At 38.8% G+C, this 45,026-nt stretch carries 38 protein-coding genes, 1 tRNA gene, 2 rRNA genes and 1 other annotated feature (2 of these 42 only partly in view); of the genes, 21 read left to right on the top strand and 20 right to left on the bottom strand.

Translation table 11 applies throughout. The features are described from left to right. The 3 genes from AUF14_RS13350 to AUF14_RS13340 all read right to left on the bottom strand — a co-directional run. Positions 1–165: ribosomal RNA gene (locus tag AUF14_RS13350) — 23S ribosomal RNA — on the bottom strand (it extends 2,747 nt beyond the left edge of the window). Positions 166–337: 172 nt separating this feature from the next. Beyond that, positions 338–410, bottom strand: a tRNA-Ala gene (locus tag AUF14_RS13345). Positions 411–512: 102 nt separating this feature from the next. Then, positions 513–2,071: ribosomal RNA gene (locus AUF14_RS13340) — 16S ribosomal RNA — on the bottom strand. The 16S and 23S rRNA genes sit together here with 1 tRNA gene alongside, the layout of an rRNA operon. 605 nt (positions 2,072–2,676) lie before the next feature. Here AUF14_RS13340 and AUF14_RS13335 point away from each other — a divergent pair. From AUF14_RS13335 to serS, 3 genes are all read left to right on the top strand, one after another. After that, positions 2,677–3,366 carry a response regulator transcription factor gene (locus tag AUF14_RS13335; protein ID WP_016179267.1) on the top strand — a complete coding sequence of 230 codons (690 nt, stop codon included), beginning with the start codon at positions 2,677–2,679 and terminating at the stop codon, positions 3,364–3,366. Continuing rightward, a complete protein-coding gene (locus AUF14_RS13330; protein ID WP_016179268.1) occupies positions 3,356–4,537 on the top strand; it encodes a sensor histidine kinase in 1,182 nt (393 codons plus the stop codon). Before AUF14_RS13335 ends, AUF14_RS13330 begins: the two co-directional genes overlap by 11 nt. Before the next feature lie 35 nt (positions 4,538–4,572). Further along, positions 4,573–4,778, top strand: a binding site (T-box leader). Between the two features lie 44 nt (positions 4,779–4,822). Further along, positions 4,823–6,103: a serine--tRNA ligase gene (gene serS, locus AUF14_RS13325; protein ID WP_048719452.1), complete on the top strand. Its 1,281-nt coding sequence runs from the start codon at positions 4,823–4,825 to the stop codon at positions 6,101–6,103. 100 nt (positions 6,104–6,203) lie between these two features. On the opposite strand, the gene guaB is transcribed toward serS, so the two are convergent. After that, positions 6,204–7,688: an IMP dehydrogenase gene (gene guaB, locus AUF14_RS13320; RefSeq protein ID WP_016179270.1), complete on the bottom strand. Its 1,485-nt coding sequence runs from the start codon at positions 7,686–7,688 to the stop codon at positions 6,204–6,206. Between the two features lie 107 nt (positions 7,689–7,795). Beyond that, complete coding sequence (locus AUF14_RS13315; RefSeq protein ID WP_016179271.1) at positions 7,796–8,266, bottom strand: MerR family transcriptional regulator; 471 nt, start codon at positions 8,264–8,266, stop codon at positions 7,796–7,798. Between the two features lie 143 nt (positions 8,267–8,409). Here AUF14_RS13315 and AUF14_RS13310 point away from each other — a divergent pair, with 143 nt between their 5' ends. Together AUF14_RS13310 and AUF14_RS13305 are read left to right on the top strand one after the other, a co-directional pair. Then, a complete protein-coding gene (locus tag AUF14_RS13310; RefSeq protein ID WP_016179272.1) occupies positions 8,410–9,876 on the top strand; it encodes an MDR family MFS transporter in 1,467 nt (488 codons plus the stop codon). Then, complete coding sequence (locus AUF14_RS13305) at positions 9,873–10,580, top strand: DUF4811 domain-containing protein (protein ID WP_016179273.1); 708 nt, start codon at positions 9,873–9,875, stop codon at positions 10,578–10,580. Before AUF14_RS13310 ends, AUF14_RS13305 begins: the two co-directional genes overlap by 4 nt. A 41-nt stretch (positions 10,581–10,621) precedes the next feature. Here the strand turns inward: AUF14_RS13305 and AUF14_RS13300 are convergent, their stop codons facing one another. The 12 genes from AUF14_RS13300 to rpmH all read right to left on the bottom strand — a co-directional run bounded on the left by AUF14_RS13300 (position 10,622) and on the right by rpmH (position 21,847). Then, positions 10,622–11,326, bottom strand: a complete 705-nt coding sequence (locus AUF14_RS13300) for a DUF1129 domain-containing protein (protein ID WP_016179275.1) — start codon at positions 11,324–11,326, stop codon at positions 10,622–10,624. Between the two features lie 14 nt (positions 11,327–11,340). Beyond that, a complete protein-coding gene (gene ychF / locus AUF14_RS13295; RefSeq protein ID WP_016179276.1) occupies positions 11,341–12,441 on the bottom strand; it encodes a redox-regulated ATPase YchF in 1,101 nt (366 codons plus the stop codon). A 29-nt stretch (positions 12,442–12,470) separates the two neighbouring features. Continuing rightward, positions 12,471–12,668: a DUF951 domain-containing protein gene (locus tag AUF14_RS13290; protein WP_016179277.1), complete on the bottom strand. Its 198-nt coding sequence runs from the start codon at positions 12,666–12,668 to the stop codon at positions 12,471–12,473. 36 nt (positions 12,669–12,704) lie between these two features. Then, positions 12,705–13,595 (bottom strand): ParB/RepB/Spo0J family partition protein, encoded by an 891-nt coding sequence (locus AUF14_RS13285; RefSeq protein WP_048721577.1) that lies wholly within the window; start codon positions 13,593–13,595, stop codon positions 12,705–12,707. Beyond that, positions 13,582–14,349, bottom strand: a complete 768-nt coding sequence (locus AUF14_RS13280; protein WP_016179279.1) for a ParA family protein — start codon at positions 14,347–14,349, stop codon at positions 13,582–13,584. The genes AUF14_RS13285 and AUF14_RS13280 overlap by 14 nt, the downstream gene beginning before the upstream one ends. A gap of 71 nt (positions 14,350–14,420) precedes the next feature. After that, entirely contained in the window at positions 14,421–15,134 is a 714-nt protein-coding gene (gene rsmG, locus AUF14_RS13275; protein WP_016179280.1) for a 16S rRNA (guanine(527)-N(7))-methyltransferase RsmG, read from the bottom strand. Between the two features lie 885 nt (positions 15,135–16,019). Further along, entirely contained in the window at positions 16,020–17,921 is a 1,902-nt protein-coding gene (gene mnmG, locus AUF14_RS13270; RefSeq protein WP_049220792.1) for a tRNA uridine-5-carboxymethylaminomethyl(34) synthesis enzyme MnmG, read from the bottom strand. A 15-nt stretch (positions 17,922–17,936) separates the two neighbouring features. Next, on the bottom strand, positions 17,937–19,334 hold the full coding sequence (gene mnmE / locus AUF14_RS13265) for a tRNA uridine-5-carboxymethylaminomethyl(34) synthesis GTPase MnmE (protein WP_049220791.1): 1,398 nt from the start codon (positions 19,332–19,334) through the stop codon (positions 17,937–17,939). A 265-nt stretch (positions 19,335–19,599) separates the two neighbouring features. After that, a complete protein-coding gene (gene jag / locus AUF14_RS13260; RefSeq protein WP_048721472.1) occupies positions 19,600–20,364 on the bottom strand; it encodes an RNA-binding cell elongation regulator Jag/EloR in 765 nt (254 codons plus the stop codon). Between the two features lie 36 nt (positions 20,365–20,400). Next, positions 20,401–21,222 carry a YidC/Oxa1 family membrane protein insertase gene (locus tag AUF14_RS13255; RefSeq protein WP_048721470.1) on the bottom strand — a complete coding sequence of 274 codons (822 nt, stop codon included), beginning with the start codon at positions 21,220–21,222 and terminating at the stop codon, positions 20,401–20,403. Between the two features lie 17 nt (positions 21,223–21,239). Then, a complete protein-coding gene (gene rnpA, locus AUF14_RS13250) occupies positions 21,240–21,575 on the bottom strand; it encodes a ribonuclease P protein component (protein ID WP_048721468.1) in 336 nt (111 codons plus the stop codon). Between the two features lie 137 nt (positions 21,576–21,712). Further along, the gene (rpmH, locus tag AUF14_RS13245) at positions 21,713–21,847 is read right to left on the bottom strand and encodes a 50S ribosomal protein L34 (protein ID WP_006703104.1); all 135 of its coding nucleotides are present in this window, start codon (positions 21,845–21,847) and stop codon (positions 21,713–21,715) included. 618 nt (positions 21,848–22,465) lie between these two features. Here rpmH and dnaA point away from each other — a divergent pair. The 14 genes from dnaA (at position 22,466) to AUF14_RS13175 (ending at position 39,099) form a co-directional block, all read left to right on the top strand. Next, positions 22,466–23,791: a chromosomal replication initiator protein DnaA gene (gene dnaA, locus AUF14_RS13240; protein ID WP_048721465.1), complete on the top strand. Its 1,326-nt coding sequence runs from the start codon at positions 22,466–22,468 to the stop codon at positions 23,789–23,791. 249 nt (positions 23,792–24,040) lie between these two features. Further along, a complete protein-coding gene (gene dnaN / locus AUF14_RS13235) occupies positions 24,041–25,171 on the top strand; it encodes a DNA polymerase III subunit beta (protein WP_016179287.1) in 1,131 nt (376 codons plus the stop codon). Between the two features lie 233 nt (positions 25,172–25,404). Continuing rightward, a complete protein-coding gene (gene yaaA / locus AUF14_RS13230; protein ID WP_010747417.1) occupies positions 25,405–25,647 on the top strand; it encodes a S4 domain-containing protein YaaA in 243 nt (80 codons plus the stop codon). Then, entirely contained in the window at positions 25,634–26,752 is a 1,119-nt protein-coding gene (gene recF / locus AUF14_RS13225) for a DNA replication/repair protein RecF (protein ID WP_048719948.1), read from the top strand. The genes yaaA and recF overlap by 14 nt, the downstream gene beginning before the upstream one ends. Continuing rightward, positions 26,753–28,702, top strand: a complete 1,950-nt coding sequence (gene gyrB / locus AUF14_RS13220; RefSeq protein ID WP_049220787.1) for a DNA topoisomerase (ATP-hydrolyzing) subunit B — start codon at positions 26,753–26,755, stop codon at positions 28,700–28,702. Positions 28,703–28,779: 77 nt separating this feature from the next. Beyond that, positions 28,780–31,293 (top strand): DNA gyrase subunit A, encoded by a 2,514-nt coding sequence (gene gyrA / locus AUF14_RS13215; RefSeq protein ID WP_053089213.1) that lies wholly within the window; start codon positions 28,780–28,782, stop codon positions 31,291–31,293. A gap of 183 nt (positions 31,294–31,476) precedes the next feature. After that, positions 31,477–31,779 (top strand): 30S ribosomal protein S6, encoded by a 303-nt coding sequence (rpsF, locus tag AUF14_RS13210; RefSeq protein ID WP_010742561.1) that lies wholly within the window; start codon positions 31,477–31,479, stop codon positions 31,777–31,779. 44 nt (positions 31,780–31,823) lie between these two features. Then, positions 31,824–32,330, top strand: coding sequence for a single-stranded DNA-binding protein (gene ssb / locus AUF14_RS13205; RefSeq protein WP_016179291.1), 507 nt, complete (start codon positions 31,824–31,826; stop codon positions 32,328–32,330). A 23-nt stretch (positions 32,331–32,353) separates the two neighbouring features. After that, a complete protein-coding gene (gene rpsR / locus AUF14_RS13200; RefSeq protein WP_010747412.1) occupies positions 32,354–32,587 on the top strand; it encodes a 30S ribosomal protein S18 in 234 nt (77 codons plus the stop codon). 184 nt (positions 32,588–32,771) lie between these two features. Further along, positions 32,772–34,736, top strand: a complete 1,965-nt coding sequence (locus tag AUF14_RS13195) for a DHH family phosphoesterase (protein WP_049220784.1) — start codon at positions 32,772–32,774, stop codon at positions 34,734–34,736. Next, the gene (gene rplI, locus AUF14_RS13190; protein ID WP_016179293.1) at positions 34,733–35,185 is read left to right on the top strand and encodes a 50S ribosomal protein L9; all 453 of its coding nucleotides are present in this window, start codon (positions 34,733–34,735) and stop codon (positions 35,183–35,185) included. The genes AUF14_RS13195 and rplI overlap by 4 nt, the downstream gene beginning before the upstream one ends. Before the next feature lie 128 nt (positions 35,186–35,313). Further along, positions 35,314–36,675 carry a replicative DNA helicase gene (gene dnaB / locus AUF14_RS13185; RefSeq protein ID WP_016179294.1) on the top strand — a complete coding sequence of 454 codons (1,362 nt, stop codon included), beginning with the start codon at positions 35,314–35,316 and terminating at the stop codon, positions 36,673–36,675. A gap of 190 nt (positions 36,676–36,865) precedes the next feature. Next, on the top strand, positions 36,866–38,158 hold the full coding sequence (locus AUF14_RS13180; RefSeq protein ID WP_048719939.1) for an adenylosuccinate synthase: 1,293 nt from the start codon (positions 36,866–36,868) through the stop codon (positions 38,156–38,158). Between the two features lie 74 nt (positions 38,159–38,232). Further along, complete coding sequence (locus AUF14_RS13175) at positions 38,233–39,099, top strand: DegV family protein (protein WP_049220782.1); 867 nt, start codon at positions 38,233–38,235, stop codon at positions 39,097–39,099. Positions 39,100–39,152: 53 nt separating this feature from the next. Here AUF14_RS13175 and AUF14_RS13170 read toward each other — a convergent pair whose 3' ends face one another. Beyond that, positions 39,153–40,046, bottom strand: coding sequence for a LysR family transcriptional regulator (locus AUF14_RS13170; protein ID WP_049220780.1), 894 nt, complete (start codon positions 40,044–40,046; stop codon positions 39,153–39,155). Between the two features lie 352 nt (positions 40,047–40,398). Between AUF14_RS13170 and AUF14_RS13165 the strand changes: the two genes are divergently transcribed. Further along, on the top strand, positions 40,399–41,364 hold the full coding sequence (locus tag AUF14_RS13165) for an AEC family transporter (RefSeq protein ID WP_049219108.1): 966 nt from the start codon (positions 40,399–40,401) through the stop codon (positions 41,362–41,364). Between the two features lie 48 nt (positions 41,365–41,412). Here the strand turns inward: AUF14_RS13165 and AUF14_RS13160 are convergent, their stop codons facing one another. Beyond that, a complete protein-coding gene (locus AUF14_RS13160; RefSeq protein WP_048720654.1) occupies positions 41,413–43,032 on the bottom strand; it encodes an ABC-F family ATP-binding cassette domain-containing protein in 1,620 nt (539 codons plus the stop codon). Between the two features lie 139 nt (positions 43,033–43,171). Between AUF14_RS13160 and AUF14_RS13155 the strand changes: the two genes are divergently transcribed. Continuing rightward, complete coding sequence (locus AUF14_RS13155; protein ID WP_225844228.1) at positions 43,172–43,549, top strand: PTS sugar transporter subunit IIA; 378 nt, start codon at positions 43,172–43,174, stop codon at positions 43,547–43,549. 38 nt (positions 43,550–43,587) lie between these two features. Here AUF14_RS13155 and spxB read toward each other — a convergent pair whose 3' ends face one another. Beyond that, on the bottom strand, positions 43,588–45,026 hold the 3' portion of the coding sequence (gene spxB, locus AUF14_RS13150) for a pyruvate oxidase (protein WP_049219105.1). 283 nt of this gene lie beyond the right edge of the window; only the last 1,439 of its 1,722 coding nucleotides appear in the window; its start codon lies off the right edge, out of view; its stop codon occupies positions 43,588–43,590.

The raw sequence follows: 45,026 nt of genomic DNA, 5'->3' as shown, positions 1-45,026 counted from the left end.
GTATTCACTGAAAAGTAACATCCTATAAAAGATGCTGGGTTTCCCCATTCGGAAATCTCCGGATCAAAGCTTACTTACAGCTCCCCGAAGCATATCGGTGTTAGTCCCGTCCTTCATCGGCTCCTAGTGCCAAGGCATCCACCGTGCGCCCTTATTCACTTAACCTTATCTTGACTTTCGTCAAGGGTCTTACTAATTCCCATGAGCGATCATGTTCCTTAGTAATAAATAAGCAATTGAACTTATTAAAAAACTCATTCAACGCGGTGTTCTCGGTTTGTTTAAAATTGTTTCTGTATCCAGTTTTCAATGAACGAATGATGACTAACGTCATCAATGGAGCCTAGCGGGATCGAACCGCTGACCTCCTGCGTGCAAAGCAGGCGCTCTCCCAGCTGAGCTAAGGCCCCGATATTGCTTATTTAATTGAGAGTAGACCTCTCAAAACTGAACGAATAAAGCATTCCTGTGTAGTTTCCGTAACGTTCATCTTCGATGAACTATTTCCTTAGAAAGGAGGTGATCCAGCCGCACCTTCCGATACGGCTACCTTGTTACGACTTCACCCCAATCATCTATCCCACCTTAGGCGGCTGGCTCCAAAAGGTTACCTCACCGACTTCGGGTGTTACAAACTCTCGTGGTGTGACGGGCGGTGTGTACAAGGCCCGGGAACGTATTCACCGCGGCGTGCTGATCCGCGATTACTAGCGATTCCGGCTTCATGTAGGCGAGTTGCAGCCTACAATCCGAACTGAGAGAAGCTTTAAGAGATTAGCTTAGCCTCGCGACTTCGCGACTCGTTGTACTTCCCATTGTAGCACGTGTGTAGCCCAGGTCATAAGGGGCATGATGATTTGACGTCATCCCCACCTTCCTCCGGTTTGTCACCGGCAGTCTCGCTAGAGTGCCCAACTAAATGATGGCAACTAACAATAAGGGTTGCGCTCGTTGCGGGACTTAACCCAACATCTCACGACACGAGCTGACGACAACCATGCACCACCTGTCACTTTGCCCCCGAAGGGGAAGCTCTATCTCTAGAGTGGTCAAAGGATGTCAAGACCTGGTAAGGTTCTTCGCGTTGCTTCGAATTAAACCACATGCTCCACCGCTTGTGCGGGCCCCCGTCAATTCCTTTGAGTTTCAACCTTGCGGTCGTACTCCCCAGGCGGAGTGCTTAATGCGTTAGCTGCAGCACTGAAAGGCGGAAACCCTCCAACACTTAGCACTCATCGTTTACGGCGTGGACTACCAGGGTATCTAATCCTGTTTGCTCCCCACGCTTTCGAGCCTCAGCGTCAGTTACAGACCAGAGAGCCGCCTTCGCCACTGGTGTTCCTCCATATATCTACGCATTTCACCGCTACACATGGAATTCCACTCTCCTCTTCTGCACTCAAGTTTCCCAGTTTCCAATGACCCTCCCCGGTTGAGCCGGGGGCTTTCACATCAGACTTAAGAAACCGCCTGCGCTCGCTTTACGCCCAATAAATCCGGACAACGCTTGCCACCTACGTATTACCGCGGCTGCTGGCACGTAGTTAGCCGTGGCTTTCTGGTTAGATACCGTCAAGGGATGAACATTCTACTCTCATCCTTGTTCTTCTCTAACAACAGAGTTTTACGATCCGAAAACCTTCTTCACTCACGCGGCGTTGCTCGGTCAGACTTCCGTCCATTGCCGAAGATTCCCTACTGCTGCCTCCCGTAGGAGTTTGGGCCGTGTCTCAGTCCCAATGTGGCCGATCACCCTCTCAGGTCGGCTATGCATCGTTGCCTTGGTGAGCCGTTACCTCACCAACTAGCTAATGCACCGCGGGTCCATCCATCAGTGACGCAAAAGCGCCTTTCAAACCGAAACCATGCGGTTTCGATTGTTATACGGTATTAGCACCTGTTTCCAAGTGTTATCCCCTTCTGATGGGCAGGTTACCCACGTGTTACTCACCCGTTCGCCACTCCTTTTCTTTCGGTGGAGCAAGCTCCGGTGAAAGAAAAAGCGTTCGACTTGCATGTATTAGGCACGCCGCCAGCGTTCGTCCTGAGCCAGGATCAAACTCTCATAAAAAGTGTTTGAAACAGTCTTGCGACTGTTAAGCTCAATTGTATTAATTGACTTGCTAGCATATTGCTTGCTATGTTGTTTGCTTCTATTTAATAGAAGCGCCCTACACATTTGGTTTGTTTTATTCGTTCAGTTTTCAAAGGTCTACATCGTTTGTCGCTTTGTTTCAGCAACTTTTATATCTTAACAGGTTGCCAAGCGAATGTCAATAACTTTTTGAAGTTTTTCCGAAGAAATTATCGACATTGTTTTCTGCGACTTTGATAGAATAACTGAAAATCAGCCATCTGTCAACGATAATTTTAGGTGCTCCGAAAAATTGTTTTCTGTTTCAGAACATAAAATAATATAGCAGTTTTATAGGAATTGGTCAATGAAAAAATAAGAATTTTCCCCACTTTTTTTAAACCCGATGAATAAATATAAATGTTGTGTTCTTTGTTCGTTTTTTTGATCAACAAGCCAATTGTTTCAACATCTCAAAGAATTAATTTTCGTCATTTTATTTTTGATTTTTCCTTAACTCAAGGTACTGAGTTTCGCCTTCCTTCGATTTCTTTGGTAAAATAGTAATGTAATTATTTTTTATATGGACGGAGGAACATTTAATGAAAGTATTAGTTGCAGATGATGACAAAGAAATTGTCGAACTACTTAGTATTTATTTGCATAATGAAGGCTATGAAGTTGTAAAAGCATATGATGGAAAAGAAGCGCTAAGTAAACTTCGAACTACTAATGACATTGATCTACTATTATTAGATATTATGATGCCTGTGATGGACGGTATGCAAGTCGTAAAGGAATTAAGAAAAGAATCTCAAATTCCGATTATTATGTTAACAGCTAAAACAACGGATATGGATAAAATCAAAGGGCTCGTTGCGGGCGCCGATGATTACGTAACAAAACCTTTTAATCCTTTAGAGGTTATGGCAAGAGTAAAATCTTTATTGCGCCGTACTCAGATGCATGTTGCGGAGGATCAACCAGATATACTAGAAATCCAATCTTTGATTATCAATAAAGATTCTCATGAAGTAAAAACAGTTGACGGAAAAGAAATTCAATTAACTGCTCTAGAATTCGGTATCCTCTATCTGTTAGCTAGTCATCCAAATCGTGTTTTCAGTGCTGATGAAATTTTTGAACGAGTTTGGAAGCAAGAAAGTATCGTCTCCGCAAAAACAGTCATGGTTCATGTCAGCCACTTACGTGATAAGATCGAAGAAGCGACTGATGGCGAAAAAGTGATCCAGACTGTTTGGGGTGTGGGCTATAAGATTGATGCAAAATAACATTGAGAAAAAAAAGCGTATCACTCTCACCTCAAAGGAAGTCAGTGAATTAATTGCTGAAGGTATTGTCACAGTTATCTTATTACTTCTATTAAATGTGGCAATTATGGTTCTATTCACACAAATGCTTCAGAATTCTCCTGATTTAACTGATGCAATCTATCGTTCAAAAGATATTTTTGCTAATAACTTTGATAGTGATATATTTTGGAGTGGTCGTAATTTTGTTATTCCTTTCTTTATCATTATTGATGGTTTAGTTGTTTTTTGGCGTTTGATTCGGCGCTATCGACAAATGCAGCTCCGTCATATCATAAATGAGCTTCATTACATTGCTAATGGAAATTACAACTATCGAATTCCTTTCGAATTGCGCGGTGATCTTAGTAAAGTTGTTGATAGTATTAACGGATTGGTTGACAGTACTGTTGCTGCTATTGAAGACGAGAGAGAGATCGAAAAATCCAAAGATGAACTGATCACCAATGTCAGTCACGATATTCGGACTCCTTTGACTTCAATCATTGGCTATCTTGGTTTAATTGAAGATGGTCAGTATCAAAGTGATGATGAAATCCTAAAATATACCAGTATTGCTTATAAGAAGGCAAAACAAATGAAGTCTTTAGTAGAAGATTTATTTGAATATTCTAAAGTTCGTCAGCCCTCTGTTCCCGTTAATAATGTATCTTTTGATATGGTACAGTTATTAGAACAATTGGCTGCAGACTTTGAGCTAGAAGCTAAGAAAAAAGATATTCAAATCCAAGTAGAGACACAGGAAAGTCAATTGGTAATGGATGGTGACACAGAAAAACTCGTCCGCGTCTTTAATAACCTGATCACCAATGCATTAAAATATGGAGCTGAAGCCGACAAAATAATCATCGAGATTGAGAAATCAAAAAATGAAGCCGTCGTCACTGTTAAAAACAATGGTACTCCAATCCCCAGAGAAGCCCTTGATCAGTTATTTGATCGTTTTTATCGAGTTGATGGTTCTCGTTCTCAAGAAATCAGCGGAACTGGGTTAGGCTTAGCTATTGCCCAAAATATCATTAATCTTCATGGCGGCTATATCTATGCTCAATCAAATGAGGATTGGACGTCGTTTATTATTCACTTACCGCTTTATAAGAATCAAATAAAGTCTACGCCGGATAATCATTGACTTTAAATTTTTGATTGCTTATACTGTTCTCAATAAGACATGCAGGAAACCAAGTACGTGGGTTTGTTTTTTTAGAGAGTTGATGGCTGGTGAAAATCAACAAAACAACTTAGGGAAATCCAGTTTCGCATACTGCGTTTTTTGAAAGAAAGACCGGGTAACGTCGATATCCGTTAATCAAGTGCAGCTTTAGGCTGAATTTGGGTGGTACCGCGAAATTCAACACCGTTTCGTCCCTATTCATGGGATGAGACGGTGTTTTTTATTTTAAAGGAGGAAAAATCAATGCTAGATGTAAAAATGATCCGTAATAATTTTGCAGAAGTAAATGAAAAATTGGCAACTCGTGGCGTCAAAAAAGATGTCTTGGAGCGTTTCTTGGATTTAGACGAACAACGCCGACAATTATTAGTAAAAACAGAAGAGCTTAAAAAATACCGAAATGATGTTTCAGGCGAAATTGCAAAATTAAAACGTGAAAAAAATGATGCTGCTGATAAAATTGCCGAGATGAAAGAAGTCGGTGTAAAAATTAAAGCTTTTGATACACAAGTGGCTGATATCGATGCACAATTGACTGAGATCGCAACAACTTTACCGAACCTCCCCCACGACTCTGTTCCTATTGGTGAAGATGAAGATGATAACGTCGAAGTACGTCGCTGGAGCGAACCACGACAGTTTTCTTTTGAACCAAAAAATCATTGGGATATTGCTGAAGAATTAGATATCTTAGATTTTGAACGTGGAGCAAAAGTTGCTGGTAGCCGTTTTGTTTATTACAAAGGCTTGGCAGCCCGTTTAGAGCGTGCTGTTTATAACTTCATGCTAGACGAGCATGTCTATGAACAAGGCTACACCGAAATGATTACACCTTATTTGGTGAATAGCAAAGCAATGTTCGGAACAGGACAATTTCCTAAATTTAAAGAAGATGTCTTCCAAGTTGAAGATCGCGATTTAACGTTGATTCCAACTGCTGAGGTCCCGTTGACAAATTACTATGCTGACGAAATTTTAGATGGAAAAGATTTACCGATTTACTTTACTGCTTTGTCTCCTTCTTTCCGTTCTGAAGCAGGGAGCGCTGGTCGCGATACACGCGGATTAATTCGCTTGCATCAATTCCACAAAGTAGAAATGGTCAAATTCAGTAATAAAGAGAATTCTTATGATGAACTAGAAAAAATGACCCAAAATGCAGAAATTATTCTACAAAAACTAAACTTACCTTACCGTGTTATTACTTTATGTACTGGAGACATGGGCTTCTCAGCTGCTAAAACTTATGATATTGAAGTTTGGGTTCCTGCTCAAAATACTTATCGTGAAATCAGCTCATGTTCAAACTGTGAAGATTTCCAAGCACGACGCGCAATGATTCGTTATCGCGATGAAGACAGTAAAGTTCAATATGCGCATACGTTAAATGGATCTGGCTTAGCTGTTGGTCGAACCGTCACCGCTATTTTAGAGAACTATCAAAATGAAGATGGATCAGTTACGATTCCAGAAGTATTAGTTCCGTATATGGGTAATGTAAAAGTTATTAAAAAAGAAGACTAATAGTTAAAACTCTGTTCTTAATTTTAGTCAAAAATAGAGCGGCCTCGTATTGTGAGGCCGCTCTGTTTTCGATTATCAATAATCTGAAAATATTAATCTTTTATTGTTCAACTGAATAGTTTGGAGCTTCTTTTGTAATTTGAACATCGTGAGGATGTGATTCTTTTAAACCATTTCCGCTCATTTGGACAAACTGTGCATTTTCACGTAAATGTTCTAAGTTTCCCGCACCAACGTAACCCATTCCAGCCTTCAATCCGCCAATCATTTGGAAAATAATATCTGCCGCAGTACCTTTGTAAGCCACTCGTCCCTCGATACCTTCTGGAACTAGTTTGTTCGCTTCATTGACTCCACTTTGGAAATAACGATCACTTGAACCTTTTTCCATTGCTCCTAATGATCCCATGCCTCGATAAGTTTTAAATCGACGCCCTTGATAAATTTCAAATTCACCAGGAGATTCATCTGTACCAGCTAACATTGAACCTAACATAACTGCATGTCCACCAGCTGCCAAGGCTTTTACGATATCACCAGAATATTTGATTCCACCATCAGCAATGATTGCTTTGCCGTATTGACGAGCAACAGAAGCTGCATCATAAATGGCCGTCAATTGTGGTACTCCAACGCCCGCAACGACACGCGTTGTACAAATTGATCCAGGACCAATACCAACTTTAACAACATCTACACCTGCATCATATAACGCTTTTGCGCCTTCAGCGGTTGCAATATTGCCGGCAATTAAAGTAGCCTCGGAGAATGTTTCACGAATCTCACGAATTTTACGTAAAACTCCTGCGCTATGTCCATGAGCAGTATCGATTACGATGGCGTCAGCCCCTGCTTTTAATAAAGCTTCTGCTCGTTCAAATGTATCACTAGTAACACCGACTGCCGCCGCAACTAATAAGCGACCATGCTCATCTTTCGCTGCGTTAGGAAATTCAATAACCTTTTCAATATCTTTGATCGTGATTAATCCGCTTAAGCGACCATCTTCATCAACGATTGGTAATTTTTCAATTTTGTGTTTTTGCAGTGTTTTTTCTGCATCCTGTAATTTAGTACCAACTGGCGCAGTGACTAAACCATCCTTTGTCATAACCTCATGGATTGGGATATCATAATCTGTTACAAATCGCATATCTCGGTTAGTAATAATACCGACTAATTTACGATTTTCAAGCGTTTCTACGATTGGCACACCACTAATACGATAGCGACTCATCAAATCTTCGGCATCTTGTACCTTATGTTCTGGTGTTAAGAAAAACGGATCAATGATTACACCGCTTTCTGAACGTTTTACTTTTCGAACCTCATCTGCTTGGGCAACAACACTCATATTTTTATGGATAACTCCAAGTCCACCTTGTCGAGCCATAGCAATCGCCATTTTACTATCTGTTACAGTATCCATACTTGCACTCATCAATGGAATGTTCAGTTTGATATTTTTTGCCAATTGTACACTCATATCCACTTCATTCGGTAATACGTGACTCTCAGCCGGAATCAACAAAACATCATCAAATGTCAGACCTTTTTTTGCAAATTTCGTTTCCCAATTAGACATTGTTCGTTACCACTCCCCAGAATTATTTTTAATAAAAAAACTAACAGAATGAACGAGTGAAGTCAACAACTTGAGGCAAAATCCTCATCTAACATTTATCTTTCTATTTATTCAAACCATTTTTCAAGAAATTCCGTTGTAATTTCACTTTCTTCTTCAATAATCTGATATGTCGTTTTATTTGTTTCAGTATCGCGAATTAAATAAAAGCCTTGCTTATTCATAAAATCATCTAAGTGTATTACTGTATAACGATCATCTATTTGCTGAATTCCCTTAAATACCTCACGTACCAATAATTTTGCTTGATGGATATTCTTTTGTCGCTGGTGGGCTCTTTCCACTGATGCGGTCAATGTGTAACCTTCATCTAAAAAATGCTTAATAATCTCTACCTTGACAACCATTGGTAACTTAAATTTTCGATTTCCGCTCTTTTCACCTGTTGATTCTATATATCCTTTTTGCTCCCAATAGCGAATCTGTCGAGGTGAAACACCCGTTACTTTACTCAATTCACTAATGCCGACTAATAAATCATCACTTTCTAGAAGTTGCTTGACCGTACTATTTTTCACAATGCATCCCTCTCTTCATTTCTGATTATACTTTTGCTAACAATGGTGTCAAGTAAGTTGACAAAGAAATTGAATAGCAGTAAAGTTACAGACGAACAATTATTGTTTCTGAAAATTTCTTAAAAGAGAGAAGGCGTTAGATCGTGAGTAATACGCAAACGGTCGATATTTACGGAAAACCCTACAATCGTTCCTTATTAGTTGTAGTACTATTAATTGGAACCTTCTGTACGGTGTTAAACCAAACATTATTAACAACAGCCTTTCCAGCACTAATGAAAGCTTTTAATATATCTGCTTCTAGTGTTCAATGGCTAACAACTGGCTTCTTGCTGGTAAATGGGATTATGATCCCAATCAGCGCATGGCTGATCAATAAATTTAGTTCAAAGAGATTGTATCTAACAGCGATGACAATCTTTTTGATTGGAACAATAACTTGTTTCGTTGCCCCCAATTTTTCTACTTTATTAATTGGTCGATTAATCCAAGCTGCTGGAGTAGGTATTTCCATGCCATTGCTTCAAAACATCATGTTGTCAATTTTCCCCCCAGAAAAACGCGGCTCAGCGATGGGAATGGCTGGTATCGTCATCGGTCTCGCTCCTGCTTTAGGACCTACACTATCTGGTTGGATCATAGATCATTATACTTGGCGTGACCTTTTTGGTATGGTCATTCCAATTGTCATTTTAGTTTTAGTACTAGCATTCTTTTTGATGAAAAGTGTCATTCAATTATCTAATCCAAGTATTGATGTGTTGTCGGCCTTTTTATCAACTGTCGGCTTTGGTAGCTTATTATATGGTTTTTCTTCCGTAGGTAATGATGGTTGGGGCAGCTCAAAAGTTATTAGTTTCTTAGTCATAGGGGTATTCGTTATCGGTTTATTCGTATGGCGTCAACTACATTTAGAACATCCATTCTTAGAACTACGTGTTTTCAAATCTCCAACTTTTACAATTGCTGCTATTTTAAGCGGTGTCGTAAATATGGCAATGGTTGGTGCTGAAATGGTTCTTCCTTTATATATTCAAAATATTCGTGGTGAATCTGCCTTTCATTCCGGATTGATGCTATTGCCAGGAGCTTTGATTATGGGGTTGATGATGCCGATTACTGGTGCAATCTTTGATAAACACGGAGCTAAACGATTAGCAATCAGCGGGATGTTAATCCTAACCGCAGCTACGTTACCATTTGCTTTCTTGACTCAAGAAACACCAATTGTAATGATTGTTATTCTTTATGCAATACGGATGTTTGGTATATCAATGGTTATGATGCCAGTTACTACTTCCGGTATGAATGCTTTGCCAATGAATTTGATTAGTCATGGTACTGCGGTAAACAACACTTTCCGTCAAGTTGCTAGTTCAATCGGTACGGCTGTTTTAATCAGTATTTTAACTAATGTCACAAAAGACAACTTGCCAAAAGCAAGTTTGCTAAAATCCTTACCTTTGTCTTATAAAGACCAAGCAATCAACGCCACATTATCTGGTTATCATGCTGCTTTCTTCGTAGCTGTAATTTTCGGACTAGTGGGCTTTATTATCACCTTCTTCTTGAAAAACAATAAAAAGATCGAAGGAGGGAATGTAAAATGATTTTTGTTATCACAATTATTAGCGTAATAGCATTTGCTTTAACAAATATTTTTGCTAAAAAAGCTTGGCAAACATTCCTTTCGATTATATTCGCAGCAATATTCTTAGTTAGCCTAGGTTTTATTATTGCAAACGATCACGATCACTATGGTATGAAGAGAGTCACTGAAACGACTACTCAATCATTAACTTCATCTGCTGATAGCAAAGATATGAAGATGTTGCTTTATCAACCACTTGGTAACGGAGAAGAAAAAGTTTTTTTGTATAAAACCAATGAATCACAGATAAAACCAAAATCAACGGGAACAGATCATGTTACGAATCTCGTAAAAAAGGATCAAACAAAATCTCAATTAAAAATAAAGAAATCCTATTGGGTCTACAAAAATAATACTGCGAAATTTTGGTTTAGATTTACTAGTAAAAATCATCTGTTAATCGAAGAAAAAAATATCTTTGAAGTACAAAAAAATTGGCTGGTTTTAAGTACTAAACAAGCTAAAAAGCTAGCAGAAATAGTACAAGAAAATAAAACTTCTATGCAAACTGAAGCAAAGTCGTTTGTCCAAGATAAAGTGAAAGAAGCTCTGATGAAAAATCCAACTTTGAATCAAGCAGCACAACAAAAAATCATTCAACAAGCCACTGCTGATTATCAGCAACAAACAATAGCAAAAATAATTGCTAAGGTAACAAAATAAAAAAGAAGCAAAGTCCCTTGTGGGATTTTTGCTTCTTTTTATTATCTTCTTGGCGCCGTTGCTAAACTACTAATAATACCGAAACGTTTCTTTAAGTAATAACGTAACGCCAATGCCAGACCCGATAGTATAATCATAACCATTGGATCAAGGATTGGGTTTAACGCTGGCGGTAATAATGCTGCTCCATTAAAAACCAAGAACCAGACAATCGTAACTGAGGCCAACATAAGTATTGTTTTCCACGTTTTCGGTTTTTTCGATTTATCCGCTCCAGGCTGCTCGAATTGGTAAACAAATAAATACATCATATAGAACACTAAACCGCCGACGGCAGAAGCTACGATCAATGTTGTTAAACCATAGGTCACAGTTTGTGTTCCACGTGAAACAAACAATCCCATGATCCCTGCAACAACTCCTAATAGACCAAATAACAGTAGGAAATTGTCAAGCCACATCAGTGATGCGGTAGTCGATTTTTTCTGTTCAGCTGGTTTGTTAACAATTGCATCCAGTCGCTCTGAAACTGTTCCAAATAATTGACGCGCGGTTTTCCCAGTTTTTTGTTCCTCGACTAAAATTGGCAGCATCTCATTTAAGGCTACGATAGTTTGTTCATCTGTTAAATTCGCTGCTTTTAAAGCTTTTTTCAAGTCAAAAATATACTGTTCGTTACGTTTAGTCAACTTCGCTTCAAGTTGATTGTTTTCTGCTTGCAACGTTTGTAACTTTTCTGGTTCCATTGTTTCTTTCCTCCCTAAACGTTGAAACGGAACAACATGACATCGCCGTCTTGCACAACATAATCTTTTCCTTCTAATCTCACACGTCCAGCTTCCTTCGCCGCATGCATACTGCCATATTTATCTAAATCATCAAATGATACTGTTTCAGCTCGAATAAAGCCACGTTCGAAGTCAGTATGGATGATACCTGCTGCTTGAGGAGCTTTAGTACCTTTTCGGAACGTCCATGCTCGAACTTCTTGCTCACCTGCAGTGAAATATGTTGCTAACCCTAATAAGTCATAAGCTGTTCGAATCAATTGATCTAATCCAGACTCTTCAATTCCCATTGCTTCTAAGAATTCTGCTTTGTCTTCATCGTCCAACTCAGCGATTTCTTCCTCCGCTTCGGCACAAACAACGATCACCTCTGAATGTTCACTAGCAGCGAAATTTCGCACGGTTTGCACATATTCATTGCTGTCAGGATCAGCAACAGTATCTTCATCAACATTTGCTACATAAAGTACTGGTTTACTTGTTAGTAAAAAAAGGCCCTTAACAATTTTTTGCTCTTCTTCAGTAAATTCAATCGTACGAGCAGATTGTCCTTCTTCTAAAACAGGCTTTAATTTATCCAGAACTGCTAGTTCTGCCACCGCATTCTTTTCTTTAGTTTTAGCTACTTTTGCTACACGAGTATAGCGTTTATTTACAGAATCTAAGTCGGCTAGAACTAATTCTAAATTGATTGTCTCAATATCTTCTAATGGATCTACTCGTCCTTCAACGTGCGTGATATTTTCATTGTCAAAACAACGCACCACATGACAAATGGCGTCTACCTGACGAATATGGCTTAGAAATTGGTTTCCCAACCCTTCACCTTTACTAGCTCCTTTCACAATTCCAGCAATGTCCGTAAATTCAAATGTTGTTGGAACAGTTTTTTTCGGATGGACTAATTCAGTTAAACGCTCTAGACGCCAATCAGGAACTTCTACCATCCCAACGTTTGGATCAATCGTCGCGAAAGGATAGTTAGCAGCTTCCGCTCCTGCTTTCGTAATTGCATTAAATAAGGTAGATTTACCAACATTTGGCAATCCCACAATTCCGGCTGTTAAGGCCATGTTCTACTTCACTCTTTCTCTGTTAAGAATTATTTCTGAGATAGATCAACTTTCTTCTCAAGGATTTTTTTCATTTTCTTCTCAAAATCGCGTCTTGTCATCATGACGATATGACCACAATTGATACACTTAATTTTAATATCCGCTCCCATACGAATGATTTCCCAGCGATTTGTCTGGCAAGCGTGCGGTTTTTTCATTTCAACGATATCACCTAAATCATACATCTGGCAAACCTCCCATTTCGTATTCATATATATTGTCTAAGATTCATCAAAATGAATATTCAAAATATCTAAGATACGCGTCAAATCTGATGGTGACAAATACTCGATTGAAATTTTGCCTTTACCGTCTTTCTCAACGATTTCAACACCTGTTCCAAATTTATCCATCAAACGATCTTCGCTTTCTCTTAAATAGTAAGGTTTTTCCTTGGTTAATCGAGGACCTTTTTTCTTATCTTTCGCTTTCCCCTCGTTGTATTCAGTAACAATCTGTTCTAATTGACGCACTGTCAGATTCTCTTTTACTGCGCGATTCGCTAGTTTCAAGATTTGATCTTTTTTCTTTAATCCTAGTAAGGTCCGAGCTTGCCCCATTGACAAACGTTCGTCCTGTACCATTTCTTTCACCAGTTTAGGCAGGGTCAATAAACGTAAATAATTGGCGATATACGGACGGCTTTTCCCTAATCGGTTGGCTACATCCGCTTGCGTCAATTTCAAATTTTTCATCAGCATTTCATAAGCTTCGGCTTCTTCCAATGGATTCAAATCTTCCCGCTGTAAGTTTTCCAATACAGCAATCTGCATCATTGCCTCTTCATCAAACTCGCGGATAATCGCCGGGATTGTTTCTTTTCCTGCTAATTTTGAAGCACGAAAACGACGTTCACCAGCAATTAGTTCATACCCTTTTACAGCTGATTTTCTCACAATAATCGGTTGGAAGACACCTGATTGCTCGATTGAATTAGCTAACTCTTGCAAAGATGTTTCGTCAAATGATTTTCGCGGTTGATAAGGGTTGGGGCGTAAATCACTCAAAGGTATTTCAACCACTTGATCGTTTTTTATATCGACTTCTTCAATTTCAGAAAGATCTTGAAACAAAGCATCAATTCCTCGACCTAATCCTTTATTTTTGCTCACGAACTAACACTTCCTTTGCTAGAGCTTGATAAACTTCAGCACCTTTTGATCGTGGATCGTAATCGATGATCGGTTTGCCATGGCTAGGTGCCTCAGATAAACGGACATTTCTCGGAATAATTGTATCGTAGACTTTTTCTTGGAAATAACGACGAACTTCTTCAACCACTTCCGCACCAAGATTTGTTCGAGCATCATACATAGTTAACAATACGCCTTCAATCTCTAAACCAGGATTGAAATGTTTTTGAACTAAACGAACCGTGTTCAACAATTGGCTTAACCCTTCTAACGCATAATATTCACATTGAACCGGGATCAAAATCGCATCACTAGCTGTAAAGGCATTAATTGTTAAATGTCCTAATGATGGTGGACAATCTACTAAAATGAAGTCATATTCATCGCTTACTTCTGCCAAAGCACTTTTCAAGCGTGACTCACGAGCCATCATAGAAGTTAATTCGATCTCCGCTCCAGCTAATTGTAAAGTCGCAGGAACGATTGACAAATTTTCTCGTGATGTCTTAATGATCGTCTCTTTAATGGAAACCTCATTGACTAAAACGTCATAAATATCTTGTTTTACATCGGGTTTGCGCACACCTAAACCACTTGTAGCATTCCCTTGTGCGTCACTGTCAATCAATAAGACTTTCTTTCCGTCTTGAGCTAAGCACGCTCCCAAATTGACAGTTGTAGTTGTTTTTCCAACTCCGCCTTTTTGGTTTGCAACAGATATGATCCGTGCCATCTAATTTCCTCCTAGTTCATATTAAAGTATTTATTTTCCAAAAGAAAATAAGTGATGTTTATCCATTTAAACTACTTTAATGGCTGTTTGTTTGGTAGGCCTGGTTTACGTGGATATTTTTTCGGTGTATCTTTTTTCTTCTGCACTGTAATAATGTGCCGTGTATCTCCATTTGGTAATGAAACATCTTCAGCTTGGAGGAGCTTACCGCCTAATAAAGCAATTGCCGGTTTCGCTTCTACTAATTCCTCTTCACTTTTTGCTGCTTTTAAAGCAAAAAAGTAGCCATTCTTTTTGACTAACGGCAAGCATAATTCTGTTAAAACATTCAGACGTGCCACTGCTCGTGCGGTCACAAAATCAAAAGCTTCACGAAACTCAGAATTTTGCCCAAAAGACTCCGCCCTATCATGATGAAGATACACACCTTCTAATTTTAAAGTCTCTACCAACGTTGTTAAAAATGTGATTCGCTTATTTAAGGAATCCACGATGGTGACCTCTAACTCTGGAAAAACAATTTTTAATGGTAAACTAGGAAACCCAGCACCTGAACCAACGTCACATAACTTTCCTTTCGCTGTGAACGCTTCAGAAAAAGCCAACGTAATGGAATCATAAAAATGTTTTAGGTAGACCTCTTCACGTTCAGTAATCGCAGTGAGATTCATTTTTTTGTTCCATTCAATTAATAAGTGAAAGTAGGACGCGAACTGATCCATCTGCTTTGCAGATAATTCAATTCCCTGCTTGCCTAATTTCGCTTGAAATTCTTCTGGTGTCATAAGAAATCCTTTCATTTTCGTGAAACAGAAAAATGTTTCACAGACTATTCTCTACTTTAACGCATTATTGCTTTACATGCAATGGTTTACGTATGTTTCACACAGAGATTAAGAAAGCTTTATTCTCCTTTTTTAATATTTCCTAGAACGTTGTCATGGATTTTTTTTATTATATTTTTTGTTTTCCCTTGCTAGATTCTAGATCATTAAAGTCTATATGAGGAATACTTTTTCATAAAAATATTCAAATTGAACAAACGAGTTATCAGCAAAAAATCAATCAACCTACCCTTATTCTAATTTTGATAATTGCCTATCAAATAAAATGCTGTATCAGAGACGAATAAATGTGTCTTTATTCACAAAAACGCATTTTAGAAAACGCTTAGATTGAGAAAATTTGAACAAAGAGATTTTTTTATCATAGATATCTTTATATTCAAGTTGAAAGTAAAGCTATAATAGCTGATAAATCGCAGTGATGGCGTAAATGTTAGAGATGGGCTGAAGTAATGATTTTACTGTTTACATCACAAAAAAGCGCAAAAATTACACTGAATATCCTCTAATTACTATTTCCTTTAATTCTCTATTAGAGGTGAATAACCGTATTTCTGATCAGCTCTTTGTTTCTATTCTACGTAGTGGCTTTTACCCCAGAGCAGATTATTGCCGCAGAATCAAAAGTGATTAATTGAGGGAAATAAGAAACTCTCTCATTAGAAAATCGTTATTTTTAACGTTGTTTACAAGCAAATTTGACTCTTGATCCTTAAAAATAACTTGCGTGTTTCACATGGAACATCCAATTAACTTAACTACGCTTTTAAAAAGAGATCAGACCCTTTATATTACGGGGCTGATCTCTTTTAATATACTATTACATTAGATCGTTTCACTATAAACCTTCGCTATCTTTCCTTGCTCCACATACACCATTAGAATACTGATATCTGCAGGGTTTACGCCACTAATACGGCTGGCTTGAGCGATTGTCTCAGGTTGAATTTTTTGTAATTTTTGCTTTGCTTCTGTTGCTAACCCATTGATTGCCTCATAATCAATTCGCTCTGGAATGCGTTTGGCTTCCATCCGCTTCAGCTTTTCAACTTTTTCCATCGCTTTTTTTATGTAGCCTTCATATTTTATCTGGATCTCAACTTGTTCAATTTCTTTTCCTGTCAAATCATCATTTGCTGGAATAAATTGTAACAATTCTTGATAAGTGATTTCTGGCCGTTTCAAGAAATCACTCGCTAAAACACCATCTTTCAATTCTGCACTGTTTTTAGCTCTTAGAAAGCTTTGAACATTAGCAGTGGGTTTTATGCGAATTGATCGTAAACGAGCTATCTCTGCTTCGATATGCGCCTTTTTAACTAGGTATGCTTGATAGTTTTCTTCTTCAACTAAGCCGATCTTATGTCCAATTTCAGTCAAACGTAAATCAGCATTATCATGACGTAAAATCAAACGATATTCTGCTCGTGAAGTCAATAAACGATACGGTTCATTGGTTCCTTTAGTTACTAAATCATCAATCATGACACCAATATATCCATCACTACGTTTCATGATAAATGGTTCTTTCCCCTGAATCTTCAAAGCAGCATTGATTCCAGCCATTAATCCTTGACCAGCAGCTTCTTCATATCCGCTAGTTCCATTGGTTTGTCCAGCAGTATAAAGATTTTCAATCACTTTCGTCTCTAAAGTTGGGCGTAATTGGTGAGGAGCTACCATGTCATATTCGATGGCATAGCCTGTCCGCATCATTTCCGCATTTTCTAAACCTTCAATCGAATGTAAAACGTCATTTTGAACATCTTCTGGCAGTGAAGTTGATAACCCTTGGACATATACTTCTTCTGTATTACGTCCTTCTGGTTCTAAGAATAATTGATGACGTTCTTTGTCTGCGAAGCGTACAATCTTATCCTCAATTGATGGACAATAACGAGCCCCTACCCCATCTACAATACCTGTAAACATCGGTGCACGATGCAGATTATTTTGAATGATTTCATGACTTCTTGGATTCGTATAGGTCAACCAACAAGGAATTTGTTCCGTTAAATACTGACTATCTGGTGTTTGATAACTAAAGTGATTAGGTTTTTCATCGCCAGGTTGAATCTCTGTTTTTTTGTAATCGATCGAACCAGATTTCACTCGCGGCGGTGTTCCGGTTTTAAAACGATGAATTTCTAAACCTAATTCCTGTAAATGATTAGCTAGTTTGATTGATGGCTGAGAGTTATTAGGACCTGAAGAATATTTTAATTCGCCGATAATAATCTCCCCGCGCAAAGCCGTCCCAGCTGTAATAATTACCGCTTTTGCTAAATAAACCGCACCAGTTGAAGTGACAACACCTTTGCAAACACCCTCTTCGACAACTAAACGATCGACGACTCCTTGCTTCAAGGTTAGTTTCTCTTCTTTTTCGATCGTGTGTTTCATTTCCTCTGCATATGCATGCTTGTCCGCTTGAGCACGCAAGGCGCGTACTGCTGGACCTTTCCCTGTATTTAACATCCGCATTTGGATATATGTCTTGTCTATGTTACGTCCCATCTCACCACCAAGTGCATCTATTTCTCGTACGACCACTCCTTTAGCCGGTCCACCAATAGATGGATTACATGGCATGAATGCTACCATATCTAAATTGATTGTTATCAACAAGGTTTTTTGTCCCATGCGCGCTGTTGCTAAAGCCGCTTCAGAACCCGCATGACCCGCACCAACAACAATCACATCATAACTTCCTGCTTGATATTCCATATAGTCGCTCCTTTACTATTTTCCTAAACAAAATTGACTAAATAATTGTGTGATTAATTCATCTTGCACACTATCTCCAACGATTTCACCTAAATAATCCCAACAGCGTGTCATATCAATTTGGACAAGATCTACAGGCATACCCGCCATAATGCCATTTTGAACCTCGTTTAATGATTGTCCAGCCTTTTCTAGTAGTGCGATATGACGAGTATTCGATACGTAAGTGGCATCTTTTTCTCCAGTTTGACCGCCAAAAAAAAGTTTTGCGATTGCTTCTTCAAGTTGATCTAGTCCAGCTTTCTCTAAAACGGAGATTGAAAAGACTTCATCTTCACTCAAATATGCAGAAAGATCCGTTTGCGATAGATGACTCGGCAAATCAGTTTTATTCAATAAAACAATGCGTTTTAATCCTTGTGTCGCTTCCAATAGTTCTCTATCTTCCGCAGTTAGGGGTTCGCTTTGATTTAGGACTAACAAAATCAAATCTGCCTCTCCTAATGCTTTACGGCTGCGTTCTACTCCAATGCGTTCTACCACGTCATCTGTTTCACGAATTCCTGCTGTATCAATCAGTTTCAAAGGAACCCCGCGTACATTAACATATTCTTCAATGACATCGCGTGTAGTTCCGGCAATTTCTGTCACAATTGCTTTTTCTTCATGTAATAAATAATTGAGCAGGCTTGATTTCCCTACATTTGGACGACCAATAATTGCGGTACTTAAACCTTCGCGCAAGATTTTTCCTTGCTTGGCATTTAATAATAACGCGTCAATCTGTTGACCCACTTGTTGGGCTTTTTCTAATAGTAATTGAGTCGTCAATTCTTCGACATCATCATATTCTGGATAATCGATATTCACTTCAACTTGTGCCAGTGTTTCTAAAATTTCTTGACGTAAACGACGAATTAGATGAGATAAATTGCCATCTAATTGATTGATCGCGACACTCATCGCTCGATCTGTTTTGGCACGAATCAGATCCATAACAGCCTCTGCTTGTGATAAATCAACACGACCGTTCAAAAATGCTCGTTTAGTAAACTCACCTGGCTCAGCTAAACGTGCACCAGAGCGCAAAATTAGTTGCAGCAATTGATTTACTACCACAATACCGCCGTGACAGTTAATTTCCACTATGTCTTCACGTGTAAAGGTCTTCGGTGCACGCATCACACTTACCATGACTTCATCGACTACTTCTTGTTCTTCTGGATCAATGATATGTCCATAATGGATCGTGTGTGATGGAACATCTAACAAACTTTTTTTTCCGCTGTGATAAACACTATCTGCGATTGCTACTGCATGGTCGCCACTCAATCGCACGATACTGATCGCGCCTTCACCTGGCGGAGTCGAAATTGCTGCAATTGTATCAAATTCTAAGGTGATCTCTGCCACTTGTTTTCCTCCTATTAATTAAGAACATAAAAAAAGTGCCTACTCCACCCCTTGAAAAAGGAGTAGATTGAGCACTTTGACTGCTTTTTCTACAAAATTCTGGTGTTAGATTAGCATAGATCTTTCAACAATTCAAGTTTTCTTACCAAAATACCTGCTTTATACCTGCTTTTTCAAATTTTGTTTAAGAACTTCTATAACTAAAATAGATCACAAAAAAGTGCGGAGCAGGTCAACTGCTCCGCACTATTCATTTTAAACAGAATTAGAAATATTTTTTCGCTGGTTCAACAACCAAATAACGATAAGGATCTTCACCTTCAGAATGGGTTTTGATATATTCATCTTTACTCAAAGCAGAATGAATCATTTTTCGTTCAAAGGCAGGCATTGGTTCTAAAAATACCGGACGACCTGTTTCCTTAACTTTTTCCGCCGTTCGTTGCGCTAAACGCGTTAGAACTTCTTCACGTTTTTGTCGATAATTTCCAACATTTACTACTACTGATAATTTTTCTTTTGCAACGCGATGTAAGAAGACTTGAGCTAAATACTGCAAAGCATTCAATATCTTACCATGTTTACCAATCAGCATCCCCTGCTTGCTAGTTTCTAGATTCATGACAATCAAACCACTTGCTTCATGCTGAATCTTAACCAAAGCAGGCACACCCATATCATTCGTAATATTCGTTAAGTAAAGCGCCAATTCTTTGACGGCCTCATCTTCATCCAATTCAACTAATTGACTAGGTGTGTCTGTTGTTTCAATTGGCTTCGATACTTCTTCTTCAAGCTTCTCCTCGACAAACTGTTCTTTTATTGGTTCTTCAGCCGCTTCGGAAGTAACGATATTTTTTTCAACAATAATTGGTTCAATCGAGACACGAGCATCTTTTTTTCCCATTCCTAGAAACCCTTTTTTCGCGTCTGATAAAATTTCGATATCGACCGCTTCTTTCTTTAACCCTAAAGCGTGCAATCCCTTTGAAATTGCTTCGTCGATCGATGGTCCTTCATAAACAGGCATTTTCTAAACCTCCTTATTTATAGTTGATGGATAGTCTTATTTTTTCCGTTTTTTCTTCGGATGCTTGGCTTTTTGAAGCGCACGTTCTCTTTCACGAATTTGACGAGCTGCTTCTTCTCTTTCACGACGAATCTTGAAAGGATTATTAATTAGTAACGTTTGAACTACTTGGAAAGCATTCGAAATTACCCAGTACAATGATAACCCACTTGCTAAATTTAATGCCATAACAAAAATCATAACTGGCATCGCAAAATTCATGATTTTCAATGAAGCATTAGATTCAAGCTGACTCATGCTAGATAGATAACTACTTGCAAAAGTAAAGACTGCTGCAAGGATAGGTAAAATAAAGTATGGGTCGGATTGACTCAAGTTCAACCATAGAAAATGACCAGACCGCAGTTCAGGAATTCGTAAAATTGCTTGGTACAAAGCCATCATTACGGGCATTTGTACTAACAACGGTAAACAGCCTGCGTAAGGGCTCACATTATTTTCTGCATAGAGCTTTTTTGTTTCCTCTTGCAATTTCTGTTGTGTCTCTTGATCACGTGTACTGTATTTTTGTTGGAGTGCTTTGATCTTAGGCTGTAACTCTTGTGTTTTACGCATACTCTTTGTTTGAAAATGCATAAGCGGCATTAAAATAATGCGAATGATGATTGTAAATAGAATAATCCCTATTCCGACATTACCAAAGGACAACCCTTTAATCGCTTGGCCGAAATAATAAACGACATAACGATCCCACACGCCGCTACTGCTTGCACTGACTTCACCAGTTCCACAGGCGGATAACAAGAAGACGAGACTCAGCAATCCTGTCATTAATAGTATTTTTTTATAGTTCTTCACTTACATCTGTTTCCTTCCTAACTTAATATTTTTGCTAATTTTAAGACATGTATAAGATTCGAACGCATTTCATCATGAGGCAGATCTTTCGTGGCTGGGCGAGCGATCACGATAAAGTCTATAGGTGGTAATTCAGTTTTCAATTCTTGCAAAACTGCTCGAATTTGTCTTTTTACTTGATTTCGTGCTACAGCATTCCCAACTTTTTTACCGACTGACAAACCTACTCGAAAATGTTTTTGACCAGAAGGTTCTAGACGGTAAACTACGAATTTTCGATTCGCAAAAGAAGCACCTTCTTCAAACACTTTTTGAAATTCTCGTTCTTTTTTGACCCGATATTTTTTCTGCATCTAGTTTCCTTCGTTTCTTTTAAATCTATACCTGACAATAATACCATACTTCAAATTAAGGAATCATCCTTATTTATCAGAAAAATTCCTTAAGAATCACATTTTGGATACAAAAAAAACCACTGACCGGCAGTGGCTTAAGCAGCAAGTACTTTTCTTCCTTTACGACGACGGCTTGCTAATACGCGACGGCCGTTTTTAGTGCTCATGCGTTTACGGAATCCATGAACTTTTTGACGTTTACGTTTATTGGGTTGATAAGTTCTTTTCATTAAAATACACCTCCATAGCTAACTTTACATAGACATACCCGAATATTATAACGACTCATTCCCTACTTTGTCAATCATGAAATGAAAACAGCGAGTGAAATTCGCTAAAATTTTATGTTTCATCTTGTATTTTTTTTATCAGATTAAAAAATCAGCTCTTTATTTTTCGTAAAAACGCTGTTCATTTGAAAATTCTTTTATTACCAAAAAGGAAAATTTATCCACAAAATCTGGGGATAAACTCTAACTAATTGTGTAAAACTTTTTTCCACAAAAAAACTTGCATAGAATTTTCAAATGCTTTTTCCACTCTTTTTTATCTTTTTGATAACTTGTCCACAAGGTGGATAAATTGTGTGAATAAGTTCCTATATTCTTTTTCTATCAAGCTCTTCTTTTTTTCGGTTTTGTGCATTTTTCAGTGGAAAAAGTGCTTTGTCCACATTTTTCCTAATAGTTGTGGATATGTTTTTGCATAGACGTGGATAGTTTTTTTGTATTTTTATACATTATGTGGAAAAAGAGAAATTTCTTTCTATTTTGTTCCTGGTTGTGGAAAACTTTTGAAAAAAATGATAAAGTATGTCTATCTGAATTTATTAATAGGAGGCGACTTATTTGACCTCATTGGACAATTTCTGGCAGGAATTGAAGGACAGTTATAAAAATGACCTCAATCCTGCCAGTTATGATGCATGGGTAGGTACAGCTAAACCCTTATCATTAGCTCATAATCAATTGACGATCGAAGTTACGAGCGACTTACATAAGCGCTATTGGGAAAAACATCTAGCTGCAAAAATCGTCGAAATCGGCTTTAAAGTAACCGGGGACGAGATTATGCCATTATTTGTTACACCGGATGAAGCTCCGCCCGTTAGCATTGTGGAAAAAGAAGAACCACCCAAAATGGAAACAACAAAACGAGCAATGCTCAATCCCAAATATACATTTGATACCTTTGTAATCGGAAAAGGTAACCAAATGGCTCATGCAGCAGCATTAGTGGTTGCTGAAGAACCAGGATCAATCTATAATCCGCTTTTCTTTTATGGAGGAGTAGGGTTAGGTAAAACCCACTTGATGCATGCTATTGGACATCAAATGCTTGCAATAAATCCGCAAGCAAAAGTCAAATATGTTTCTAGTGAGACATTCGCAAATGACTTTATCAATTCAATTAAGAATAAAACCTCGGAGGAATTTCGACAGGAATACCGAAAAGTGGATTTATTATTAGTAGATGATATTCAATTTTTTGCTGACAAAGAGGCGACTCAAGAAGAGTTTTTCCATACTTTTGAGAATTTATATAATGATAATAAGCAAATCGTTCTAACTAGTGATCGTCTACCAAATGAAATACCTAAGTTACAAGAACGATTAGTTTCTCGCTTTGCTTGGGGCTTATCAGTAGATATCACACCACCAGATCTAGAAACGCGTACAGCAATTTTAAGAAAAAAAGCGCAGGCAGAAAATCTTGAAATCCCAGATGATACTTTAAGTTATATTGCGGGACAAATTGATTCTAATATCCGTGAACTAGAAGGAGCTCTGGTTCGAGTACAAGCTTTCGCTACGATGAATAGCGCTGATATTACGACTAGTATCGCGGCAGACGCACTAAAAAGTTTGAAAGGAACCAGCAATTCACAACTTTCCATCAGTAAAATTCAAGATGAAGTTGCTAAGTTCTATCATATCCAATTAAAAGATTTAAAAGGAAAGAAACGTGTCAAAACAATTGTTGTTCCGCGACAAATCGCTATGTATTTAGCTCGAGAAATGACTGAAAGTTCCTTACCAAAAATTGGCGCTGAATTTGGCGGAAAGGATCATACAACAGTCATTCACGCACACGAAAAAATCAGTCAATTAATGAAAAGCGATAGCAACATTCAACAAGAAATCGCAGAAATCAAAAATCTGCTGTTAGGCTAGTTTGTGGAAAACAAGACAAAGAATAGCTTGTTTGTCCACAGCTTATCCACAAGTGTAAAACTTATTATTTCAAGCTTTGACTCACTTTTTCCACATCATTAACAGGCCCTACTACTTTTATTACTTAAATTATTAAATAAATAAAAAAAGCTTACAGCTGAAAAACTTAAGGGCTGATCTAATTGATTGAGATTAGCTGATTCATTTTTTTTTTAGTAACACCAATTAAAATAAAAAAGGAGTTCCATTATGAAATTTACGATTAATCGTGCACGCTTTATTCAAGAATTACAAACGGTTCAAAGAGCAATCTCTACTAAAACAACGATTCCGATCTTAACAGGAGTAAAAATTGAATTAAATAATGAAGGACTGAATTTAACAGGTAGTAATGCCGATATTTCAATTGAAACTTTTTTAGCCGCTGATGATGAGAAAGCGGAATTACAAATTGCTGAAATAGGAACAATTGTTTTACAGGCTCGTTTTTTCAGTGAAATTATTCGCCGTTTGCCAGAAGCAACTTTTACTTTGGAAGTCCAAGAAAACCATCAAGTGTTAATTACATCTGGAGCAGCTCACTTTACGGTTAATGGATTAGATGCAGATAATTATCCACATCTGCCAGTTGTTGAAGAACAAAATCAGTTGAAATTACCTGTCCACATGTTGACAAAATTAATTGGTGAAACGGTTTTTTCTGTTTCACAACATGAAAGTCGTCCGATTTTGACAGGGGTACACTTCACAATGTCTAATGGTCAATTATTAGCAGTTGCTACAGACTCTCATCGTTTGAGTCAACGGATCGTACCTGTAGAAAACGCGAATACTGATTTTGATATCGTTATTCCAGGTAAAAGCTTAGTTGAACTTTCTCGTTCATTATCTGATGAAGAAGCTGAAGTAGAAATTAGTATCATGGAAAATCAAGTTTTATTTAAAACGCCAACGATGTATTTCTACTCTCGTTTACTAGAAGGAAACTATCCTGATACTAATCGTTTAATTCCAACTAGCTTCAATACGGAGATTACCTTCTCCGTACCAACGTTCTTAGCAGCAATCGAACGAGCTTCGTTACTGTCTCATGAAGGCCGTAATAATATTGTTCGTTTAGCAATTGCCGATAATTCAGTTATTCTTTATGGAAATTCACCGGAAATCGGTAAAGTAGAGGAAGAATTGGTTTATGAAAAAGTTAGTGGAGACCCGCTAGAAATTTCCTTTAACCCTGATTACATGAAGGATGCTTTACGAGCTTTTGGTGATATGAGTATCAAGATCCAATTTATTTCGGCAATTCGTCCATTTACTTTGGAACCGAGTGAAGGAGATGTCTCCTTTATTCAATTAATTACACCAGTACGAACAAATTAGAAAATTTAGCTAGTTTCACAAGTTTTTAGAAAAATATGAAAATATTTTGCAAAAGATGCAATTTCAGTAAAAGGTCTTAAAATCGATTTTAAGACCTTTTACTTTTTTTTGAGTGAATTAATTAAAACAGCTTAGAACTTCTTAAAACGAAAAATACAACGAGTTAATTTGTTTTATCGATTAAAAAGGGGTATAATGAAGAGGTGTTTCTAGCATGAAAATGAGGGATGAATGTGAAACAAAAAATTTTTTTAGAAACAGAGTTCATGACGCTTGGCCAGTTATTGAAAGAGATCAATTTAATCTCTAGTGGTGGACAAGCCAAGTGGTTTCTTGCAGAAGAAACAGTATTTGTAGATGGCGAGTTGGAAAACCGCCGCGGCCGAAAGCTCTATCCGGGAATGATGATTGAGATTCCTGAGGTAGGAACTTTTTTTATGGTCAAAAATAAGGAAGAGCAAGATGCAGCTGAATAAGCTTGAGTTGAGAAATTATCGTAATTACCAAGAACTTGTTTTGGAATTTCCTAATCGGCTGAATATATTTTTAGGAGAGAATGCCCAAGGGAAAACAAATCTCTTAGAAAGCATCTATGTGTTGGCTTTGACTCGCAGTCATCGAACTAGTAGCGAACAAGAATTGATCGGCTGGGAAGATGATTTTTCCCAGATAAAAGGTCGGATACAACGCGGAACGAGTGAACTAGAATTAGAATTATTGCTGACGAAAAAAGGCCGAAAATCTAAAGTCAATCATATCGAACAAAAGAAATTGAGTAGTTATATCGGACAGTTGAATGTCATCTTGTTTGCACCAGAGGATCTTTCTTTAGTAAAAGGCAGTCCGCAAATGAGACGTCGTTTTATTGATATGGAATTAGGACAGATCAATCCGGTTTATCTTTATGATTTGGCACAATATCAGAAGACTTTGAAACAGCGCAATCTTTATCTAAAGCAATTATCTGAGAAGAAGCAGACAGATGAGATATATCTCGATATTTTAACGGAACAGTTAGTAGATTTTGGTAGTAAAGTTTTAGCAAATCGACTGCGTTTTGTTAAAAAACTGGAGTATTGGTCAAATGATCTTCACGGTAAGATTACCAATCAAAAAGAAGCTCTAGCAATTGAATATGACGCTAGCCTCCCGCTAGAGAGTGAAGATGTTGAAAAAATTCGTTATGTTTTTCTAAATGAACTACAGAAAAATCGCAAGCGGGAAATATTCAAAGGAAATACTTTTTTAGGTCCCCATCGAGATGACTTGATCTTTAAGGTTAATCAGCAAAATGTTCAGACCTATGGGTCACAAGGACAACAACGAACAACTGCATTAAGCGTCAAATTGGCAGAAATTGATTTGATGAAAGAAGAAACAGGCGAATATCCGATTTTACTTTTAGATGACGTCATGAGTGAACTTGATGACAATCGTCAGATCCATTTATTAGAGACGATCGAAAATAAGGTTCAAACGTTTTTAACAACAACAACGTTGAATCATGTTAAGGGCAAAATGACGGTCCATCCGGATATTTTTTATGTCCATCAAGGGCAGATAGAAAGGAAAGAAACGTAGATGACAGAAGAGGAAAAGAGTTTACTAGAGCGCGCTCAAGAGTATGACGCCAGTCAGATCCAGGTTTTAGAAGGATTAGAAGCTGTTCGAAAACGTCCAGGGATGTATATTGGCTCCACTAGCACAGAAGGCTTGCACCACCTTGTTTGGGAAATCGTAGATAATTCCATTGATGAGGCTTTGGCCGGATTTGCAACACATATTCATGTAGTAGTTGAAGAGGATAACAGTATTACTGTTAGTGACGATGGGCGTGGTATTCCTGTCGGGATTCAAGCTAAAACAGGTCGCCCAGCTGTTGAAACAGTCTTTACGATCTTACATGCCGGCGGTAAATTCGGCGGCGGTGGATACAAAGTATCTGGTGGTCTTCATGGTGTAGGAGCTTCTGTTGTTAACGCTTTGTCTACAAGTTTAGACGTTCGTGTTTTCAAAGAAGGTAAAATTTATTTCCAAGATTATCGTCGCGGTGCTGTTGTAGATGATCTAAAAGTAATTGGCGAGACTGAAAAGCACGGGACAACAGTTCATTTTATACCAGATCCTGAAATATTTACTGAATCAACAGTTTTTAACTTCGAAAAATTAGCAACACGGGTGCGAGAATTAGCTTTCTTGAATCGTGGTTTGAAGCTATCGATTGAAGATAAACGGGAAGAAAAACCAGTCTTGCGGGAGTACCATTACGAAGGCGGTATTAAAAGCTATGTAGAGCATTTAAATCACAATAAAGCAGTTATTTTTGAGGAGCCTGTCTTTGTAGAAGGTGAGCAGCAGGATATTACTGTTGAAGTCGCAATGCAATATACCGATGGATATCATACAAATATTTTGAGTTTTGCTAATAATATCCATACTTACGAAGGCGGAACACATGAGTTTGGTTTCAAAACGGCCTTGACTCGGGTGATTAATGACTACGCACGCAAACAAAAAATCATGAAAGACAACGATGAGAATCTTTCTGGTGAAGATGTCCGTGAGGGTTTAACAGCTGTTATCTCGATCAAACATCCAGAACCGCAATTTGAAGGGCAAACCAAAACAAAACTAGGAAATTCTGAAGTTCGTACGGTGACAGATCGTTTATTCTCAGAGAATTTCATGAAATTTTTGATGGAAAATCCTTCTGTTGGTCGTCGAATTGTTGAAAAGGGAATATTGGCGGCTAAAGCACGTTTAGCAGCTAAGCGGGCTCGTGAAGTCACTCGTCGTAAAGGTGCATTAGAAATCAGCAATTTACCTGGTAAATTGGCCGATTGTTCAAGTAACGATCCAGAAAAATGCGAATTGTTTATTGTCGAAGGAGACTCTGCCGGCGGTTCAGCGAAACAAGGGCGTAGTCGTGAGTTCCAAGCAATTTTACCAATCCGCGGAAAAATTTTGAATGTGGAAAAAGCTTCGATGGATAAAATTTTAGCCAACGAAGAAATTCGATCCTTGTTTACTGCAATGGGAACTGGATTTGGTGCCGATTTTGACGTATCAAAGGCACGTTATCATAAATTGGTCATCATGACCGATGCCGATGTCGATGGTGCACATATTCGGACGCTGCTGCTGACGCTTTTCTATCGCTATATGCGCCCAATCGTAGAAGCAGGCTATGTTTATATAGCTCAACCTCCTTTATACGGTATCAAACAAGGGAAAAATATTACTTATATTCAACCAGGTAAAAATGCGGAAGAAGAATTAGCCCAAAAAATATCTGAATTACCTGCGTCACCAAAACCGAATGTCCAACGATATAAAGGTTTAGGGGAAATGGATGACCATCAATTATGGGAAACAACGATGGATCCAGAAAATCGTTTGATGCTGCGTGTCAGTGTCGATGACGCAATCGAAGCTGACCAAGTCTTTGAAATGCTGATGGGAGATCGAGTAGAACCACGCCGCGCCTTCATTGAAGAAAATGCACATTATGTTAAAAACTTGGATATTTAGAGAAACGATAGATGTGATGAATATCAGATTTATTTTTAAGAAAAATAAATTTAGCAACACGAACTAGGAGGATCATTTTGGAAGATCGTAGAGAGAATATACATGACGTCAATCTAACCAGTGAAATGCGAGAATCCTTCATTGATTATGCAATGAGCGTTATTGTGGCACGTGCTTTACCAGATGTACGGGATGGTTTAAAACCCGTTCATCGTCGGATTTTATATGGAATGAACGAATTAGGAGTCACTCCCGATAAGCCGCATAAAAAGTCGGCACGTATCGTTGGGGATGTAATGGGTAAGTATCATCCTCACGGTGACAGTGCGATTTACGAATCAATGGTACGGATGGCTCAATCATTCAGTTACCGCAATATGTTAGTAGATGGACACGGAAACTTTGGTTCTGTCGATGGAGATGGCGCGGCAGCGATGCGTTATACCGAAGCTCGTCTAAGTAAAATCGCGATGGAAATGCTGCGGGATATCAATAAAGATACCGTTGATTTTCAAGGAAACTACGATGACAGTGAACAAGAGCCTGTGGTATTACCAGCACGTTTTCCGAATTTATTAGTGAACGGAGCAACAGGGATTGCAGTTGGTATGGCGACGAATATCCCTCCTCATAATTTAAGAGAAGTGACAGCCGGAATTGAATTATTGATGGAAAATCCTGAGGCAACGACACAAGAGTTAATGGAGTGCATTCCAGGACCAGATTTTCCAACTGGCGGTTTAGTTATGGGGAAATCAGGGATTCGTCGAGCATATGAAACAGGTAAAGGTTCAATTACGGTTCGTGCGAAGATCGAGATTGAAGAACAAAAGAACGGCAAGGAACGAATTATCGTTACCGAATTGCCGTATATGGTTAATAAAGCTAAACTGATCGAACGAATTTCTGAATTGCATCGAGATAAACGAGTAGAAGGCATTACTGATTTACGTGATGAGTCTTCTCGCGAAGGAATGCGGGTTGTCATCGAAGTTCGTCGTGATGTTAGTGCTTCTGTTATTTTGAACAATTTATACAAGATGACATCACTGCAAACATCCTTTAGTTTCAATATGTTAGCAATTGAAAAAGGTGTACCAAGAATCTTGAACTTGAAGCAAATCTTGGAGAATTATATTGAGCATCAAAAAATTGTTATTACTCGTCGAACAATCTTCGATAAGAAAAAGGCTGAAGCACGTGCTCATATCTTAGAAGGTTTACGTATCGCGTTAGATCATATAGATGAGATTATTGCAACGATTCGTAATTCGGCTTCAGATGATGTCGCTAAAACGACATTAATGGAACGGTTTGAATTATCTGATCGTCAAGCACAAGCAATCTTAGATATGCGTTTACGCCGTTTAACGGGCTTAGAGCGCGAGAAAATTGAAAATGAATACCAAGAGCTGTTAAAAACAATTAGCGACTTAGAAGACATTTTAGCGCGTCCTGAACGTGTGGAAGAAATCATTCGTACGGAGTTAGCAGAAATTGCTGCTAAATTTGGTGATGATCGTCGAACAGAATTATTAGTCGGTGAAGTATTGAGCCTTGAAGATGAAGATTTGATCGAAGAAGAAGATGTTGTCATTACACTCACAAATAATGGTTACATCAAACGTGTAGCATCAACTGAGTTTCGGGCGCAACGTCGTGGTGGACGTGGAGTTCAAGGGATGGGGATTCACGATGATGATTTCGTGAAAACATTGATCTCATGTTCGACTCACGATACATTGCTATTCTTTACCAATAGCGGACGCGTATATCGGGCGAAAGGGTATGAAGTGCCTGAGTATGGACGGACAGCTAAAGGGATACCAATTATCAACCTACTGGGAATTGATTCGAATGAGACGATTCAAGCCGTAATTTCGGTGAATGGACAAGCAGAAGATGGTCATTTCTTATTCTTTGTTACAAAGAAAGGAACGGTCAAACGTACAACTGTTACGGCCTTCTCAAATATTCGTGCTAATGGACTGATTGCGATTGGATTGCGTGAAGGTGATGAATTAGTAAATGTAATGTCCACTGAAGGTGACGAAACGATCATTATTGGTACCCATGATGGCTATTCTGTAACATTCAAAGAAGCAGTTGTTCGTGATATGGGACGGACAGCCAGCGGAGTTCGCGGGATTCGTTTACGAGACGAGGATTATGTAATCGGCTCAGCTGTACTGAAAGAAAATCAAGAAGTTCTAGTTATTACCGAAAAAGGTTATGGTAAGCGGACGAAAGCTTCTGAATATCCTGTCAAAGGTCGTGGGGGTAAAGGAATCAAGACCGCTAACGTCAAAGAAAAAAATGGTCCACTGGCAGGACTAACGACAGTCACTGGTGATGAAGACATTTTATTGATTACAGATAAGGGTGTAATCATTCGTTTCAACGCTGGCAGTGTTTCACAAACAGGTCGTGCAACTTTAGGAGTACGATTAATGAAGATGGAAGGAAACACGAAAGTTGTGACGATGGCTATCGTTGATAAAGAAGACGAAGAAGTCGAAGAGACTGAGACAGTTGAGGCTGCAGAAACAACAGAAATTACTGAAGAAGCACAAAATGATACAGAAGAGTAAAAAAAGTTTGAAGACTGGGAGCAATTCCAGTCTTTTTTCGTATCTTAAAGTAAAGAAACATTTGATTTTTGCAGGATGATTATGTATAATGAATATTTGTGAGTAGTCTAGATAAAATTTAGATCGCTCTCCTTGCTCTTAATAGAATTAAGAGCCTTATAGTCCATAGGGAGGTGAAAATCAATGAGTCAAAACACGAAGTATGAAATCACATACATCATTCGTCCGAACATTGATGAAGAAGCAAAAACTGCTTTAGTAGAACGTTTCGATACAATCTTGAAAGATAATGGAGCTGAAATTATCGATTCAAAAGATTGGGAAAAACGCCGTTTCGCTTACGAAATGAACGGATTCCGTGAAGGCATCTACCATATCGTCAATGCAACTGCGCCAACAACAGCTAGTGCAGTTAACGAATTCGATCGTCTTGCAAAAATCAATGACGATATTATTCGTCACATGATCGTTAAGATTGAAGAATAATTGTTTCACGTGAAACAATTGACGAGAAGGGAGCTGGCTTTACTTTGATTAATAATGTTGTACTAGTTGGTCGTTTAACAAAGGATCCTGATTTACGCTACACCGCAAATGGTACAGGTGTTGCCACGTTTACTTTAGCTGTGAATCGTAATTTTACGAATCAAAGCGGGAATCGCGAGGCAGATTTTATCAATTGTGTAATTTGGCGGAAATCAGCAGAAACTTTAGCTAATTATGCGCGCAAAGGAACTCTTTTAGGTGTGACTGGCCGTATCCAAACAAGAAATTATGAAAATCAGCAAGGGCAACGTGTCTATGTGACAGAAGTTGTTGCTGAGAATTTCCAATTATTGGAATCTCGTACTGCAAGTGAACAACGTCAACAGAACCCAAGTTCCGGTGATAGCTTCCAAGGTGGGGGAAATAATTTTAACAACAATTATAATCAATCCTCTCAGTCAGCTAAGAACACTATGCCTGACTTCGATCGAGATTCAGATCCATTTAGTGGATCCTCTATCGACATTTCAGATGATGATTTACCATTCTAACAATTGAATAGGAGGGAAACGGAATGGCACAACAAAGAAGAGGTCGCAAACGTCGTAAAGTAGACTATATTGCTGCTAATCATATCGAATATATCGATTATAAAGATATTGAATTACTAAAACGTTTCATCAGCGAACGTGGTAAAATTTTGCCTCGTCGTGTAACAGGAACAAGCGCTAAAAACCAACGTAAATTAACGATCGCTATTAAACGCGCACGTATTATGGGCTTATTAGCATTCGTTTCTGAAGACTAAACTGTCATTTTAAAGAGACTTCGAACGCGAAGTCTCTTTTTTGTGTTTCACGTGAAACATTCAGGAAAGTCGCTTGCTGAGGCAGATTGTGATAAAATTACACTGTTAGTCTAATCATTTTGCTTGTTGGGGTTTTAGCATAGAAAAGCAGGATGAATAGGTAAAATGAATTAGGAGGTTCTAAATGAAAAGGAATCCTAGAATGAAATGGTCCTTTTTCTTGTTCTGCATACTACTGATTCAATTAGCCGCAATTTTCGTATTGCCGTTCAGTATTTTATCAGCGGCAATCGTTATATTAATCGATCTTTTACTATGGTTTTATATGATTGCTTTACGTAAACAAACTGAGATTACCAATCAACAGAAAATTCAAGATGCTTCTCGATATGCTGAAGAGGCATTAGAATATGTATCTGATGACATGCCTGTAGGGATTATTACTTGGGATGATGACAATACTTTCATTTGGTCGAATCCGGCAATTACAGAAAAAATTCAGCATTTGACGAAAGAAGACCAGCAAGATATGGTCAATGAATTGCTGCAACGGGCTGAAAAAGGGAAGAGTATTTATAAAATAGATAATATTCTTTATCATTTTGATTTAAACAAAGAGAGACGCGTTGTTTACCTAATTGATATCACGAAGGAGTATGCGTTAGAAAATAAGGAAAAGCAACAACAAGCTGTGGTTGGAATTCTTTCAGTAGATAATTATGATGATGTAATTGATCGTCGAGACGATAAGGAAGTATCAAACTTAAATTCCTTCATTACAACGATTATTTCTGATTGGATGGATTCTTATCGGATTTTCTATAAACGAGTCAATGAAGAGCGCTTTTTTCTATTTGCTCGCTATGATGATTTAGAAAAAATGATCGAGAATAATTTTGATTTGCTAGAACATATTCGTGTTTCGGCTGAAAAGCAAGACATGCTGATTACTGTCAGTATGGGTATCAGCTATGGAACAGAATCATTAGAAGTGATTGGTGACGAAGCCCAAAATAATTTAGATATTGCATTGGTTCGTGGCGGCGATCAAGTGGTGGTTAAAAATGCTGGAGAAGGCCAAAAGCCGGTTTTCTATGGCGGTAACTCTGCAAGTGCTGCGAAGCGGACACGCGTGCGTTCACGAGCAATGTCAACAGCCTTGAAGAATGTTTTTAATCAAACAGGCAATGTATTTGTGATGGGACATCGTTTTCCAGATATGGATGCGATCGGTTCTGCGTTTGGCGTTGCTTGTTTAGCTCGCTATCATGATAAAAAAGTTCGAATTGTCATTAATGAGGATGAAACAATTCCAGATGTCGAACGCTGTTTGACAGAAATTCATAAAAACGGGGAGTTGGAAGATTTACTGATTTCTCCGGATGCCGCCAAAAGACAGCGCAAAGCCGGTGATTTATTAGTTATGGTAGATTATCATCGTCCATCGTTATCAATTGATCAGGATCTGTATGAACAATTTGAAAATATCGTTATTATCGATCATCATCGACGAGGAGAAGAATTCCCGGAAAAATCATTACTCACATACATTGAGTCTTCGGCATCTTCGGCGTCAGAGTTAGTTACAGAGCTGATCCAATTTGAGAGTAATGAACGGCAAAGAATGAGTAAGATGGCTGCGACACTGTTATTAGCTGGTATTACGGTTGATACTAAGAATTTTGCTGTTCGAACAACAGCCCGAACGTTTGATGTCGCTAGTTATTTAAAGACTTGTGGAGCGGATGCTTCTTTAGTACAATATCTATTGAGTACCGATATCCAATCCTATTTGGAAATTAGTAAGCTAGTGGGTGAGAGCGATTATGTCAGAGAAGATATCGTTGTCGCTACTGGGACGGATGATCATGAGTATGATAGTGTAACGGCAGCCAAAACCGCGGATACTTTGTTATCGATGGTGGATATTAATGCGGCTTTCGTGATCATCAAAAGAACTGATGGCGTGATTGCTATCAGTGCTAGAAGTTCTGGGACGATTAATGTCCAAACGGTGATGGAAGCTTTAGGTGGCGGCGGGCATTTTACAAATGCTGCTACTCAATTATCGAATAGTACGATCGCTGAAGCGAAAGAACAATTATTGGATGCCATTAATAAACAGTTAACGGAGGGGACAGAAGAATGAAAGTAATTTTTTTACAAGATGTTAAAGGCAAGGGGAAAAAAGGCGATATCAAGGAAGTCCCAACAGGTTACGCGCAAAATTATCTGCTAAAGAATAAACTAGCAAAGGAAGCGACGAAAAGCAGTATCTCTGAATTGAGTGGACAAAAGAAAGCCCAGGATAAAAAGGCGGCCGAAGTATTGGCTGAAGCTAAAAAACTGGCGGACTTTTTAGCGAAAGAAGAGACTGTGGTAGAAATCAAAGCTAAGGGCGGCGAGGACGGACGCTTGTTTGGCTCAATTCCTTCAAAACAAATCGCTGAAGGTTTGAAAAAACAATATGATTTGAAAATTGATAAACGCAAGATCGAATTGGAGAATCCGATTCGGACTTTGGGCTATACGAAAGTTCCGGTAAAACTCCATACAGAGGTTGAGGGAATCATTAAAGTCCATGTAGTGGAAGAATAATTTATTTAAACGGAATAATTACAAGAGAGTATGAGAGTTCTTGAAATTACGAGAATCTCTTATACTCTTTATTGTATTTAGTGAGCAGATTTTGTAAAATAGATGGACGAAGAGGAGCGTAAACAGACATGAGCGAAATGTTACAAGATCGTGTTCCACCCCAAAGTATTGAAGCCGAACAAGCGACCTTAGGCTCTATTTTTTTGGAGACCGATGCTTTAATCACGGCCATGGAGTACATAGTTCCAGAAGACTTTTATCGTCGCGGTCATCAACTGATTTTTCGAGCAATGATTCAACTAAACGATCGCAATGAAGCAATCGATGTAGTGACGGTCAAAGAATTACTAGAACAACAAAACCAGCTGGAAGATGCTGGCGGTTTAAGTTACTTATCTGAACTTGCTTTGAGCGTTCCGACAGCGGCTAACGTAGGCTATTACGCTAAAATCGTGGAAGAAAAGTCCTTATTGCGAAATCTGATCCAAACGGCTACCAATATCGTGACCGAGGGTTTTGAGCAAGGAGACGACGTACAAACGATTTTAGATGCTGCCGAGCGTAATATCATGGAAGTATCAGAACGACGCAATAAGAGCGGTTTTTTGACCATCAGTGAGGTCTTGAATACTGCGATTGAAAATATCGACCAGTTAGCTAGAAATGATGAAGAAATTACTGGTTTGCCAACTGGTTATGCAGCGTTAGATAAAATGACTGCGGGTCTGCAGGCAGAAGAGCTGATTATTTTAGCTGCTCGTCCAGCGGTAGGTAAAACAGCTTTTGCTTTGAATATTGCCCAAAATGTTGGAACCAAAACTGATAAATCAGTCGCTATTTTCAGTTTGGAAATGGGGGCAGAATCCTTAGTGAACCGGATGCTGTGTGCAGAAGGATCAATTGAAGCGAGTCACTTACGAACAGGGCAGCTGTCTGAAGAAGAATGGCAAAACCTGATCGTTGCAATGGGAAGCCTGTCTCGTGCGAATATCTTTATTGATGATACTCCCGGAATCAAAGTATCTGAGATTCGAGCAAAATGTCACAAATTAGCCAAGGAAAAAGGCAATCTTGGTTTGATCCTAATTGACTATCTGCAATTGATTGAAGGAACCGGACGAGAAAATCGCCAACAAGAGGTTTCTGAAATTTCACGACAATTGAAAAAGCTGGCAAAAGAGCTAAAAGTACCAATCATTGCTTTGTCACAGCTTTCTCGTGGGGTTGAACAACGGCAAGACAAGCGTCCGGTGTTGAGTGATATCCGTGAATCAGGATCAATCGAGCAAGATGCCGATATCGTTGCTTTCTTATATCGTGATGATTATTACGATCGTGAAGGTGAAGAGGAGGAAGAATCATTAGCTAACCGTAACGTAATCGAAGTAATCATTGAGAAAAACCGGAGCGGGGCACGAGGAACCGTAGAACTGCTCTTTATCAAGGAATACAATAAATTTTCTTCTTTATCACCGAGAGAAGATTTCTAGCGCAGGTCTTGAACTTGCGCTTTTTTTAGTATTCGAAATTTGTATTGATTTTCCGATTATTGAAAAATAATGTTCGTGATTTACCTTGTTTTTATAATCTTTATATTTTAATATTCGAATTTTAATTGAAGTATAGCGCTATTCTTGTTACAATGGTTCAGGATTAAATAAAATAAAATGAGGTGTTCAGATGTCATCTGTAGTAGTTGTAGGGACGCAGTGGGGCGATGAAGGTAAAGGAAAGATCACGGATTTTTTAAGTGAGAATGCGGAAGTCATTGCTCGTTACCAAGGTGGAGATAATGCAGGTCATACAATCAAATTTGACAATGAAACATATAAATTACACTTGATTCCTTCTGGGATTTTCTACAAAGAAAAAATCAGTGTTATCGGAAACGGTGTGGTCGTCAATCCGAAGTCATTAGTTACGGAATTGGCTTATTTACATGAACGTGGGGTTATGACGGATAATTTGCGTATTTCAGATCGCGCCCATGTCATCTTGCCATACCATATCAAGTTGGATCAATTGCAGGAAGATGCAAAAGGTGATAATAAAATCGGTACGACCATCAAAGGGATCGGACCAGCCTACATGGATAAAGCGGCTCGTGTTGGTATTCGTGTGGCTGATTTATTAGATAAAGAAATTTTTGAAGAACGCTTGAAAATCAATTTGGAAGAAAAAAATCGTCAATTTGTTAAAATGTTTGATGATGAAGCAATGAGCTTTGATGATATTTTTGAAGAGTATTATGAATATGGTCAACAGATCAAGCAATACGTAACAGATACTTCAGTAATCTTAAATGATGCGTTGGATCAAGGAAAACGTGTTTTATTTGAAGGGGCACAAGGTGTAATGCTGGATATTGATCAAGGGACTTATCCATTTGTTACCTCTTCCAATCCGGTTGCCGGTGGTGTCACGATCGGTAGCGGTGTTGGACCATCGAAGATTGATAAAGTCGTAGGGGTATGTAAAGCTTATACATCACGCGTTGGTGATGGACCTTTTCCAACGGAATTATTTGACGAAGTTGGTGATCAAATTCGTGAAGTCGGTCGTGAATATGGAACAACAACTGGCCGTCCACGTCGGGTTGGCTGGTTTGACTCTGTGGTTATGCGTCACTCAAAACGTGTTTCAGGCATTACCAATCTATCTTTGAACTCAATCGATGTGTTGAGCGGCTTGGAAACAGTCAAAATTTGTACCGCTTATGAGTTAGACGGAGAATTAATCTACCATTATCCAGCAAGCTTAAAGGAATTGAATCGCTGCAAACCAGTTTATGAAGAGCTACCTGGCTGGAGTGAGGATATTACTGGCTGTCGTGATTTAGCAGACTTGCCTGAAAATGCTCGGAACTATGTTCGTCGTGTTTCAGAGCTTGTTGGTGTACGAATCTCTACTTTTTCTGTAGGACCAGATCGGACACAAACGAATATTATGGAAAGTGTTTGGGCGCAAATCTAACTTATTGTGAGACAAGCAACCAATTATCTAGTAAAATGGATTTACTATTAAGTGGGTGTTTGGAGGATTTTAAAATGTATCAGATTCTGACAGATTCATGTTGTGATTTGCCTTATGAAGTATTGAAAGAAAATAACGTTGATTTTATTTCGATGTATGTTTCAATAGATGGCACGGAATTCGCAGATGATTTGGGTCGTAATTTTAAGATTGATGATTTTTATCAACGAATTAAAGATGGAGCGATGCCAACGACGTCACAAGTTAATGTTGGTCGTTATGTAGAATTTTTCCGCGGCTATGCGGAGAAAAATATACCAGTTTTGTATATCTGCTTCACATCTGGAATGAGCGGTTCGTATCAAAGTGCGATGCAGGCAGTTGAGCTCTTAAAAGAAGACCTGCCAGATGCGGAAGTTTACGTAGTGGATTCTTTAGCTGCTAGTGGCGGTGAAGGCCTGATTGTTTATGAAGCGGCACTGAAACAACAAGCAGGAATGTCTTTAGCAGACCTGCATCACTGGTTGGAAGAAAATAAGCTGACCTATCATCATTGGGTGACTGTGGACGATTTAAATCACTTACAACGTGGCGGACGCATCTCAAAGACAAGTGCTGCGATCGGCGGTCTGATGAATATCAAGCCAATCATTACAGTGGATGTTGAAGGCAAGCTGCAAAATGTTGAAAAAATTCGCGGACGTAAAAAAGCCTTACAGTTGGTTGCCGATAAAATTAGCGAAGTAACATCAGATCCAGCAAATCAAACGATCTTTATCACGACCAGCGCAGATCAAGAAGGCGCGGAAGAGGTGAAACGTCATCTAGAAGAAAGTATTCAGCCAAAAGAAGTTCGAATCTTTCCGCTAGGGACGACTATCGCCAGTCATACTGGCCTTGGCTGTATCGCGGTCTTCACTCGTGGTGAAAAACGAAAATAGAAATCATTCAAAGAAGAGGCTGTGGCAAAATCAATTGTCACAACCTCTTCTTTTTAGTGTTCTTTTTGTTGGCTGAAGTCGCGGATTAGTTCAATTAATTGTCCTCGAATCGTAGAATCTAAAATTTGTTCCCGTTGTACCAATGAAATCATGAAGGTTGGTTGAGGTTCATCAGTAATCGGGATCATCACCAAATGATCATCGGATGAAACTGCTAGTTCGGCTAAAAAACCGATACCAATCTGTTCACGAATCATCCCTTTTAAAATATTCAAATTGCTATTTTGATAGATAATATGTGGTTCGAAATGAGCTTGCTGAGCCATTTTTTTGAAGGCAGTCGGATGGACATAATGCTCATTCAATAGGACAAAGGGTTCATCCTTCAATTCAGAAAAAGACACTTCCCTGCGTTTAGCCAAAGGATGATTTGGGCTAACAACAATCATAAAACGCTTTTCAATCAGCAGTTCACTGGTCAGTTCATCATCACGAATCGGCTGTGTTGATCCTAACAAAGCAAGATCAATTTTTCCACGGCGCAAAAGTCCGTAGAGATCACGCGAGCCACCATCTACTAGATGGATGTGTCGCATTAAATTATTTTTGAAAAGGTAAGAAGAGAGCTTGGGAAAGTAAAAATTTCCGATGATCGGTGGCAACCCAAAATCTAAGGTCTCTTCCTTCAAGCGATCAATCTCTGTAACGGCGATGGTTACTTCTTTCAAGATATTTGAAATGTGTCGGGATAGGATTAAGCCAGCTTGGGTAATGATTAATTGTTTGTGAGATTGATCACGATAAACGAGCTGCGTTCCTAATTCATCTTCTAGACGTTTTACTGCATAGGTAATGGTTGGTTGACTGACATGAAAGGCATTGGCAACCTTTGTAAAATTTTTCTCACGTACTAATCGTTGGAAATATTCTAGGTCTTTAAAGTTCATAATAATCTCCTCTTGTGAAATTAGATTATCATATAAATAAAATTTATCCTAAGCTTTTGTTTTGACTATAGTTTGTGGGGGCGTGTATCGTCCTAAATGTAAGCAACGATAGAGGCAACGAAATTATATAAGTAAACTGAGGCATTAGTATTGCCATAAGTTTCAAAATTAATGAAATTTACTCAACTGTAAGGAAAGTATAAAATTTTCACATGAATAAATCGCTTTACAGCAGGGTATCCATGTCCGGTTTCACGAAGACTTTCTTAACCTCTTGATTTCGAATAAGAGAACGATGAAGATAATCGTTTGGTTAGCGAAAAAAATAGTTTAAAAGGAAGAAGGAAAAAAGATGATTTTCTTTCAATCAATTCAAAGTGTATTGAGTATCATTATTATGATTGCTTTAGGGTATCTATTAAAGCGTCAGGGCTGGTTTGATGAAAGTTTTGGAAAAAGTATTTCATCACTGATCACGCGAGTGGCACTGCCAGCATCTATTTTTGTATCCGTGTTAAAGAATTTAACCAAAGAAAGTTTATTTCAGTTATCGAGTAGCTTAATCTATCCAGTTGGAGCCGTCATTATCTCTTACCTCTTGGCCTATGGACTAGTTAAAATTTTAAAGATTCGCCCAGGACGCCGCGGAATATTTATGAACGCTGTGGTGAATGCTAATACGATCTTTATTGGGTTACCTTTGAATATTGCTCTATTTGGTGAAAAAGCGTTGCCCTATTTCTTGGTTTATTATGTAACCAACACAGTTTCAACTTGGGCATTTGGAGTCTTCTTGATCTCAAACGATGATCCAACTAAAGTCAAAGGTGAAACTAAAGCCAAATTGAACTGGAAGAAACTATTGCCGCCGCCATTACTAGGCTTTATCGCAGCCATCATCTTCTTGTTAATAGGAATTCCTGTGCCAAACTTTATTAATGCAACGCTTGGTTATGTTGGTAGTATCGTTACTCCGCTATCACTGCTTTATATTGGGATTGTTTTGTACGATGCTGGTTTGAAGAGTATTCGCTTCGATCGTGATACAGTCGTGGCATTACTGGGCCGCTTTGTTTTAGCTCCTGCTGTGTTGATCGGTTTGATCGCTCTCGGCTCAAATGCCTTTGGTGCCAATCTAGCACCACTGTTGAAGCAAACGCTGATTGTACAATCTGCCACTCCGATGTTGGCTGTTTTGCCAATCTTAGCAAATGAAGCACATGGTGATGTTAAGTACGCGACGAACTTAGTAACGACAAGTACAATCTTGTTTGTAGTGGTCGTTCCAATTTTAATGCAGCTCGTTCAATTTATTTAATTTGCTTCCTCAATCAAAAAAGCATTCGCGAATTGCGAATGCTTTTTTTTAATACAAATGGCTCAATTGTTTTTGTACTTCTGGATTTTCTAAGAATTCATCATATGTTGTCTCTGCACGATCAACCACGCCATTTTCGGAAATCGCAATAATACGGTTCGCGATCGTTTGAATGAACTGGTGGTCATGAGAGGCGAATAGAAGGGAGCCTTTATACGCAATCAGACCTTCGTTCAATGCTGAGATGGATTCTAAGTCTAAGTGATTGGTTGGATCATCTAAGACTAAGACATTTGATTTTGACAGCATCAATTTTGATAGCATACAACGAACTTTTTCACCACCGGATAAGACGTTGACAGGCTTCATTACTTCATCACCAGAAAACAGCATACGACCTAAGAAGCTGCGCAAGAAGGTGTTATCGTCTTCTTCTTTACTGGCGTATTGCCGCAGCCAATCAAGAATCGGCATATCACTGTCGAATTCCTTAGTCGTATCTTTTGGCAAGTAAGCCTGGCTGGTTGTTACACCCCAACGAACCGTTCCTGTATCGGGTTCTAGATCACCCATAATAACTTTGAATAATGTAGTTGTTACCAAGTCGTTTTCAGCGATGAAAGCAACTTTGTCGTCACGATTCAAGGTAAATGAGATATTGTCTAGAATCTTTTTGCCGTCGATTGTTACACTGACATTATCTACTTGCAGCAAGTCATTTCCGATTTCCCGTTCTGGTTTGAATTGTACAAAGGGATAACGGCGTGAAGAAGGCTGAATATCGTCTAAGGTAATTTTATCCAACATTTTCTTACGAGAAGTCGCTTGTTTTGATTTTGACGCATTAGCGCTGAAACGAGCAATAAATTCTTGCAATTCTTTGATTTGTTCTTCTTTTTTCGCATTTTGCTGAGATTGTAATTTTGCTGCTAACTGGCTTGATTCTAACCAGAAGTCGTAGTTTCCGACGTATAACTTGATTTTCCCGAAATCTAGGTCGGCCATATGAGTACACACTTTGTTCAAGAAGTGGCGGTCATGGGAAACGACGATAACGGTATTATCAAAATTAATTAAAAATTCTTCTAACCAATTGATCGATTGGATATCTAAACCATTTGTTGGTTCGTCTAGTAACAGAACATCTGGCTTACCGAAAAGAGATTGAGCTAATAAGACTTTGATTTTTTGTCCAGCCGTCAATTCGCTCATTTTTTGCTGATGCAACTCTTCTGGAATGTTCAATCCTTGTAATAGAACTGCTGCTTCTGGTTCTGCTTCCCAGCCGTCCAGTTCGGCGAATTCGCCTTCAAGTTCTGCTGCGCGAATACCATCTTCGTCAGAAAAATCTTCCTTCATATAAATGGCGTCTTTTTCTTGCATGACTTGGTATAAGCGCTCATGCCCCATAATGACTGTTTCAAGAACGGTATATTCTTCAAAGTCAAAATGGTTCTGTTTTAACACAGCCATTCGTTCGTTTGGACCTAAAGTAACAGAGCCAGTAGAAGGCTGGATATCGCCTGCTAAAATCTTCAGAAAGGTTGATTTGCCGGCACCATTGGCACCAATCAACCCGTAACAATTGCCGGGAGTGAATTTAATATTTACATCATCAAAAAGTTTACGATCAGGAAACTGTAAACTAACGTCACTTACTGTAATCAATGATTTTCCTCGCTTTATCAGTATTGGCGCAAGGCCTCTTTGCATTATATCGGGGAACATCTGAAGTTTCAAGTCAACCGTTAAGAATTTACTTGGGATTTAAAATAGGATAGACTTGGCTTTGAAGGGATGTGTCAGTATGATCGGGATAATTATCGCGACCCACGACCATTTAGCGGACAGCCTGTTGAAAACGGCTGAATCTATTTTGGGCGAACAGAGCTGTGTGGAAACTTTAAATATCGAGCCAGGTGCTACAGGACTGCAAGAAAAAATTGAAGATTACGCCAAAGACTTATTAACAAAAGTCGACGAGCTGGTTTGGCTGGTAGATATGTTTGGGGGAACGCCATTTCGTTATGCTAGTTATTGTGTGATGGATGATTCGCGCCAGTCCTTAGTGACAGGGGTCAATTTGCCAATGGTCCTGCAGGCTTTGGTAAACCGAGAGTTGTCCGCAGCAGAATTGACGAAGCAATTAGAAATAGAAGCGAAACAAACGATTCGTAGAATGTAAAAAGGTTGGGTCAAAATTTATGGCCCAACCTTTTTATTCTATTTCAAGAGTTCACGTAATGTCGGCATATCATGAACTTGGTATTTTTCTTTGAAGGCATTAATTTGTTCGACAGAGAATTTTTCTGGCTCTAATTGTAAGGCTTCCACCGGTAATGGACGTTCATCTTTGATCTTAACATCAATCACGACTGGACGTTTGCTAGCTTTTGCCGCAGTGAAGGCCGGCTCTAATTGACTATATTCAGTAATCGTGAAGCCGTCAGCTCCAAGTGCCTCTCCGACTTTGCCGAAATCAGCTCCTTCTAAAAAGACACCGAATTTTTGTTGCTCTGTATCTTCTTGTTCAGCTTCGATGAAACCAAAGGCATCATTTGAAAAGACCACATTGATAATTGGCAAATTGTATTTTACTTGTGTAATGACGTCTTGCATTTGCATCGCAAAGCCACCATCACCGCTGAAGGTAAAGACTTGCTTATCTGGGTAAGTCAATTGAGCGGCGATTCCGCCTGGAACCCCATTTCCCATCGTAGCAAACCAACCAGATGTTGTGAATTGTTGTTCCCCATTCATTTCCAAATGACGGATCGCATTCAACGTAACATTTCCGACATCCGCAACATACACAGCGTCCTGTTCAGCAATGCGATTGATTTCTTTAAAGACAGGTTCCGCCCTTAACGGTGTCGATTCGTCATTATAAAAGCTCTTACGCCAAGCATGCCAATTGCGGATATTTTCTTGGTTGGCTTTTAACCACGCATCCGCAGGGCGGGCTGTTCCGAGTTCGACCCAACGGCGAAGTGCTGTTGCACCATCACCTAATACTGATTGATCGACATTGTGGCGGCGGCCAAATTTAGCAGCATCAATATCAACTTGAATAAACTTAGCAGATGGATTGAAGAAATTCCGGCCAAATGGGAAATCACTGCCGACAAAGACGATCAAGTCAGCATCAGCCAACGCTTCATTTGCTGGTTTAGTAGCGACACGAGCAGCAAAACCTAAAAAGTTTTCATATAAATCAGGTACAATCCCTTTGGCTAAAACAGAAGCTGCAACAGGCATTGAAAAATGTTCAGAAAAGGCTTTGATGGCATCGAAGTTGCCGCGAACCCCTTGTCCGATGTAAAGAACTGGTTGATGCGCTGTTTCGATCAAAGGTAAAGCAGCTTTCAAATCTGTTTCGTCAGGGAAAACGACACCTGTTTTATGATTTTTTGCTGTTGCAATTTCTGCTTCTTCGATTTCTTCAAAGCCGAAATCAACAGGGATCGTAACAACTGCGACACCTTTTTGCTGATACGCTGCTTTGATCGCTTCATCGATTACGTGAGGCAAACTTTCTGGTGTCATCACTGTACGATTATAAACACTGACATCTGCAAACATTGGATTTTCATTTAATTCTTGGAATGCATTGTAATTCATAGCAGTAGAGGCTACCTGTCCCAGTAAAGCCAAGACCGGAA

The organism is Enterococcus avium (genome assembly GCF_002891025.1).
GTDB classification, from domain to species: domain Bacteria; phylum Bacillota; class Bacilli; order Lactobacillales; family Enterococcaceae; genus Enterococcus_A; species Enterococcus_A avium.
The sequence above is the reverse complement of the archived record's forward strand: the minus strand, read 5'-3'. Positions and strand labels throughout refer to the sequence as shown.

Excerpts from the sequence above, each read along its gene's own strand:
- AUF14_RS13335 (WP_016179267.1), top strand. The coding sequence starts at position 2,677 with ATGAAAGTATTAGTTGCAGATGATGACAAAGAAATTGTCGAACTACTT.
- AUF14_RS13330 (WP_016179268.1), top strand. The coding sequence starts at position 3,356 with ATGCAAAATAACATTGAGAAAAAAAAGCGTATCACTCTCACCTCAAAG.
- serS (WP_048719452.1), top strand. The coding sequence starts at position 4,823 with ATGCTAGATGTAAAAATGATCCGTAATAATTTTGCAGAAGTAAATGAA.
- guaB (WP_016179270.1), bottom strand. The coding sequence starts at position 7,688 with ATGTCTAATTGGGAAACGAAATTTGCAAAAAAAGGTCTGACATTTGAT.
- AUF14_RS13305 (WP_016179273.1), top strand. The coding sequence starts at position 9,873 with ATGATTTTTGTTATCACAATTATTAGCGTAATAGCATTTGCTTTAACA.
- AUF14_RS13300 (WP_016179275.1), bottom strand. The coding sequence starts at position 11,326 with ATGGAACCAGAAAAGTTACAAACGTTGCAAGCAGAAAACAATCAACTT.
- ychF (WP_016179276.1), bottom strand. The coding sequence starts at position 12,441 with ATGGCCTTAACAGCCGGAATTGTGGGATTGCCAAATGTTGGTAAATCT.
- AUF14_RS13290 (WP_016179277.1), bottom strand. The coding sequence starts at position 12,668 with ATGTATGATTTAGGTGATATCGTTGAAATGAAAAAACCGCACGCTTGC.
- AUF14_RS13280 (WP_016179279.1), bottom strand. The coding sequence starts at position 14,349 with ATGGCACGGATCATATCTGTTGCAAACCAAAAAGGCGGAGTTGGAAAA.
- rsmG (WP_016179280.1), bottom strand. The coding sequence starts at position 15,134 with ATGACACCAGAAGAATTTCAAGCGAAATTAGGCAAGCAGGGAATTGAA.
- mnmG (WP_049220792.1), bottom strand. The coding sequence starts at position 17,921 with ATGGAATATCAAGCAGGAAGTTATGATGTGATTGTTGTTGGTGCGGGT.
- jag (WP_048721472.1), bottom strand. The coding sequence starts at position 20,364 with ATGCCTGTTTATGAAGGACCATCGATCGACGAAGCAATTTCAAAGGGA.
- rnpA (WP_048721468.1), bottom strand. The coding sequence starts at position 21,575 with ATGCAGAAAAAATATCGGGTCAAAAAAGAACGAGAATTTCAAAAAGTG.
- rpmH (WP_006703104.1), bottom strand. The coding sequence starts at position 21,847 with ATGAAAAGAACTTATCAACCCAATAAACGTAAACGTCAAAAAGTTCAT.
- dnaN (WP_016179287.1), top strand. The coding sequence starts at position 24,041 with ATGAAATTTACGATTAATCGTGCACGCTTTATTCAAGAATTACAAACG.
- recF (WP_048719948.1), top strand. The coding sequence starts at position 25,634 with ATGCAGCTGAATAAGCTTGAGTTGAGAAATTATCGTAATTACCAAGAA.
- gyrB (WP_049220787.1), top strand. The coding sequence starts at position 26,753 with ATGACAGAAGAGGAAAAGAGTTTACTAGAGCGCGCTCAAGAGTATGAC.
- rpsF (WP_010742561.1), top strand. The coding sequence starts at position 31,477 with ATGAGTCAAAACACGAAGTATGAAATCACATACATCATTCGTCCGAAC.
- rpsR (WP_010747412.1), top strand. The coding sequence starts at position 32,354 with ATGGCACAACAAAGAAGAGGTCGCAAACGTCGTAAAGTAGACTATATT.
- AUF14_RS13195 (WP_049220784.1), top strand. The coding sequence starts at position 32,772 with ATGAAAAGGAATCCTAGAATGAAATGGTCCTTTTTCTTGTTCTGCATA.
- rplI (WP_016179293.1), top strand. The coding sequence starts at position 34,733 with ATGAAAGTAATTTTTTTACAAGATGTTAAAGGCAAGGGGAAAAAAGGC.
- dnaB (WP_016179294.1), top strand. The coding sequence starts at position 35,314 with ATGAGCGAAATGTTACAAGATCGTGTTCCACCCCAAAGTATTGAAGCC.
- AUF14_RS13180 (WP_048719939.1), top strand. The coding sequence starts at position 36,866 with ATGTCATCTGTAGTAGTTGTAGGGACGCAGTGGGGCGATGAAGGTAAA.
- AUF14_RS13175 (WP_049220782.1), top strand. The coding sequence starts at position 38,233 with ATGTATCAGATTCTGACAGATTCATGTTGTGATTTGCCTTATGAAGTA.
- AUF14_RS13170 (WP_049220780.1), bottom strand. The coding sequence starts at position 40,046 with ATGAACTTTAAAGACCTAGAATATTTCCAACGATTAGTACGTGAGAAA.
- AUF14_RS13165 (WP_049219108.1), top strand. The coding sequence starts at position 40,399 with ATGATTTTCTTTCAATCAATTCAAAGTGTATTGAGTATCATTATTATG.
- AUF14_RS13155 (WP_225844228.1), top strand. The coding sequence starts at position 43,172 with ATGATCGGGATAATTATCGCGACCCACGACCATTTAGCGGACAGCCTG.